This is a genomic window from Pseudogracilibacillus auburnensis, from assembly GCF_003201975.1.
In the GTDB taxonomy this organism is placed as follows: Bacteria; Bacillota; Bacilli; order Bacillales; family Amphibacillaceae; genus Pseudogracilibacillus; species Pseudogracilibacillus auburnensis.
Genome location: NZ_QJJQ01000004.1, coordinates 115343 through 173013, shown reverse-complemented (window position 1 = coordinate 173013; position 57671 = coordinate 115343). Strand labels below are relative to the sequence as shown.

Genomic DNA, 57671 nt, shown 5'->3' with positions numbered 1-57671 from the left:
ATAAGTTCGATAACGTAGAAATCATTTACTCCTATGCAGGTGCAACTGGACAGTTAATTGAACATCTTATCGAAGGCGGATATTATCGGGGAATTGTTACCGCGGGTACAGGAGCAGGTCTCGTTTCTCCAAGTGAAATGAATGCTTTACAAAAAGCGACAGAATCGGGGATTTTTGTTGTAAGAAGTAGCCGAGTTGGAAATGGTCGTGTCATGCCAATTGATCCATATGAAAAATATCATTTTATTAGTGGAGATAATTTATTACCGCAAAAAGCACGAATCTTACTCATGTTATGTATGTTAAAATATAATAAAATGGACGATATACAAGCAATATTTAATGAATATTAAAAGTAGTAATTAATCGTTACTTATTAATAAACAAAAAGCTACTCAACCATTTAAAGCAGAATTAATTTTGGAAATTGATTTAGGTTCTTTTTGGTTGTCCAAAGCAACTGGAAATTCTCCTAAACTCTAAGCCCTAAACATACTATACAAGGAGGGTTTGCATGATTTTTCAAAAGAAATTTTGGAACAAGGAGATATTTTAAAAAACTTAAATACACTCGATTATTACTGTAAAGAAGAAAATGTTTCAGCAGATCTAGTTATGTTAGATGGATCAGCATTATTAACTTTAATCGAGTTGAATGGTGGAATTTTCAGACCTACAATGGATGTTGATATCAACATAATTAATGTGTCCGATAGGAAAGTTTTTACTGAACAATTAAAGAAAGTAAATATTGAAATTGTGGGTGGGATAATGGAAGTTCCACCATTAGAAGATTTAGATGATCAGAATTCTCATTTTGAAATTGAGGTAGGATTTGAAGCTATACGTGTTTTCCTTCCTAATCTTGAATTGCTTGCCTGTAGCAAAATTTTTTCAACACGTGGAAAAGATTTGAGTGATTTAGAAAACACCTCAATACTTGAGTATTGTAACAAAGATAGGTTAATGTCAATGGTGGAAGAATATAAGCAATACCTTTTAAATCCATCAAACCTTAATTTGAATGTACATCATTTAAATCGCATTTTTGAATAAAAAGGAATAATTAAAAAAAGGGTTAAAACTGAACATAAAGGAGTTGTTCAGAATGAATAAGGTGCTTAACGAAAATTTATCATTTGAAGATTTCGTGAATAAATTAAGGCAGGAATATGAGTACCATAAAAATGGCGGAACAGAATATCGTCAAGAAACAGCAAGGTTATCTTTAGATGTGGCTATGGAAGTTAAGGAAGTAAAACCTTTTTTAAATCCATTAAGCTCGAAAAAATTAGTTTTAAAGCATTTGCCCCTCTTGGATAACCACAGAAAAGATGATGTTGCTAAAATGTTACGAGTACTGGCGAAGAGTATGTACTTGGAAAACAATACTACAAACGAAGTAAAAGAATATGTTGACAGGAAAATGAAAAATAAAATGAAGTTATTTATAAGATGATAGGAATTTTAAACGCATTTACTTTAGCTTATTGCCACGTGAGTGTGTTTTTATTTTTTAACATTTAAAAGAGGAATAACCAAAAAAGGAAAGTGGAGAAATGAGAAAAAACAGTCTGCTATAAGTGGTTAGAAAAAAAGCGGACACCAAAAATAATTTGATGTCCGCCTCATTTCAAAAGATTAAACAATCATTATTTTGTTACTTTTTCTCCCAGCAGCATTGTACCGTTTTCTTTCAAGTTTGTATGCCATGAGAAAGCTTTGTCTAACATATGTGGTGTATGGCCACCGACTTTTGCTTTTGCTTCTTCTAAATAATCTCTTAATTGTTGCTTATACTGAGGGTGTGCACAGTTTTCGATAATTTTCTCTGCTCTTTGAATTGGAGCAAGTCCACGAATATCTGCATAACCTTGTTCTGTTACGATGACATCTACATCATGTTCTGTATGGTCAACGTGGGAAACAAATGGAACGATTGTAGAAATGGCTCCTCCTTTTGCAAGTGATGAAGTTACAAATGTTGTAATTCTTGCATTACGTGCAAAGTCACCAGATCCACCAATTCCGTTCATCACACGTGTTCCACTCACATGAGTTGAGTTTACATTCCCGTAAATATCCACTTCGATCGGCGTGTTAAACGAAATGACACCTAAACGTCGAATTAGCTCCGGGTGATTCGAAATTTCTTGTGGTCTGAAAACAATTTTATCTTTATATTTTGCTAAATCTTCTCCTAGTGATTCGACACGCTTCTTTGAAAGAGAAAATGCAGTTGCAGACGCAAATTTAACTACTCCTGCATCAATCAAATCAAAAATACCATCTTGTAATACTTCTGAGTAAACTTCGATATCTTTAAACTGTGAGTCTTTCATTCCATTTAGAACAGCGTTTGCTACTGATCCAACTCCAGACTGAAGTGGCGCTAAAGACTCTGATAAACGACCTGCTTCTACTTCGCCAGCAAAAAAGTCTAATAAGTTATTAGCAATTTGTTGTGTCTCTTCATTTGGTTCAAATAAAGGAGAAGGAATATCAGGCTGCTCAGATAAAACAATTCCTTTCACTTTAGCAGGATCTACTTTAATTCCAACTTCTCCAATTCTTTCTCCAACAGAATACATTGGAATCTCACGGCGCTTCCCTTGCTCTTCTAAGACAACAATATCATGTAATCCTTCATATTCTTTCGGTGCAGTCGTGTTCAACTCAATAATGACATTTTCCGCTTCTTGCACGAAAATTGGTGAATTACCCACTGAACCAGTTGGAATAATAAGCCCATCTTCTGTAATTGCAGCTGCCTCGATGATAGCGTAATCAATTTTTCCTAAAGTTCCTTTACGCACTTCTTCAGCCACATGTGATAAATGTTGATCAATATAAAACATTTCACCATTATTGATCTTACCACGCATAACTGGGTTTCCTTGATATGGAACACGTAGATTAATGATTCCAGCTTCCGCCATCGATTGATCGGCAGTTGGACCTAATGATGCTCCAGTGTACAAATTAACTTTAAAATCCTCTTTTTTTCCACGTTCAGAAAGTGCAAGTGGAAACTCCTTTGGCTCTCCGAATAATGTAAATCCACTCATCCCTAAATTCATTCCATCTTTAATCCAAGAAGCAGCTTCCTCAGCTGAAACCACTTTGTCTAAAAATGCTTTATTTCTTATGAATTGGCTTAAATCAATACCCAATAAAATCACCTCTTAAAATATTATACATTTTGTTTCTATTCTATCAATAATTCAACGATTATTCATGTCCTTATGCATGAAAGGGCTTTAAATTCTACTGAACTACAATTTTTCATACATTAAATACATTTACCTTTTTGAAAAAACCCCCTACTAAAAACCCAAAATATTCCTTAATTGTTTTGAATAACTTTGACTAACTGGAACTCGAGATTGGTCAGACATAATTAAAATAAAGGTCGAATGAGAGTCAGGATGCACCTCTCTTATTTGATGTAAATTAATTATATATGATCTGTGGCACCGGATAAAGATGTTATTTGGTAAAATTATTTCCAGCTCTGTTAAGTTATATCGATGTGTTCCGTTTCGGTTTTCAGAAGTAACGTTCGTCTTTCTATTTTGTGCCTCCATAAAAATAATATTTTCAAAATGGATCGGAACCCAGCGGTCTGATGTCCTTACTGTTAAATAAGGGATAGATAAGCCTCTAGGTTCCCGAGGAAAGATGGCTGTCATTGCACCGACTATCTTTTTTTGCATCATGATTGGTTGAGATATTGCGTAATAAGAAACACCAAAAATAGTATCTCCTTTATATTCCTTCACTCGTTTTTTTGTTGTTATCGCTTTATATGTGACTGTTTCTGAATGAATTGTATCACCCGGTTTAATTTTCAAATCGATATCTAAACTCGGTTTATAATAAATAAATTTATCCAAATCTGCTATAGCAATGGAACTTGTATTAGGAAATAATTGATATAAGTTATTAAATAAATGTTGTACAATGGATGAATCCATCTTCCTCACCTCCCTTTAAGCCTTTTGATAAATAGATGTTTCGATATTTATTTATAGTGAATCGTTAAATAATCTTTTTTCCAGTTTGAGTGGCTCGATATAGTCACCATTCTCATCATATACACGCATATTACCACCTGAAATTTCGTCTATCAATATCATTTCATTTGTCGCTTTATCACGGCCAAACTCAAGTTTTATATCGTATAATTGTAGGTTTTTTTGGGCTAACTCTATTTTTACTATTTCAGAAATTTGTTTCGTTAATTGTTTTAATTGTACATATTCTTCTTTCGTAACAATATTTAATGCAGCAAGTGCATCTTTTGAAATGGGTGGATCCCCACGCTCGTCATCTTTAATCGTTACCTCGACAAATCCATCTAAAGCTTGTCCCTCTTCACAATAAGCTCCATAGCGACGATAAAAGCTTCCAACTGCTCGAAAGCGACAAATAACTTCCAGTCCATTGCCGAACATTTGCGCATCTTTCACTGTCATTGTCACATCTTCTAGATTTGATTCAATATAATGGGTAGGGATATTTTTTTGTTGTAATTTTTCAAAAAAATAGGTAGTCATTCGGAGACCCGATTTTCCTGCACCCTCTACTGTTAAGCCGACCGTGTTTGCCCCTGGATCAAACACACCATCTTCACCAGTGACATCATCTTTAAATTTTAATTGTATAGTACCATCGTCTAACCGATAGACATCTTTTGTTTTACCTTCATAAATAAGCTCCATATGGCTGATTCCCTTCTCATACGTTAGTTAATTTTAGTATAAAGCAGTTAAGAAAAAATAAAAAGGAATTGCAGGACCTTGAAATAATTTATCTGTTTTTTTCTCCCATATTATTCATTTTATCGATAAAAAAAGACCCAATAGTTGGGCCTCAAACTCTTATTGAAATATCGGTAAAGTGATAATAATCATCATACCAAACACGATAGTAAGATACGTTAATGAATAGTAAAACATTGAATTTGCATATTTTATATCATCTTTTTTAAATAAGCCTCGAATGGCAATAACTAACCATACTATATTTAATATGGAAGTAATCATAACAAAAGGTGTACCGAGCGATGTAAGGAATAATGGTAACGGAAGTAAACAGGCGACATAAACCGCTGATTGTCTTTTAGTCATGTCGAAACCGTATACGACTGGTAACATCGGTACGTTTGCTGCTTTATATTCTTCATATCTTCTCATTGCGATTGCAAAAGTATGTGGGATTTGCCAGATAAACATAATAATGAACAAAATAATTGGTACAATATGATAGGCTGATGTAACGGTCGCCCAACCAATAAGTGGCGTAAATGCACCAGAGATACTACCAATTACTGTGTTTAACGTATACCTTCTTTTTGACCAAAAGGTATATAATACGACATACGTAAACCAACCTAAAAACCCATAAACAAACGCTTCAAGAGTCGTGAACAATAACATTCCCAGACCTAATAATGAACTAATAATTCCCATTGTTAATACTGTTTTTAACGAAAAGTTTCCTGTTACAGTTGGGCGTTGTTGCGTCCGTTTCATTTCCCGGTCAAGGTCGACTTCATACCAGTTATTTAAGATAAGTGCTCCAGCCATTAGAAGGGTTCCACCAATCGTCATATACAAAAACTTGTCCCAATAATCTAAGAATGAAGCATTTGTAAAAAATAATGCCAACCAATATCCACTCAATATAGGTAAGACATTTGCAATTAATACAATTCCTTTTACGAGAGATTTAATATCAGTTAATATCGTTCGCATACTTTGTTTCTCCATTTTACAGTCAGTAGAAATATTCAATGAACTGCACCTCTTTAGACGTGAATATATCAATTATACACAATCATTATAACATGGTGAACTATTTCAATCTATGCAAACATATTACATATTAAGTACAATTCATGACCGATCGATTAAGAAGTAAGTTACATAAATAACTTTCAAAAATCATAAGCAAATAAAACAAAACATAAGACTTAAGGTATTCGGATTATCGTGTGGAATTTTCCTGTTTGGACTCATTTCAAACTTTACCTTGCATTACAAGACTAACAAAGTTATACTGATAAATAACTTGTAATACAAGATATTTTATATTCATATACCTTGTATTGCAAGTTAGTTAGAAAGGGGTGAAAGACTTGTCATCAACACAAATGCTAAAGGGTATAATTGATGGCTGTTTGCTTGCCATTATAAAAAATAAAGAAGTGTATGGATATGAATTGGCAGAAAAATTGGGCAATTATGGTTTTAAGTCCTTTAGTGAAGGGACAATTTATCCTTTATTAATGCGGATGCAAAGGGAAGAATTAGTTACATCAACATTAAAAAAATCAACGGCTGGACCAAAAAGAAAATATTACTCACTGACAACTAAGGGTGAGATGGAATTAAACGAATTTATGGAACGTTGGACTACACTACAGAACAATGTCAACAGAGTGTTACATTATGAGTCAAATACAAAGTTTACAAAAGGAGATGAGATGATTGAAGAATGAATTACAACTTTCTAAAAATAGCCAAGATTTCTTAGAAAACTTAACAATATACTTATTTTCAAGTGGAAAAAATTCGGATGAAATTGAAGATATTGTCCAAGAGTTAGAAATACATTTATCAGAAGCAGAAAAAAACGGAAAATCGATTGAAAAAATTATTGGTAAATCACCGAAAGAATATATGAAGATGGTTTCTAATGAAATGATCATTGACTATCGAACATGGTTCAAATACATTTGCCTAATTGTTTTTGGTTCATTTTCATTTACGATTATCCTAGATTTATTAGAAGGAAACCTTTCCTATTCTTTCTTGGAAATTTTCGGGCATATTGTCATTAGTGCAATATTTATCACTTCTGTTTTCATAGGGTTTACCTATATTTCTACACATAGTCATTCCATCAAAAAACAGGGATTGATATTAGTTGGTATAGCGATATTACCAATGACTCTTTTTGTTGGTTTAATCTACTTAAATAGAGTCATTGACACTCCTGTCATTCATCTTGGCAATACCGGGAGCTTGATCATCGGCGTGATCACAGCAATATTTATCATAGGTGTTTCCATTTGGGCAAAATCTTGGACGCTAATGATTATAGTAGCATTGTTAACATTGCCTAATTATTTACTTCATCTGATGTCACTAAAATATGAAACAAAACTTATCCTAAGTATAATGATAACCTACGGCGGAATTGCTATTTACCTTTGGATATTGTCCAAACTTGAAAAAAGGAAAAAAGATAGATAGCCACAACGATAGACTCGTGGAAACTCTTATTTTAAGTAAGTTTCCACGAGCTGTTTCAAGAGCTATATTAAAAACCAAAGGAAAAAATAGATGTTAACCAATATGATTCATTTACTAAACTTGAGGATTTAAGATAAAAAAAGTGACTCTGATTACAGTAGAGTCTATTGCTCCCCCCGTTAACATTTCATGGCACTAATTTTTCTACACTAACTAAGGCAATGGATAACAATACTTTCTCACCCTTTTTTCACACTATTTTCCATCATTCAAAATATCAAAATGAAGCTAGAACAAAGGTTTTATCAAATAGGATTCGCAAAATAACAGTTGCATATAACCCGCAGAAATATATGTCGCACTTCCTAAGGCGACTGATACCCCTTCGCCAAACAGGACGTGCTAGTGTCAGCGTAGATCACATGAACGTGACATTTCTAGCCAACCAGGAGCCTTCATCTATTCACCATTCGATTTGATCGTTTTAGTTATATTCCGGCCTCGTTTATTTTCAAGTCACACTAGTTACTCGGAAACACTTTACACAATATCATGGAAATATTTCACAGTCACCATTTCATCTCCTACTTTCCTCTCCCCCCAAGTAACATGTACATACACTTTTGCTAGCTTCAAATAGTCATCCCCATACGTTTCTGCCCATTCTAAGACGACGATACTTTCATATAAATGTGCCATTCGTTCTGCCATCCACTTCGCCTCAATTGTTTGCTCCTCACCATGTAACCTCGAAAACAGTGTTAAATCTTCTTTCAATTTAGCCCATTCCATTCGTATAATAACTGTTAAATCACCATCTTGTAACTGATCGAGTCGTGCTTTCATTTCGTCTATAAATAATAGATGAGCATCATATTTATTAACGAGACGTGTTAGTTCCAATCCTAGAATATTTGCTGTTCCTTCCCAAACGGTTAAAACTTGCGCATCCCTTAGCAGACGTGGGGTAACAAAGTCTTCAATATACCCATTTCCCCCATGCATTTCAATCGCTTCATGACAAAAGTGAATTGCCTGTTCAGCGGTTTCTTTTTTCATGATCGCAATAAATAAACGATTAAGGATTGTTTCCCTTTCTGAAGCTTTCCCATTTGAAACTTTTTCAAATAAAGAAATTAAATCAAAAACAGTGACGAGTTCAGCATGCCATTTCGCCTTTAACTTTCCTAATGTATGCTGAACCATTGGATATTCAGTCAGTCGTTTGCCAAACGCATTTCTTCGCGATGCATAATGAACAGCCTCTATATAGGCACGTCGCATAATTCCAACAGACGCAACCGCATTCGAAACGCGCGATAAGTTAAGTGCTTCCATCATATAATAAAAACCTTTTGTAGGATCGCCAACTACATAAGCAATAGCCCCATTAAATTCAACTTCACCAGATGGAACAGCACGAACACCTAATTTATCTTTTAGGCGACGAATCCGGACATTATTTAATGTTCCATCATCCTTTTTCCACGGTACAGCAAATAAAGTTAATCCTCTCGTACCATTTGGAGCACCCTCCATTCGTGCGAGCACCATGGCAACGCCGCACATTCCTGCGTTCGAGGCAAAATATTTTTCACCATATAACTGGTAATGTTCTCCTTCTTTTACAGCTTGCACTACATTTGCTCCGACATCTGATCCACCTTGACGTTCTGTTAAAAAGGTGGCCCCTTCATACAAAGGTACCTCCCCAGTTGAACAAACATGGTGTAAAAAACGCTCCTTCACTTCGTCGTTCCCGTAATGATCGAGCAAATATGCCGTTGCCAATGTTAAAGTCACCGGACAATAAAACCCTGCTTCTGCCTGTGATAATACGTATCCTTGGGCAAAGCTATACACATAATTTCCTTTTTGATTCAAGTCTGGAATTTCTTTATGCACATACCCGACAATTCCTCGCCCATACGTTTCGTTCACTGTCTGTTTATATCCTTCATTTACCCAAACATGGGAAACTTCCTCCCCATATCGGTCATATGATATAAGCCGCGGCTCTCCTTCTCTGTCTGTATGAACTGCCCGTTCATCTATTTCGTTTGCACATAAATCACCAAAAGATGTAAGTTCATTCTGAGCGAAATGTAAAAATTCCCCACCCAATTTAGTTTCTAAAATTTTGTGCAATGTATCGTCTTCTGTAAAAAAATTTCGGCGTCCCACTTTTTCCTTTGCTTCTAATACTTGGGGACGTACTTTGCTTTTCATCACTAAATCACCTCATTGCTGTAATTTTCTCTTAACTGATGTTTCAGCACTTTTCCAGCAGCATTTCGCGGAAGTGCTTCTATTTGTTGAAAAATTCGGGGAATTTTATTTTTAGCTAGACTTTGCTGTAAAAACGTACGCAATTCATCTTCATCCACTTCTTCGGTTGCCGAAAAAATAGCTTTTACTGTTTCTCCCCATTCTTCGTGTGGTACCCCAATAACGGCAACTTCTTGGAGCGATGAAAACTGAAGCATCATTTCTTCAATTTCTTTCGGATAAATATTAACACCACCGGAAATAATTAAATCGTCCTTTCGATCAACGACCCAAATATAACCATCCTCATCCTGGCGAGCTAAATCACCAGTCTTTAGCCAATCATCAATAAAAGCTTCTTCGGTTGCCGTTTCATTTTTATAATAACCAAGCATATTTCCTTCTCCCCGAAGGATAATTTCCCCCACTTCGTCTATAGCCACGTCCGTTCCCGTATCATCCACAATTCTTATTTCTGTATGAAGAGGTGCTCGTTTACCAATACTTCCACGTTTACTATCATGTTCTCCTTTTAATAATAGAGAGCCACTTGGTCCAGCCTCTGTTAACCCGTACACACAAACAAAATCGTTTGAGTGAAATGCTTGTTGAATCATGTGAACTTCCGGCGCACTTAATGCAGCACCTCCGTATATCCACCATTTCATGGAGGAAAGATCTGCCTCTTGAAGTCTCGGTTGTTTTGCAGTTAGTAAATAAGCAACTGGGGCACCAAAAAAATGAGTCGTCTTTTCTTTTTCAACGGTATCGATGAATAAATCAGGTGTAAATGTCGGTGTTAACACAAGTGTTGCTCCAACGACCATTCCACCCATTAAAAATAAATGTAACGGTGCGGAGTGACTAAGTGGCATCATTAGCAAAACGCGACTGTCTGGTTTCATTTCCATTTCCACGCAAATCATTTGTGCGACTGTTAAAATGTTTCGGTAACTAAATAAAACACCTTTAGGTTTTCCAGTTGTTCCAGACGTATAGAGGATGCTTGATTCGTCGTCTTCGGTTAAATCACAATGAATGGCTCGATCTGAACCCATATCAAGTAAATTTTCAAAAGAAAGCCATCCACTCAGCTCATTACCTGTTTTAATTTTAAGGTTGGGTTTTTGTAACTCTTTTACCGTGTCAAAGAGCAGGTCATGCGCAATGATAGCGCTTGCATTTGAGTGGTCAACAATGTACTTTACTTCTTCCAGAGTAAGTTTCGCACTGATTGGTACGACAATAGCACTAATACGCTGGACAGCAAAATAACTAATGATAAATTCCAATACATTTGGTAAAAATAAAATGACCCTATCTCTTGCTCCTACTCCATTTGCTCTTAAACTCGAAGCCAATCTATTTACCGATTGATCCAACTCTTCATATGAAACTCTTCTTCCCATACAGATGACCGCTTCCGCTTCTGGATACTTCCTTGCATTTCGAGTTAATAATAGTGAACTATTCATCGTAAGACTCCCCCTCTAAATTATTTAACTTTTCAGTGAATTCTTTCATTAAACCTTTTATTTCACGCTTAATTTGTAGTAATTCCGCAACTCGCTCGTCAATATCATTGAGCCGCTTTTCCCCATACTGGATCGTCCGTTCAAGCTGTTTTTTTCCAGTTCTGTCTTTGTCAAATAAAAGAACCATTTCCTTTATTTCTGTTAACGTAAATCCATATCGTTTTCCGCGTGCAATTAATTTTAATTTCGCTATTTCACTTTTAGGATATAAACGCTGTTTTGCCGAAGATCGACTTGGCTTCAATAACCCAATTTCTTCATAATAACGAATCGTACGTGTCGTCACCCCAAACATTGTAGCCACTTCTGAAATCCGTTTCATCACCACCACCTCTTCATTCTTATTATACAATATATCATTTACGTTAACGTCAACTACAAGGGGGACTTTTAACATTTTAATTAGAAAACTTAGATGATCGCTAAGTCTTTTAAGCGGAAAGTCTATGTCCACGAAACCATTGATTTGGGGCTTTGTTTTAATTATGTGCACAAAAAGGTGGATGAAAGGGTCGAGGACGGCTAAGATCCCTAGCATCCTATACCTACGATTAATCGGCATATTACACTCTGTCTGCAAAACTCGCACTAGACGTCCTGATTGTCACGGTTCGAGACGGCGCTGGAGCATATGCTTTTTAATACGTAAGTAGCGGAAATCAAGCCAATATGAAATAGTTAATAATAAACTAACTAGCTAAGGAAAGTGAACCTCCCTAATTACCAAAATGACCATTACTAGGTGCTAATCGTTTTCGAAATGCAGGAATCTTTGAGAAAGTGCGGAAATTCTTGAGAAAGTGCGGGATTCTTGAAGATAGTGCGCAAATTCTTAAAAAAGTGCGGGATTTTGAAGAAAATGCGTAACACTTAATTAAAAATGATTTATGATATAGTTAGTGATATCTCTTTTAAGAATGTACTGCATATATTGTTATTATCGTTATTGAGAAAGGAAATGAAAAGATGGGTAAAATGAATATCGGAATTATTTTTGGAGGGAAATCTGCTGAACACGAAGTATCCTTACAATCTGCTAAAAATATTATTGATGCCATTGATAAAGAAAAATTTACTGTCACATTAATTGGAATTGATAAGCAAGGAAATTGGCATTTAAATGATCACTCTTCTTATTTATTACATGCTGACAATCCAAAGCTCATTCAACTAAACAAATCGAATGAAACTGTAGCAATTGTTCCAGGCTCTAATGAACATCAATTTATCCAAGCAAATTCTACAGCGATATTAGAACAATTGGATGTTGTTTTCCCCATTGTTCACGGCACTTTAGGGGAAGACGGAAGTTTACAAGGAATGCTCCGTTTAGCCAACTTACCATATGTTGGGCCAAATGTTTTAGGATCTTCCTTATGTATGGATAAAGATATTGCCAAACGATTGTTACAAAGTAGTGGAATAAAGGTTGCGGATTGGCTTGTTTACACTAGTGCGGAAAAAGATGACATCGATTTTCAAAAGGTGCAAGAAAAATTAGGTCTTCCCCTATTCATTAAACCAGCAAATCAAGGGTCATCTGTTGGTGTTAGCAAAGTAATGACAGAGGATGAATTTTCTCAGGCGGTTCAATTAGCATTTGAATATGATCGCAAAATAATCATTGAAGAAGCGATTCAAGGCAGGGAAATTGAATGTTCTGTCCTTGGCAATGATCATCCTATTGCATCACTTCCGGGAGAAATTTTACCCAAGACTTCTTTTTATTCGTATGAATCTAAATATATTGATGAAAAAGGAGCTGAACTTGCTGCACCCGCCGATTTAACAGATAAAGAGATGGAGAAGGTACAGGAAGTGTCCATTCAAGCGTTTAAAGTATTACAATGTGAAGGTCTAGGCCGGGTTGATTTCTTCCTAACAGATCCTGGTGATTTATATGTAAATGAAATTAATACATTGCCTGGTTTTACAAAAATCAGTATGTACCCACGATTATGGGAAGTAAGTGGTCTTTCCTATTCCTCATTGATTACAAGATTAATAGAACTTGCAATCGAAAGACATGAAAAAGAGAGTAAGTTGAAAAGTACTATTTAAAAATAAAATGATGAGATCAAGCCTGTTTTCAACTGATAGAAAAAACAGGCTTGACGATTAGTCAATACTCCTGCTATTGACTAAAAATGAAAAATAGTATAAAATGACTGACAGTCAGTCACTCTGTGGGAGGTAATTTAAAATGGATGATAAAAAACGAAAGATTACATTATCGGCATTGAACGTTTTTAAGGAAAAAGGGATTGAAAAAGCGACTGTTTCTGAAATTGTAAAAGGGGCTGGCATTGCGCAGGGCACTTTCTATTTATATTTTCCTTCCAAATTGTCTGTTATACCAGCTATTGCAGAAGTAATGATTGAAAAAGCGATTAGCCTATTTCATGAGCAAATGGACAATCAAGTTCCTTTCACCGAACAATTACAAATTCTTATTGAAATTGTTTTTGAGTATACGGAGAATTATCGAGAAATTTATGCATTACTTTATGTCGGATTAGGTTCCAATCAACAATTAAATGAGTGGGAAGCAATATATGAGCCTTACTACGAATTAATTAGTAGCCTATTAAGAAATGCTCAACAAAATGGGGAAGTCTGTGATAATTTGCATGCAAAACGAACAGCTACTTTATTAATAGGCCTATTAGAAACTGCTGCAGAGCAATCTTATTTATATGACGAACAAAATGAAGAAACGATCCAGTTAAAAAAACGAGATGTATACGAGTTTGCGATGAATGCATTGAAAACAAACTAATCGGTTAGTGCTGATTGGGAGCATTATGTAATGCGAATTTTGGTTGTGCGCCGATTTGGAGGATGATGCACGCTGCGAATTTCGATTATGCGACGATTCCAGAAAATTATTTGTCGGACTAAGGAAATCCAAACGATCATGTAGCATTTACACAGTAGGATTGTCTAATAAAACCTTAATAATGACTGAATGTCAGTCATTATTGTTTTTTTCTTTTCTCACAAACAATCTTTCTTCAACAATCTTGAAATTTACATTAAGAAGGAGCATCTTAAATGAACAAAGCATGGATTTATGTTGCGTTAACGAGTCTGTTTGAATTGGTTTGGATATATAGCTTTAATACTGCAACCACATGGTGGCAGTGGATCATTACAATTGTTTTTATCTTTTTAGATTTACACTTTTTAACAAAGGCTTGTGAAAGTTTACCAACAGGGACAGTATATGCAATATTTGCAGCCGCAGGAACGGTTGGGACAGCATTGATGGACATTTATATTTTTCATGATTCGATTACAATGGGAAAACTTATTTTCATGGGACTTATTTTAATAGGAGTAATTGGACTTAAAATTGCCGATGATCTACCTAACAAAAAACAACAGGAGGTTTCATCATAATGGGTTGGCTATACGTCGGACTTGCAGCAATAACAGAGTTAGTGGGAGTCTATGGATTAAGTAAATTTAGTAAAGAGCGTACCTTTACTAATTGGTTGCTTTATTATGGTGGGCTTGCAGGATCTTTCGTTTTTTTATATGTATCTTTTCAATATTTATTAGTAAGTGTTTCATATACTGTCTTTATCGGCATTGGAACGGCTGGTGCTGTTATTTTAAATATGGTTGTCTTCGGAGAATCAAAAAATATTTTTCGAATCATAAGTTTATGTATTATTATTGTCGGTGTGACAGGATTAAAAGCTTTATCCTAATAAGTAAATTTAATAGTTCATTTTATACAAGTTTGCTATAGTAGGAGAGATTGATAAATTCGCTTGCAAAAGTTTTCAATATAAAAAGGGGGAATGCTACTTGAGATTACTTAGAGCTGGAGTACACTTTTATCTCGTCGGACTTATCATATTAACGTTGGGAATCGCCTTATCGGTTCAATCCATGCTCGGAACATCTCCCTTTGATGCACTACTTGTTGGACTATACCGAACATTTGGGTTATCAATTGGTAGCTGGGAAATTGTCGTCGGTTTCGCTATGGTGCTAGGAAATGCGCTAGCCGAAAAAAAACGCCCAGAATATTTTGCCCTTATTACATCATTCGTTACTGGAATTGGGATTGATAGTTGGTTATTTATTTTGCGACACTGGATCGTTCCTGAAATGTGGATCGGCCAGTGGATGTGTCTTTCTTTTGCCATCATTTTTACGGGACTTGGAATCGCCATCTATTTACAGTCGAACGTTGCACCGAACCCGATGGATCGGTCGATGCTTATCGTTTCCAAATTAACAGGTTGGAATGTTACTTATTCAAGGGCTGCCATAAATGTTTTACTCGTTATTACCGCTTTTTTCTTTCATGGCGCAATTGGGATCGGTACATTACTAAATGCTATTTTGACGGGTATGTTTATTTCGCTGTTCCTTCCATATGTCCAAAAATTCAGAAAAGCTAGTTTAGAAAAGTTATATGTACAAGAAACAAAATTAGGAATAAAGTAAAATTTATAATGTCAACCGTGCAGAATACTGAATCACAGAAAAGCACGAAGACAAGAATGAAATAAGAGGCTGGGACATAAACAAAAGTAGCAACAGAAAGGCCGAACAATATGTGAGTTAAGCGTAGGAAATATACGTAGACTCCTACGGGAACAGCAAATGGTCTTCGATGGGACGAACGAAAGTGCAGTCCCACGAGTCCGAAGATCCCTGTAGCGACTCGAAACGAGGAGCTATAGAAGCTGAGGCCGTGCCCGTGGAAAGCGAATTATATTTCCAAAGCTGTCATAAAACTGTCATAGTTCGTCTTTTCTTCGATAAAAATACTTTTATCCCAACCTCTTTCATTTTAATATGAATAAAACCCTAAACAACCGGGACAGATATTCATTGGCTGCACATAATACCCACCATAAGGTGAAATTGCCTGATTGTCAAAATCCAAAAATGGCTGCATTTGCCAATCATTTTGTCCTTCTCCAGCTACTCCCCCACCCCGTTGATCGATACTATTTCCCATTGGGGGCATTTCATTTCGTTCATGCATCCAATTTAGCCTGACATCTCCCGCTTCCTTTCTTTTTTCCATACTTCTGACACTCTGCATATTTTGTGTGTGATTCATTTTTGGCATCTCATTTTCTCTTTCTTCCATATGTCCCTTTTCATGATGGCTTTTATTCATACGTTCTATAGATTCTACCTTTTGCATTTCTGCCTCCATCACCTCCATCTCACAATCTGCTGGAGGTCCAATGACAACTGTTTCATGGATTGGGCTTAAAGCTTCTTCTACTTTCTCTTCATTCAAACAATACAATTTTGCCAATACTTCATCAGGTGTAAGCCGGAATAAATCCGAACCAAATATCGTTTCTAATTGATTTGTATCATGAATGGCAAGTAAATGAGTATAATCTTTTTTGGCACAAACATAATGCCACCAACCTTGTGGAATGGTTACAACCTCTCCTCGTTCAATGGTGAATGACTGCCATTCTTTATTATCCATATTTATAAAACTTAACTCCGCTTCCCCACTAATACAATAAATTAATTCCGTAGCATTCGGATGATAATGTAATTCTACACAATTACCTTTACTTAAAAAGACATCTAATAAATATACATTGCCTATTCTCGCTAGCTGGTCGATACCGAGTGCATTAATGTAATTGGCATTATCTTTTTTATAAAGTTCATTATTACTAAGTTTATACGTAAATTCTCCTTGCATTTTTTTGTTACTAGTCATCTTCACACCTCATTTTTTCTTAATCGATTTCAACATAGTTTATGCGCCCAAATGGAAACCGTGATTCAGAAAATTTTAATATAGTGTCATACAATTACGATGACAATAATCTGACAACTCGTTACAATGAGAGTAACTTATAAATTCCGCTCGTGTAAAGGAGTATGTATGAACAAGTACATATATGGTCTTTTAGTCATTGTAACAACTTCATTAATGGGCTCTGCTTTTGCAATTGGAAAAATAGGATTAATCTACTCATCTCCCATTCTATTAGTCGCATTAAGATTTTCCATTGCAGGCATCATCATGGCTGTAATTGTTATGCTCTTAAGAAGAAAACATCCAAGCTCACTTAACGAATGGGTAAAAATATGTATCATCGGCTTTTTTCAAACTGCGGGTGTTATGGGATGTATTTTTGTCAGTTTAAAGACAATCACAGCTGGTGAATCTTCTATTCTCACTTTTATCAATCCATTACTCGTGATTATTTTCGGAACTGTTTTTTTAAAATTTACGTATCGCAAATTACAGTGGTTTGGAGTTTTACTAGGTTTTATTGGAGTGTTCATTACTTTCGGAGCTCATGTCTCCATTAAAATAGGAACACTTTTAGGTTTTATGTCAGCAGTTTCATGGGCGATTGGAACATTACTTATTAAAACATGGGGAGAAAAGATGGACGTGTGGGTTTTAACAGCATATCAAATGCTCATTGGGGGCATTATATTATTTTTTAGTAGCTTCGTCCTTGAAGAGCCTTTTTTTGAAATAACGACCATATCGATCGTCATTTTATTGTGGCTTGCAATTATGGCTTCTATCATCCAATTTGCCATTTGGTTTTATTTACTACAGATTGGTGACCCCGGAAAAACGAGTGCATTTTTATTTCTAGCACCCTTTTTCGGCGTATTATCTGGATGGATCTTGTTGAATGAACCTATTCATTGGTACGTTATGCTTGGTGGCGCGTTTATTTTTATTGGCATCTTTTTCGCAAATTGGACAGTAAAAACTGTAGATAAAAAATTGTAAATTACCCTCTTTTAAGTTGATGATTTCTTCATCTTTTCACATAATGCTAAAGAACCAGTTATTTGTGGTATAATGTTAAAAAATAAGCAAGATTACCTAACGATGTAAGCGTTTCCTTTTTTTTAAAAAAAATCAGCTGTATAAACCCTATAAAAATCCAAGGAGAGAAGTTAAATGAAGAATTTATTAAATCGTTTTCTATATTCGGTTCAAGCGAAGATTACTCTTCTTTTATTAGCAATCTCCATTATTCCGTTATCTGTCGCCTCTATTCTAATCGTAAACCAAACGACGAAGGCGACTGAAAAACAAGTACAAGATACACAAACAAAGATTACTGAAATAAATACTTACTATATTGATAATTGGTTTTTACAAAAAATAAATTCTATCGAAAGTTTAATTGATACATATCCAGAATTACAATCGGAAGATACAGATCAAATCATCCCACTTCTACAAATTTTAAGTGTGGTTGATAAAGATGTTAAATGGTATTCCTATTTAGATGCTGATGGCTATGCGATAGATACATTAGGGAGGGAGACAAATATTTCAACTCAAGATCATTTTCATTTTACAAAAGACACAAAAGAAGTCTATATTTCGGATATAGTTAAAGATATTAAAACAAATGAAAATATTTTAATCATAGATGTGCCAATCATAGGAAAAAACAATCAATTTATTGGCATCATTCAAGCTATTTTAGATCCCCATGAAATCGTACAATTAATTAATACAATCGATTTGGGTGACTCTGGCTATGGATATTTAGTATCAAAAACCGGCACTATTTTAGCACATCCAAATAAAGAGCTTATTGGTACACTTGTATCAGATTCTATTAGTAAAATGGATCAATTTAAAAAGACCATATTAGAAAAAACTAGTGGCTATACATCATTTGAGCAAAATATGATTGCGTTTGAACAAATTGGTATAACGGGATGGCAATTACATATTTCTGCACCAGAAAAGGCGATATTTGCTACTATAAATAAATCAAAAGTTGTCACGGCGAGTATCCTCCTAATCTCTATGTTAGCCGTAAGTGTTGTCGCTTATTTATTGACAAACTATATGGTTAAACAAATGAAAGATATTATGAATATAATGGAAAATGTCTCAGCCGGGGATCTAACAAAACGATTAGTAAGTAAAGGAAAAAATGAAATTACATATCTTCGTAAAAATATCAATGATATGCTTGATTCATTTTCAACTTTGACGAAGAAAATAAGTATAGCAGCAGAAGAGGTCGTTACTTCGGCAAATAAATTGCAATTTGAATCTGACCAATCAAATGAAGTTTCACATAAAATTACGAATTCGACTAATGTCATTGTAGAAGGAGCAAAAGGACAATTAGAGGCATCAAAGCAAACATCTTTATCGACAGAAGAAATGGCTTCGGGTGTTCAACGAATAGCCGATACATCAATTCAAATTTCCACGCTAGCATCCAATGTAATAAATGAGGTGCATCGTGGAAGTGATGAAGTTGCTCAAGCTATCAATCAAATTCATTTTGTGAGTGATTCTGTGAAAAACTCCGTTACAACCGTCCGTGAACTAGAAGAAAAATCAACTTCAGTTCATGGAATAGTTGATCTCATTTCACATATTGCTGATGAAATAAATCTTTTAGCACTGAATGCAACAATTGAAGCGGCTCGTGCAGGGGAACACGGAAAAGGATTTTCGGTTGTCGCAAATGAAGTGAAAAAATTAGCAAATCAAACAGGTGAAGCTACAACAAATATTCAAGCTATTTTGGAGGACATTACTACTTCAACGAAAACATCCGCCAATGCAATGGAGAATAGTTTACAAGAAGTGAACAGTGGAGTAGCACAAGTACAAAACATCGAACATTTATTTCAGTCTATTTTACGCTCGTTTGAAGAAGTATCGAATGAAATTCAAGAAATTTCTACTGTATCTGAAAAGATTGCTGCCGGAACAGAGGAAGTTGCCGCCAGTGTTCAAGATGCTGTTCAAACAAATGAAAATTCTTTAAACGAATTAAATGAAATTTCATTGTATATTTCAAACCAAGTTCAATCAAGTTCATCTATTGTTAGTGCATCAAAAGCGTTGAATGATATGGCAACTGATCTACAACAACTTATCCTCAATTTAAAATATGAAAAAGGCTGAGGCAAAAGTGTTTTAGTCCTGGAGTAAGCCGAACGATGATTGAAATTTCTTCCAGTAAAATGCATTAGTTCAGAATTTTATTTTGCAATATAAAGAAAGAAAAGGGAGTGGGTACTCTTGACATTAGGGTTAAGGAAAAATGAAGTTAGGTTAGTTGATCACGCTCTTTGGTGGCATGATGAGTTTAACAAGATAAAAAAAGCAATAATCGATTCGACGAATATTGAGGAAAGATTTATTGAGCATATTGGTAGTACAGCAATAAACGGTATGTTAGCAAAACCGATTATTGATATTTTAGTAGCAGTGGATGATCTAAAAAATGTAGATGATCATACTGTCAACGGATTAAAAGAAATTGGATTTCTAAGGTTGAAAGTACATAGACAAGAAGAAATTGTTTTTGCTAAATTTCGTGATGACCTATTGGAAGAAAAAACACATTTTATTCATATGGTTGAATATCAAAAAGAGGTCTGGAATAATTTGTTGTTTTTTAGGGACTATTTAAATAACAATGAGTATGCTAGAAAAAAGTACGAAACGATAAAACTAGAATATGTTAGAAAATCGTCTACCGGTATGAAAGAATATACAAATCATAAAGAAAATTTGTACTAGACATTTGTAATAAACGACAAAGTTTTGAAGACAGATAGTTATTTTTTGCTTGGATCCTTTCCAAGCTTTTTTATTTTAACCAAAATAAACATTACAAATAGATGAAAATAAGCAACCCAAAACATGTTTTTATATTTTAGTCCAAATTCTGGTTCCCTTGACGCTTCATCATCTCCTTTTCATTTTCTAAATCTCTCACCCGTATTTGCATAGACGACAATAAATATGGCAATCCCTACAAACAAGATAATTCCTACATAAAGTAGCCAATCCATACTTAACAAAGTACTTAATAACCAAAATATCATACTGAAAATGAGTGCAAACATCATTTTCCCCATAAACTTTGCCAATGCATCTTCATCATATTTCTCTTTCTCTGCCTCTGACATAGAGTTATAACCTGAAATCAAAGAAGCACCCTTTCCATTAATAAAAATCAAACCGATAACTCCAAATAAGAGCATGATAAACATCAATATAAAAATAAACAACCACTTCCTCTCCTACTTCTATAGTTTTTTCATATTTCACCAAATACTTAGCACTAGATTATTATAAAATTTTAATAAAGTAAACTCTAAAAAGAAATAATCCATGTATAATCAGTTTTAGCGCAAAAAATTCATTGTAAAGGATGTTTTTATTGACTAATTTCATTAAAAAACTCATAAAACCTTGTATATTTTTAACTGTTGGGCTCCTATTCACAATAGTTATTACTTATTTTATATGCACTATCATAGGTTTTGATCCTGAAAAACTGTTTAGCGATTCGAATGTGAATACCTTAAGTGATAAGGAGCTAACTTCGTTTGAACATACGAAAGGATTATTTATGAATAATATTATAGTGCCTTTACAAATATTAGTGTTAGCAATCATTCCAGTACCCTTTTTGCACTTGATTGTATTACTTAAAAATGGCGCTATGATTGGTATCATTTTTTACATATATAATGCCATTCATTTATCAACCAGAAATGGAGATTCTTTATTCTTTATGATCGTAAAGGGGTTCCTGCCACACGCTGTACTTGAGTTACTCGCTTTTGTTATTGTAACAGCTTTAGCATTAAAAATAAATAAATGGATCGTTAGAAAAATTCTTCATTTATTTGGGAAAAGATACGAAGGAATGTATTCTTTTAAACAATTACTAGCCTATTCATCTTTTGTTTTCTTTGTAATAATTGTACCAATGATATTACTAGCGGCAATAATAGAAGGGTATATTACCCCGCTTTTATTATAGAAGATTCGTTGCGATGTCTCCCAACGTTTATAAAACTATACCGTGATTACTGGACAATGATAAAAAAATTAGTCAAGACAATTTTACAAAAGCCTATTCTATTGGATCAGCATTTTACATTGGTATTTACTGTGAATACCAATGTAGAAATGTTTTTTTCTCTATGACGTTTAATATGCATTGCTCATTTAATCGTGATGATAGCTTTTGATATTCTGTTGGAAATTCCTTTTCGACATTTGCTTTTACATATGGAAGTTTTGCTTGTGCTCTTTGTGATCGCATATTAGACTTCTTCGCTCCCGCAAATACAAATTCCAAATCTAACTTCGTAAATGCGTCATAAAGAATATCTTTCTTGGCTAGCTGATTATATCCTTTACCCCAATAAGGAAATCCTATCCAGGTGCCAATATGAGAAGTTTTATTTGTTAAATCAATGTCTTTAAGCGTTATTACGCCAATCAACTTTTTTTCCTCGTTCAAAATGACTCGAGAATATTGTTTTTTAAACTTTTCCTGTTCCCGAATAAATTCAATAAAATGGACCGTTCCTTCGTATGATGTCTGTTCAGCATTAAGCCCTAAGGCATCTTTTACTTGTGGAGCAGAGGATAAATTCAACATTCTTTTCGCATATTTTACATGGTGTTGCACTAGAAAAATTTGAACCATTAGTGCTTCCTCTAAATATCCAATTAATGAAGACAATAATGAAAACAACAGATATTGCTGGTACTACAATAAAAATCCCTATTAAATTTTTTATATCCCATAGCAGAAAAGGTTTTTTACTAACATTATTAAGACCATTTATTCTTTGTTCATCTCATGTAATTCTTATTATTCTCTTTCACCCTTTAACACCTACAACTTAACGTATGGCAAAAACCTGATTTTTTTATAGCCCTAATACTTCATCTATTCATTCCTTCTCTTCCGGCTCAACCTTTTTATAACAAAAAATACAATTAAACAAACAATACCCAGCAAAACAAACAGAGGCAAACCACCAATAAAGAAAATAATGATTCCTGAAAAAGCCGTAAGTAACCAATTAATGCTTTTTAAAAACTGCTGTTTCGTTTTATCCCAAGTATTCAGGTCATCCTGATCCATTCCAGATAACTTTACATTACTTTCCACAATATGGATTGTTACTGTTGCCAAATCTACCTTATTTTCTAAATACTTCATTCTTCCTAAAAGCTCCTCAATTTCACCCTGAACGTCCGCTAAGTCGTTTGATATTTTCAACAAGTCCTCTGTTTTTTGCGCTTGCTCCATAAAATCCAGTAGTCGTTCTTCTACTACCCGTTTCGACTTCAAACGCGATTCCAAATCTACATACTCTTCTGTTACGTCTTGTCCGGAAATCGAGCTTTCTACTACTTTACTGCTTCCTTCTTCAACTAGTTGAATGAATGTTCGAAAATGCTCTTGAGGAATGCGTACAGTAATGGTTCCGCTTTTAACCTCTCCACCTGTTGCACCATACAAATTGGATTCTACAATGTACCCACCCTTTTCTGTTACTTCCGACTCCATATCTTGAACCGCTTTTTGCAAATTTTTCACTTCAATTTGCAAATTGGCTGTATAGATTATTTTCCGGTCAATTGAATCGACTTCAACTTTTTCCATCACATCTTCAGACTCCTGAGCTTCATCCGCTTCTTGATTCATCAAAGCATTATCAGAAAAAAGGATGGAACCTTCTTCGTTAGCCGTATCATATTCTTCTGTACTCATTTCAATCATCTCGCTCTTATTTTCCGCCTGATCATCACTATTTCCGCAAGCTGTTACAAGTAAGCAAACAATAAGTGAAATTAACATAAGCAAACATTTTCTCATTCGACCATCCACCTCCATCATCTTACATTCTAAAATCAATCACTTTCATCTATAGTAACATACTATCTTTTCCATTTTTCCAGCTAAATACATTATCAGAAATTTTTATAGCATTTCAATTTCTTTATGTGAACAATATCTTCCCTTAAAGCGAACAAAATCAATATACCTATTAGAATTTTCTTGTTTAGTATCTATACTGATTGATAACCCGACCCACAACAATTTGGTGTTGGTTATACTTAACCACTATTTGCTTTATGATGGCTGCAGTATGAACCATTATTTTGAACTTGGATTCAGTTATATGGCGAATCTCTATGGTTATGTGGCGCATCTTCCCGATTATATGGCGATCCTCTATGATTATGTGGCGTATCTTCCCGCTTATTTGGCGAGTCTCTATGGTTATGTGGCGCATCTTCCCGATTATGGCATTAGTCCAACTGGTTCTAAATTAGAAACTTCCAATCGAATTGAAACAAGAGGAGAGGTTATAAAAACAACAACTAGAAGACTGGGGGATAAATAAAAGGAAAGTTGCACAAAAAGAATTAGGCCTTGACACAGTCAATGCAAAAGATCATTATTGTAGCCATGATGTGAGTTGTCTTATACAGTTGTTTACTTCCGGGCAATTTTTACTGGACCACTCATGTATCTTGCAGCAAAGTCTAAAGAAAATCTCTAACCTTTGATTCTCATACAAACCTAAAAATCATCCTCCTCCACTTAACATGAAGAAAGGATGATCTTTCAATTTACAGCACCATTGCCGCAATCAAACCAAAAATAAACAACGGGATATTGTAATGTAAAAATGTCGGTACACATGTATCCCAAATATGATGATGTTTTCCGTCTGCATTTAATCCTGAAGTTGGTCCAAGCGTCGAGTCTGAAGCTGGTGAACCTGCATCTCCTAGAGCTGCAGCTGTTCCAATTAATGCCGCACATGCAAGTGGAGACATACCAACAGCAATCATAACCGGAACATAAAGTGCTGCCAAAATTGGAATTGTTCCAAATGACGTTCCAATCCCCATCGTAATTAAAAGACCGACTGTTAATAAGAAAAAGGCGATAACAAAATGGGAATCACCAGTAAAAGCTAATGTTTTCTCAACAAGTTCATCAACTGCCCCTGTTTCTTTTAAAACATTCGCATACCCTGAAGCAACGAGCATAACGAAAGCGATCATCCCCATCATGCCAATTCCTTCATTGACGACTTTATCTCCTTCATACATTTTAACTACACGGAAAGTGAACATAATAATAATACCGGATAAAGCACCAATCACGAGAGATTCAGTTACAATTTGTAAAACAAGTGCAACGATAATTGCGATCACTGTAAAACCATGTGATACCTTCCAACGAACATCTTTTTGCTCCGTGATACTATCAGCAATATCAATATCTTGCACTTTAACTTCTTCTACTTTCTTTGCCACACGATCTTTCCGATATGAAATGAATAAAGCAATAAATAAACCGACAATCATTGCTGCCCCAGGAAATAGCATTGCAGTAGTTACTTCCTTTAATGAAATTGCAATGCCGTTTTCAGTCATTTCGTCGCGAATAATCCCTTGGAATATAAATCCGAAACCAACTGGTAACGTAATATATGGAAACTTCAAACCGAACGTAAGAGCAGAAGCAACTGCACGTCTATCTAGTTTTAATCTATCAAATAAAATTAATAATGGCGGAATTAAAATTGGAATAAAAGCGATATGCACTGGAATCGCGTTTTGTGATAAACATGCAATTCCCGCAAGAGTAAAAACTAAAATCAACTTCTTACCCGAAAAGACTTTTAACATGGCATTTACTAGAGCCGAGGTAATTCCCGACATCCCTATCATAACTGCAAAAATCCCTAATAGAATATAACTAAGAGCTGTTTGCGATTGCCCACCCATTCCTGCAATCATGATTCCAACTGAATCTGTCATATTCATTCCGGACATTAGACCTGCTGTTAACGCAGCGATAATAAGAGCAAACAGTACATTAACCCGTAGCAAACTTAATATGACCATTACTAAAACACTAATAACAACGGCATTTAACACGTAATTCCCTCCAAATAACTTATCATTTACCACCCTATCACTTTATCATATTAAATAGATAATAATCAAAAGTAAACATCATTGTGATATATTCCTATCCTATAACTACATTTATTAGAAAATGCATAACTTAATGACAAATCTCGAAGTCTATTAGATAGGACTTTTTACTTAAACACTCCAATTATATGCCTAAAAAGGATATTTCAATCATAGATATAAAAATAATAAGTAAATACTATGTTAAAAAGGGATGATCCTTCCATGCCTAAACAAAAACAAACACTCCTAGACATTAAAAATTTGTATACTGGTTTTTTTATCAATAATGAGTTACATCATGCCATTACTAATATAAATTTAACAATTGACTCAGGTGAAATTATTTGTATTGTCGGTGAATCGGGTTGCGGAAAAAGTGTTTTGGCATTATCGGTCATGCAACTATTGCCAAGTGTAAATGCTAAAGTATCCCAAGGTGAAATTATATTTCAAGGAGATAATTTATTAGATAAATCCATAAAAGAGATGAACCAAATACGCGGCAAATCCATTTCAATGATTTTCCAAGAGCCTATGACCGCACTTAATCCTGTTTTCACCATCGGTTTCCATCTAATCGAAGTATTGAAAAATCATACCGACCTATCTAAAAAAGATGCTATGTCCAAAGCAATTGATCTATTACAGCAAGTTGGCATTCCTCGCCCAGACAAAATAATGCATGAATATCCTCATCAATTATCTGGTGGTATGAGACAACGTATTATGATAGCGATTGCCATTGCCTTACATCCAAAGCTTTTAATAGCGGATGAACCTACTACAGCTTTAGATGTTACCGTTCAAGCTCAAATTCTTGAGTTACTAAAAGATATTCACAGTAAAGAAAATACGTCCATCATGCTCGTCACCCATGATTTGGGTGTAGTAGCAGAGATGGCTGATCGTGTCGTTGTCATGTATGCAGGTGAAATCGTTGAAAGCTCTACCATACATTACTTATTTGCACACCCAAGGCATCCTTACACGTTGGCATTGCTTGGAAGCATCCCAGATTTGAACCATGATAAGGAAAAATTACAAACAGTAAAAGGTGTTGTTCCCTCCATTCAGAACATGCCACAGCAAGGGTGTCGATTTGCCTCAAGATGTACGAAAGCATTTAAAGATTGTACGAATATCACTCCCGAATTATCGGAGGTTTCTGATAACCATTTCGCACGTTGTCTCCTTTATGATGCCTGTTATCCTGAGGATTCAAGTACTAAGAAAGGAGAGAACAAATAAATGACAATGACAGAGGAACAAACACCTTCTGATGGCCAAATAAAGAAAGAAGTTTTACTTCAATTAAAAAACGCCAAAAAATATTATCCTGTAACGGCTGGTTTTTTCAAAAGAAAAGTTGGTGATATAAAAGCAGTCGATGATATTAATCTAGAGCTATTTAAGGGGGAAACTTTTGGACTCGTTGGTGAATCTGGATGTGGAAAGTCCACTTTGGGCAAGCTGATTCTTCGACTAATAAATCCCACTTCAGGAAACATCATTTTTAATGGGAATGATATTACAACTTTCACTGGCTCAAAGTTAAGAGCGGTAAGGCGTGATTTACAAATGGTTTTTCAAGATCCGATCGCCTCTTTAAATAGCAAAATGATGGTCGGACATATTGTTGATGAACCAATCCGGAATTTTGCAAAAGAAAATCATAAAAACCTGAAAGATGAAACTCAGTCCCTTTTAGTTCGAGTAGGTTTACGCAAAGAAGATTACTATAAATACCCACATGAATTTTCGGGTGGGCAAAGACAACGAATTGGTATTGCTCGTGCATTAGCACTCCACCCAAAACTCATTATCGCTGATGAACCGGTTAGTGCCCTTGATGTATCTATTCAAGCACAAGTACTAAATTTATTAAAAGAATTACAACAAGATTTTAACTTAACTTACCTATTTATCGCTCATGATTTAAGTGTTGTTAAACATATGAGCGACCGAATTGGTGTCATGTACTTAGGTCACATCGTTGAAATTGCTCAAAAAACAGATATATATAAAGAACCTCTGCATCCATATACCAAATCATTAATATCAGCCATTCCAAATCCTGATCCATTTGAAAAAAAAGAAAGAATTATCTTACAAGGTGATGTCCCAAATCCACAAAACCCACCTTCTGGCTGTGTGTTCCATACAAGATGTCCTGTTGCAATGCCTATCTGCCAAGAAGTGAAACCAATTTTTAAGGAGGTGAAGCCTTATCGACGAGTTGCCTGTCATTTGTACGAATAAGCAAATGAAACAAAGGAGTTAAATAGGGGGAAAGCAAATTGAAAAAAAAGCTATTATTATTTTTAAGTATCCTTTTTGCCTTATCACTAGTACTTGGTGCTTGTGGTGGAAGTAATGATGATACTTCAACAGATGGAGAGGACTCAAATAGTGAAGATGTTGAAGAGGAAACTACCGATGAAAAGGGAGAACAAGAAGGTGGTACATTAACATTTGCCATCGATCAAGAGCCAGAAGGTTTATTTATGGATGGATTTTCAAAAAGTGCAATTGATGCGCAAGTCAATGAGTTCATTCATGAAAGTTTATGGACTACTAATGAGGAACTAGAGTATATTCCCGCAATTGCTGAATGGGAAACCGAGGACAATAAAGTCTTTCACTTCACCTTTCAAGAAGGTGTGAAGTGGCATAACGGAGAAGAGTTAACTGTTGAAGACTGGCAGTTTGCTTTAGAAGTCCTTGCACATCCTGACTATGAAGGAGACCGTTATACTTATGTGCAAGACATAGAAGGTGTCGATGAATATAATAGTGGTGAAGCAGATTCGATTTCCGGCTTTGAAATAGTTGATGATTACAATGCCACAATTACGTTTAAAGAAAAGAAAATTAACAACTTGGAAAATTTATGGTCTGGAGCCATGCCTAAGAAGGAATTAGAAGATATTCCGGTCGGCGAAATGGATGCAGCTCCAGAAATTCGCGAAACTCCTGTCGGTCTTGGACCATTTAAAATAAAGGAAATCCAAGCTGGGGAGTATGTCAGTATGGAGCGTTTTGATGATTATTGGAAAGGCACACCTAAATTGGATGAAATCCTATTAAAAGTGATTGATCCATCACTTACATTAGGTGCTTTACAAAATGGTGAAGTAGATTTCATGGAAATTCGTCCTGATGATATCGATGAATTAGAACAATTTGATCACATCAATATTGTAGAGCAGAAAGGGTTAGGATACTCATATGTGGGTTTCCGCTTTGGTCACTGGGACAAAGAAAACAAAACTTCCGTAGCGGATTATGACAAATTTAATGACAAGCGTCTTCGTCAAGCAATGTTCTATGCTTTAGATAGGGAATCAATTGTTAATAATTATTTAAACGGGAAAGCAACGATTGTTAATACACCTATTCCATCTGTTCATTGGATTGCAGCAGATGAATCAGAATTAACACAATATGATTATGATCCAGATAAAGCAGAAGAATTACTTGATGAAGCTGGTTACAAAAAAGGGGACGATGGTTTCCGTACAGATCCAGATGGCAATGAATTTGTTGTAAAATTTGCTCATTATGCAGGACCAGCTGCTTTTGAAGGACGTTCACAAGCCATTATGCAAAACTGGGAAGATGTTGGGATTAAAACAGAATTAGCAACAGGCCAGTTGATTGAATTTAATACGTACAACGATATGAAAGACAATGATGATGAAGTTCTTGAAACATTCTTCGGTTCATGGTCTGTTGGTACCGATCCAGATCCGACTGGTTTATGGGGTAGTAAGGAAGAATACAACTTTGGTCGCTGGGTAAATGAAGAGTCTGATGCATTACTTGCAGATGGTTTGAGTGAGGCTTCATTTGATGATGATCATCGTAAAAATGTATATATTGAGTGGCAAAAATTGTTTAACGAAGAATTGCCAGCAATTCCTTTATGGGAAAACTTAGACCTTTACGGCATCAATGAGCGTGTTCAAGGATATACAATTGATGCTACTGGTTTACGTGACTACCATGAATGGTATGTTACTGACTGATTTTCATCATGAAATAGAAGATGGAGGCTGGGACTAAAGTTTTTTTGCTAAAGAAGCATCCGAACAATGATAGGTGCATATAATCTGCTCCGGAAATATACTTCGCGCATCCTAAAATGGCCGGGGAACCTACGACGCACAATGTTTATTGCACCGAGTAATCACAGGTGCAAAGGTCTTAGACGGGATGAGATTTATCGCAGTCGCAGGACGCGCTAGTGTTGGCGTAGGTCACATGAACGTGACCGTTTCTAGCCGACCAGAAGCCTTACGTATATTGCCACCGCCAAGGTAACGCTTTGTTCGTTTTAAGATTTGATTGTTTTAGTTATATCCCAGCCTCATCTTCCACTATAAGGATTACAAGGAGAATTATGATTATTTAATATAAAAGATAAGGAGTACTTTACATGATAACTTATTCTCTTCGACGCATTGTTTCAATGCTTCCAATTTTAATCCTTGTCTCGGTAGTTGTCTTTTTTCTCGCCAAAATGATGCCTGGGGATCCATTTACTGGTGAAATCGATCCTAATAATACTAAACCCGAATATATTGAAGAAATGAGAGAAAAACTCGGATATAATGACCCAATACCAACACAATATGCTAGATGGATAGGGAATTTTGTCCAAGGAGATTTTGGTAAATCAACAAAATATAAAAAGCCAGCTATAGAAGTAATCAAAGATAAACTGCCAAATACAATATTCTTGGCAGTATGTGCACTCATTATTACGTACCTATTAGCCTTTTCTCTCGGAATGTATGCAGGCAGAAAACCACATACAATAGGCGACCATGCAATAGGCATATTCAACTATGGGGGGTTGGCGATTCCGCAATATATCGTTGCCATTGTTGCCATTTACTTTTTTGCTTTTAAATTAGGTTGGTTGCCATCAAGTGGCTCCATTAAGCCTGGTCTGGAACATGGTACATGGGAGTTTTGGAGTAGCCGCTTTTATCATGTTATATTACCTGCCTTTACTTTAGGCCTTTTATCAACTGCCTCTTATACGCAATTTTTACGAAATGATATTATTCAAAATAGTCGGATGGATTATGTAAGAAGTGCAAGAGCAAGGGGAACAAGTGAATCAAGCATTTATAACAAACATATACTCAGAAATTCTATTATTCCACTTATCACATTTTTCGGATTCGATCTGGCCACTTTAATTAGCGGCGCAATAATTACTGAAACAATTTTCACCTATCCAGGTATCGGCATGTTATTTATCGATTCTATTACAAGTCGAGATTATCCAATCATTATGAGTTTAACGATGATATTTTCTTTGTTGACGCTACTTGGTAACTTAGTTGCTGATATATTATATGGGATTGTAGATCCGAGAATTCGTTATTAGGGGGGAATAAGATGGAACCAGCAACAGAATTTGAAGAAGAGAAAATAGTTGACATGGAAAAATTTGATTCCACTTGGACAATTGCTCGAAAAAAATTTATAAAAAATAAAATTGCCATGATTAGTTTATGTCTTTTATTGTTTATCATTGCATTTTCGTTTCTTGGTCCTTTTATTTTGACAGACGATATTACAAGAATTCATACGGACAAATCTAATTTAGAGCCTTCTTCAGAACATTGGTTTGGCACAGATCGTAATGGTCGTGATATGTTTTTACGCACCATTCATGGTGGTAAAGTATCTTTAACAATTGGAATTGTATCTATGTTTGCTGTGACAATAATCGGTTCTACGATTGGAGCGATAGCAGGTTATTTTGGGGGAATGATGGATAACTTAATTATGAGGTTTACAGACTTTGTCTTAACGATACCTTTTACAGTGTTTATTATTGTATTAAATACCATATTATTAGGTTATGAGCGTGTGACTGGAATGTGGAGTTTGATCATCGTCTTTAGTTTATTAGGTTGGGGAAGTGTAGCTAGAATTGTTCGTAGCAAAATTCTATCAGAAAAAGAGAATGAATATGTACTTGCTGCAAAATCCATTGGCACAAAATCATCAAAAATAATCTCTAGACATTTAATTCCAAATGTGATGACGATCATTATTGTACAAGCAACCTTACTTCTTGCTTTATATATTGTTGCTGAAGCAGGTTTAAGTTTTATCGGTGTTGGAGTACCTCCTGATACTCCAAGTTGGGGTAATATGTTAATGGAAGCTCGGCAAACGGATGTATTAAAAAACAAGCCATGGATTTGGGTTCCGCCCGCTGTTTGTATCACACTCACCATTTTATCGATTAATTTTGTAGGGGAAGGACTAAAAGATGCCTTTGACCCAAAAACAACGAAATAAATCCCGAGATAGACTATCTATCTTCGGGATTTTTTATTTTGCTTTTAACTGCAATCACCTCCCCGGTTTTAGTTTTCGCATCTAAATAATAGGATTTAATAAAAAATTTAAAAATTATTTTTTTGTCATAAAACTCTTATTTTCTAGGCTTTTTTTTCGGTTAACACTTTACTGCTTTATTGTGCTAGTCTTGACAAACGAATTGTTTATTGTAATATATCTGTAATATGGGAATTGGTGGTTTTATTGGGAAACTAATCCCTTTTACCCAAATTACATATTACCAGTTTACTATATTAGGAGGAAATAATTAGAACTTAACAATCCAAAGCGAATACACACTATTTTTGACATCATATAGAACCATTCCAAATTTACTACATTATGAAATACTAGTTATCACCACGAAAGCATTTAAATTTAATTAGTTTATTGCCTTTATTACATATCTTATTCTACAAAACTAAAAGAAATTCAAAACATTTATACTCACCCAGAACGGAGATGATTTTTTGACGAATCAGCCAGTTTTACAAGTTGATAATTTAAAGACGTATTTTTATCTTGAAGACGATCGCGTTGCCAGAGCAGTAGACGATGTTTCGTTCACTATTTATCCGGGGGAAACAGTCGCCTTAGTTGGAGAGTCCGGGAGCGGTAAAAGTATGACAGGCCTTTCTGTCATGCGACTCATTGCACAACCTGGAAAAATTGTAGACGGTTCCATTACAATGAATAATTTAGATCTATTATCGCTACGGGATCGTGAAATCATATCCATCCGCGGTAACGATATTGCAATGATTTTCCAGGAACCAATGACAGCATTAAATCCAGTTTTTACAATTGGAAACCAAATTACAGAAGTGGTAAGAAAACATAAAAAATTGTCCAAGCAGGCTGCTCGTCAGAAAGCAATCGATTTATTAAAAATGGTTGGAATACCGCGTGCAGAAGAAATAATGAATGAATACCCTCACCAACTTTCAGGTGGAATGCGCCAAAGGGTTATGATTGCAATTGCCATTTCCTGTGAGCCAAAATTACTAATTGCGGATGAGCCAACAACTGCACTCGATGTAACCATTCAAGCACAAATTCTTGAGTTATTGGAAGAATTAAAACGTGAATTAAAAATGGGATTATTGCTTATTACCCATGATTTAGGTGTTGTTTATGAATATGCTGACCGAGTAATGGTTATGTATGGTGGACAAATTGTTGAACATGCACCTACTAAAGAGTTATTAAAATTAACAAAACACCCGTATACAGAAGGGCTACTAGCAAGTATTCCAAATTTAGATGAGGAAGTTGATCGATTAGGTACGATTAAGGGGGTTGTTCCTCCAGCATATCAATTTCCTCAAGGGTGCAGATTTTCAGATCGTTGTCCACATGTGATGGATAAATGTAAAGAATCAAATCCAGAGTTAACCAAAATTACTCAAGATCATGATGTACGTTGTTACTTATACGAAAAAGGGGGAAATGATAAATGACATCTAAAGAAAAAGAAGCAGTACAAATTCAACACTCCCCTAAAACAGAGAACGAGATTCTCGTCCACGCTAAAAATATAAAAAAATACTTTCCCATTAAAGGCGGTATTTTAAAAAGGACAATTGGCCATTTAAAAGCCGTTGATGATATATCATTTCAAATTTATAAAGGAGAAACACTCGGAATTGTTGGTGAATCAGGTTCGGGTAAATCGACGCTTGGTCGTGTTCTACTTCGTTTACTTGACCCAACGGACGGAAAAATCGTATTCAATGGTATTGATATCTCAAACATGGGTAATAGGGGTATAAGACCCCATCGAAAAGATATGCAAATTATTTTTCAAGATCCATTCGCTTCTTTAAACTCAAAAATGAGTGTAGAAGAATTAATTGAAGAGCCTTTACTTATTCAACAAAACTTACCAAAAGAAGAAAGAAAGCGAAAAGTAACTGATATGTTGGAAAAGGTCGGGTTACGTGCAAGTGATAGATTGAAATATCCACATGAGTTTTCCGGTGGGCAACGCCAACGAATTAGTATTGCACGTGCTCTTATTATGGAGCCGAAATTTGTTATTTGTGATGAACCTGTTTCAGCACTTGATGTTTCGATTCAATCACAAGTCCTGAATTTAATGAAAGACCTTCAAGACGATTTTGATTTAACTTATTTATTTATTGCTCATGATTTAAGTGTTATTAAACATATTAGTGATCGAGTAGCTGTCATGTATTTAGGGAGATTTGCTGAACTTGCGTCTAAAGAGACAATTTACAAAAAACCTTTGCACCCCTATACACAAGCGTTACTTTCGGCCATTCCAATTATCGATGTCGATGACACAAAAAAAGAAAGAGAAAAAATTATTTTAAAAGGAGATTTACCAAACCCTGCTGATCCTCCATCAGGATGTGCCTTTCGGACGAGATGCCCGCACGCTCACGATAGGTGCGCCATAGACCGACCAGTTTTACAGGAGGTAGAGAAAGACCATTTTGTAGCATGTCATTTATATACATAACCTATCTACTCAAGGTGTTTATCTACCTACTTTAAGGGGGTGATGGGAAGGGATACGAGTTGAAAGCAAATCTTACTTAAAAAATATAAATGAAAAGGGGAGGATTTAAAATGTTCAAACGTAAATATTTAGTTGCCTTACTCGCTTTATTATTTACCTTATTTATGTTAGCCGCTTGCGGTGGGGGCGCAGATGACACGTCAAAAGACGATGGAGATGCTGATACAACGGAAGATTCGGGTGACTCAGAAGCAGCAGGTGAACCTCAAAAAGGTGGAACCCTTACAGGTGCAATGCATACAGCACCTACGGGACAATTTAACCCACTTTTTTATGAAGAGGCGTATGAAGCTAATATTTTAGACTTTACTCATGAAGCATTATTTGCACAAAATAATGATCTAGAATTTGAACCAAGCATAGCGAAAGAATGGGAAGTAAATGATGATCATACAGAATTAGTTGTTAAAATGGAAGAAGGAATTAAGTGGCATGATGGTGAAGATTTAACTGCACATGATGTCGTCTTTACGTATCAGTCCATTGCTGATCCAGACTATGTTAATGCTGGTGGTATTCGTACTTATTATGCCGACCAATTAGTAAGCTATGAAGCATATAACTCAGGTGAAACAGATGAATTTGAAGGTGTTGTTGCTGAAGATGATTATACAGTCGTTTTCAAATTTGCAGAACCAAATGTAACACCTGAATATTTAGCAAGCTTTAACATTATTCCTAAACATATCTTTGAAGATATCCCTGTCAAAGATATGCCAGAAGCAGAAGAATCTTTACAAGCTGGAAAAGTAATTGGATCAGGTCCTTTTAAATTTACCGAAATGGTTGAACGAGAGCAATATGTGTTAGAGAAATTTGAAGATTATTGGCAAGGGGAACCGAACTTGGACAAAATTGTCTGGAAAGTCGTAGATCAATCTGTTATGGTTAGCTTACTTGAAACAGGAGAAGTTAACTTTATCGCCGAGCCAAGTAGTATTGCCCCAGCTGACTATGAAACTCTTGCGGGATATGAGCATTTAGAAATCATGGAAATTCCTGATTTCGGTTACCAATTATTGGGTTTTAAACAAAATCATCGAACAGCCGAGGATGTAGAGGCCGGAGAAATTAACCCTGATAATTGGGTTCCGAATGAAAATATTCCTAAAGAAGTCCGCCAAGCAATTGCTTACGCGGTTGATCGACAAGCATTAATCGGTACTGGACCAGGAGAAGGATTGCTACATGGACATGGTTCGATTATTAATTCTCCTATTGCACTGCAATTCTGGGCATATGATGAAGATGCTGCAATTCCTTATGAGCATGACCCTGATAAAGCTGCTGAAATTTTAGATGAAGCAGGTTATAAAATGGGGGATGATGGATTCCGTACCGATCCCGACGGTAATGAGTGGGTCGTTAACTTGAACTACCCTCTTGGAAACGAGCTACGCGAAAGAGCTGCTCCAATTATTCAAGAGTTTTTAGAGAATGTTGGAATTAAAGTTGACTTACGTCAGCCGAAAGAGATGTCTGTTTATATTGAAGATTTAACAGATGATAATTCAGATTGGGATATGTATATGCTTGGTTGGAGCTTAGGAAGTGGTGACCCTGATCCATTAGGGTTATGGGGAACGAAAGACGCTTATAATTATGGACGTTGGAATAATGAGGAATCCGAAAAGTTATTAAGAGAAGCGATACAAGCTCCTGAAGCATTTGAACAAGACTATCGTGCAGAAAAATATTCAGAGTGGACACATCTATTCTCAGATGATTTACCTGCTTTAATTCTTTTTGCCCAAAATAAAATTTGGGTATATGATAAGAATTTGCACGGTCTTGATACAAGACCTTACAAGTTCAATAATAACGCACACCTATGGTGGCTAGAACAAGAATAATGAATAAAGGAAATATGAGAGTATGAGTATGCTTTTAGGTGGCATACTCTTCTCCTTCAATCAAGGGGGAATAACACATGTATCAATATATTATTAGACGAATCCTCATATTTATTCCGATGTTACTCGCTTTATCAATCATTGTTTTTGCTCTAGCAAAAGCCGCACCAGGTGATCCATTTACAGGAAAAATACTAGATCCTAACGTCAATCCAGAAGTATTTGAGCAACAACGTGAAGCATTAGGGTTAAATAAATCTGTCCCTGAACAATATGTTAATTGGGCTAGTAGGTTTGCTAAAGGGGAATTTGGAGAATCGATTACATACAAAGGACGTTCTGTACAAAGTTTAATTTCGGAACGACTAGGAAATACAGTAAGGCTCGGTGTGTTTGCACTTTTTCTGACTCTTATTGTTTCGATTCCGATCGGTATATACTCTGCTCGAAAGCCATATTCACCACTTGATTATGCAGCAACTACATTCGGATTTATGGGGCTTGCGATACCAAACTTTTTCTTTGGACTAGTTGCGATTTATTTTTTCTCTATTAAACTAGGATGGTTTCCTTCCCAAGGCTCTATCGGCGGACCTGGAATGGAAGGTTTTAGTGAATTTATGAGTAGACTCCATCATTTGGTTTTACCAGGTATCACGTTAGGACTTGCGGGTACTGCTACATATATGCGTTATATGCGATCTGAAATGCTCGACGTACTTGATAGTGACTATGTACGTACTGCAAGAGCAAAAGGAATGTCGGAACGAAATGTACTTTATAAACATACTTTACGTAATGCACTTATCCCAATTATAACATTAATGGGTTTCGAGTTTGGAACGCTTCTTGGTGGAGCAATCATTACAGAACAAGTATTTAATTATCCTGGTCTCGGTACATTATTTATTAGCTCTGTTATCAACAAAGATTACCCAGTTGTTATGGCTATTTCCCTCTTTTTAGGAGTAGCAATTTTAATTGGGAATTTACTAGCTGATATATTTTATAGTATTGTTGACCCGAGGATTCGTTATGATTGAGGCGGTGATGTATAATGCAGACAAATGAACAACAACCAATAGAAGCAGATTCGTATACTGTCGTGAAAGGTGAGCGACATCGAAGTCCTTTGCAAATATCGTTCCGTCGATTTTTTAAAAATAAACTTGCTGTATTAGGGTTAATCATCTTGCTTTTTGTTGCATTGGTTGCTATTTTTGCTCCTTTTTTCGCGGAGCATAGTCCAACCAAAACAGATATGTTAAAAATTGAGCAGTCACCAAGTAAAGAACATATTCTTGGTACAGATTCTTCTGGACGAGATAACTTTTCCAGACTTGTTTATGGATCAAGAATCTCCTTAACGATTGGACTAGCTGCCATGTTATTTACTGTGGTTATCGGGGTTGTCCTAGGCTCTTTAAGCGGGTTTTATGGTGGAATTGTAGACGGAATCATTATGCGAGCAACTGATATTATGTTAGCATTACCTTTTATCGTACTTGCTCTAACCGTTATGTCGATTGTTGAAAATATAACGATTAGTATTTTTGTAACGATTATCGCTCTCACAACGTGGCCCACATTAACGAGGATTATTCGAGGCTCCTTTTTAACCCTTAGAGAACAAGAATTTATTCAAGGAGCCCGAGCAGTTGGAGCAAGTGATTTTCGTATTATTAGGAAGCATTTTCTTCCAAATGCGGTCGGACCGATTATCGTGAATGCGACTCTCTTAATGGCAACAATGATCATAATAGAATCGGCGTTAAGTTTTATTGGGATGGGAATACCACAACCAACGCCAACTTGGGGTAATATGATTACAGAGGCACAGAACATTCGAATCTTACGAAGCCATCCAGAAGCATGGATTCCACCAGGTCTAAGTATCTTAATTACAGTGTTAGCAATAAACTTTATCGGTGATGGATTGCGAGATGCCTTTGATCCTAAAAAATAATGAAAGTCACTATTTTATAAGACATTATGGATGATTGATGAAGGGACACTACATATTTTATATAACAAATTTGTAGTGTCTTTTCTTTATTCAACTAAAGTACCCTTTAGTGTAAGTGCACTCCTTCACACACTCTATTTGTCTAATAATACCTCGAAATCTTGTACATACACTGCATTACCTGTAATTGCAACATCAAAAGATTCATTATTTTTGGAAACCTGTACCATCACCCGGCCATCTTTTTCCATTTCATAGCCTTGTTCAACTATTAGGTGTAAAGGTCCTTCATGATTAGTGTGTATGTATATAGCATAATAGGCACCCATTACCCCTGAAGCAGTGCCCGTTACTGCGTCCTCAATCGTTCCCGAATACGGTGAAGAGAAGTGGCGAGCATGCATATCGGCATCAGGATCATAGGTTTCCATACAAAATGGATGAACAGATGTTTTTGGCATTTCTTTTAAAATGGTAGGGAAATAATTATTATTTGGTTTCATTCTTTTAAACGCTTCTAATTGTTTTATTGGGATTAATAATGTCCAAGTACCCGTACTTCCATATAGAATCGGTAAGTTATCATCTATATCCGAAGCTTCTAACCCTATTGATTTAGCTAAAGCTTCTTTTGATCCTTTGAATTCCTTAAATATTGGTGGTGCTTGTTTCATCGTAATGTACATATTACTTTCACTAGTTGATTGAATCGATACAGGTAAAACCCCCGCCTTTGTTTCGATTGTAATATGTGTTTTATCACCTAATAAGCCTTTCGTTTTTAAGGCATAAACCGTTGCCATTGTAGCGTGTCCACATAAATTCATTTCATGACCTGGCGTAAAAAAACGGATTTTTATGTCTGCTACTTCTGATTTAATTGGAAAGGAAGTTTCATTAAATCCGACCTTGCAAGCAATCTCTTGCATTTCTTCCTCTGTCAATTCATCCCCATTTAAAACGACTCCAGCAGGATTTCCCTTATTACGGACTTTACTAAATGCATCATAATGATAAACCCTTATCGGCTTCACCAACCATCCCTCCAGTTTTTTTGAAAGATTCATACTATTCACCATTTCCTACTATATATATTACATTATTTTTACTATAGAAAAAAAGAGGATATTTGCTCATCTGAGCATAATATCCTCTTACCCTTAAGTAGATATAGTTTTTGTCTTTTGTACATTCAGTTTAACTTCCAACTTGTGTTTGTTCTTCTTTCACTTGCTTACGATTACCGATAAATTGGATAATAATCATAAATGCAAAAATTGAAAATCCGATAATATCCGTATATAACCCCGGATAGATTAATAGTAACCCACTAATTAGTGAAACGATTCTACCGATCCAATTTAGCTTATTATACCAATATCCGATCATACCTGCACCAATTGCAATCATACCAGCAATTGCAGATACTAAAACTAAAAGCACCTCGAAGAAAGTTGTATCAATCATTAATAACTGAGGTTGTAAAACGAACATATACGGAATAATAAACGCTGCTATCGCAAGTTTTGATGCATTTACACCTGTCTTTATCGGACTTCCACCAGATATCCCTGTCGCTGCGAAGGCGGCAAGTGCAACTGGTGGTGTAATATCGGCGACAATCCCAAAGTAAAACACAAACATATGCGCAGCCAATATTGGAATAGCTATTGGTAATGCATCATTTAAGGCTAAGATTGCCGGTAAAGCAATGGTAGAAGTAATGATATAGTTTGCTGTTGTCGGTGAACCCATCCCTAAAATTAAGGAAGTAATCATCGTAAAAATTAACGTCAACATCAACTGCATTTGCACATTTGTCGATATGTTTCCAGCAATACTTACTAAACTATTCCCCATTTTTAAGCCTAGTCCAGTTTTTGTTACGACCCCGACAATAATTCCTGCACAAGCTGTAGCTGCTGCTACGCCTAATGCTGTACGAGCACCAGATGTTAATGCATCGATAAGTTTTCTAATATTCATTCTTGTTTCTTTCAAAAATGAACTAACTACGATTGTAGATAAAATTCCTAATAACGCGGTTCTTTCAATACTAAATCCTTTAAAAAGTAAAATTACGATAAATAGGATTGGGAATAATAAATGAATTTTCTTCAAAACAACACTTGCTTTTGGGATTTGATCAGCTGGTAAGCCGTGTAACCCCATTTTCTTCGCTTCCAGGTGGGTCATAATCCAAATCCCAGCAAAATAAAGAATCGCCGGAATTAAAGCTGCTTTGGCGATGTTCCAATAACTGACACCAGCAAATTCAATCATTAAAAATGCAGCCGCCCCCATAATTGGTGGCATAATTTGTCCCCCTGTTGAAGCCGCAGCCTCAACAGCACCCGCAAAGTTCCGGTGATATCCTAAACGTTTCATCATTGGGATTGTGTAGGAACCAGTAGTTACCGTATTTGCAACCGAGCTTCCGGAAATAGTTCCTTGAAGTGCACTAGAGAAGATAGCGACCTTTGCTGGTCCTCCAGTTCTTTTTCCTGCTATTGTAATGGCAAGGTCATTGAAATAGTTTCCAACACCTGTTTGCACAAGAAATGCACCAAATAGTAAAAATAAGAATATATAGGTGGAAGAAACTTGAAGTGGTGTCCCGAGTATTCCTTCCGTCGTAAAAAACATCGAATCAACTAATTGGTGTAAAGTGAGCCCACGGTGTGCAAACATTCCAGGCATATACGGGCCAAAATAAGCATAAAGTAAAAAACAACTTGCAATAATTGTAATTGGTAAACCAACAGCACGTCTAGCAGCTTCTAACACTAATAAAATAGCAATTCCACCAATGATTAGCTGTACAGTTGAAATAGTCCCAATTTGCTGTACTAATGTTTCATAGAATACTGGCCAATAACCACATACGATAATGGCTAATAAGATTAAAATCATATCATACCAAGGCACACTATTCTTAACTGTCTTTTTTCTAGCGGGAAATAGTAGAAAGATTAATGTTAAGGCAAAACCTAAGTGTACCGTTCGTTGAATATAAGCTGTATATTGCCCAAATGCTCCCGTATACAATTGGAATAATGAAAACGCTAAAAGCAATGCAAACACAATACCAGCAGCAATTCCTGTTAACTTACGCGTATTCGCTTCCGCATCAAACTTTTTCAATAGTTCTTCTTGTTCTTTCTCCGATAATTCTTCCACTTGGTCCTCTTTACCCTTATTTTTTTCATTTCTGTCTTTAGATTCAGTCACGAATCATCACCTCTTTCCAACTTTGTAATAATGATATTTTGTCCGTTTTAACCGTAAACCAGGCACCTGGTTCAAAATAATCATTGAAATAAACCATATGTTCCTTACCTGTTTCATCGTTCCAAAGTAGACGATGTTTTGAAACTGTTTTTCCATTTCGTATCTTCATAGAGGGAAAAAGATTATTTAGATTTTTAATATGATATTTCCCATCCTCATAGACAAACTCTTCACCAGCTTCTACGGTTGAGGGCATACCAATACCAAATTCCTCAAATACGATTTCATATTGCTTTATTTGATTTTCCTCTGTAACTTGATACTTTTCAACAACATCAGTTAAGTGAATAGAATGGACAAAAATAATTTGAAATGATTGCTCTTTTTGAATAGGTAAATAAGCAGCAATATTATTTGTATGTTCCTCATAGAAGACTAAGGCTGTTTTTGTAGGAATAATACTATATATAAATAAGAAAATGAAAACGACTACAATAAATAGTAAGAATTTCATTCGACTTTGTACTTTCATATGTGACAGCACCTATATAAAATATTAAAAACCGGTGATTATAGTGACCACCGGTCTAATTTGTAGATTAAATTATACCATATTACTGTACATCAAGTCCTGCTTCTTCAAAGTACTTTTTTGCACCTGGGTGTAGATCAAATCCAATACCTTCAAGAGCAGATTCTAACGTAACATACTGACCTTTATCATGAGCGATGTCTCCTGAATTTTCATAGATTGCTTTCGTAATATCATATACAACATCTTCCGAAAGTTCATCTGTTACTACGATCATGGCAAGTACAGCAACCGTATTAATATCTTCTTCTAACCCATATGTCCCTTCAGCGATTGTGTCAGCAGCATAGTAAGGGTATTTTTCGATTAATTCATCTGCTTTATCTTGTTCAATTGGTAGTACATAAACATCTGCAGTAGCTTGTAGCTCTTCTACTGCTCCAGTAGGTGTACCAGCAGTAATAAATGCAGCGTCGATGTTACCATCTTTAATTCCACCAGCAGACTCTCCAAAGTCTAGATTTTGAGCATCAATATCATCCATTGTCATACCGTGTACTTCAAGAATTTGTTCAGCATTAATATATGTTCCTGAACCAGGAGCCCCTACGGAAACTTTTTTACCTTTTAGATCCTCAACAGATTTAATACCAGATTTTTCGGTTGTGACGATCTGAATTGTTTCTGGATATAGTGAACCTAGTGCAAGTACATTTTCAACTGGTGCGTCAAACGCGTTAATTCCTTCAACCGCATATGCAGCCACGTCCGTTTGAGAGAAAGCAAGCTCTGCTTCTCCATCTTGTAAAGCAATAATGTTATCAGCTGACGCGTTAGAAGAAAGTGCATCTGTCTGAATACCTGTTTCATCCGAAATGATTTTCGCAATTGCTCCACCTAATGGATAATATGTACCACTTGTTCCACCTGTTAAAAAGCTAATGAAATCTGGTGCATCCCCATCACTTGCATCCGTTCCTTCGTCTGTAGATTCTGCATCATCTCCAGCATCTCCTTGTGCATCTTCATTATCTCCACCGCCACAAGCTACTAGAAATAATGATAGAACAAACATCATTATTAGTGATAACCATAATTTCTTCTTCAAGTTAAAATCCCCCTTTTTTAAACATTATATTAATAAAATAACAATAAAAGTGTGGAAAATCAACTAAATTTGTAAATATGTTTGGCTATTTAATAGAAGGTGTTATATTAATTGGTTTTTCAATAGATTTAGTGTGTTATATTTAAGTGCACTTTTTATTTAACCATAATGATGTTAATTTAACATTATTATGGAGACTTCTATTTTCTATTAAAATATATTTTCTTACTTTTAATAGGCTAAAGAGGGCATCTAATGATTACAGTTTCATTAACGGGATGGTTAATCGTGTTAGGGAATGATGAACCTAAATAAGCATCTTTATACCCAAAACAACTAACATTTCTCCTACATGCATTATCAATATTATTGGAATAATTGAACCAAATTCACTTGCTGATGAAGGAAATTTGAATTAATATCTGATACTTCAACGTTTATTGATCTAGCATTATTAGAAGGGACACAGTGGAAAATGAATGAAGCTATTTAATCAATTTCCACTCTGATGATTTGGGGCTCGGCCTTACATATTTGAAACCAGGTTATTTCTAGTTATCTTTGAGCGGCTTTATTCGCTTTTATTTGTTTCAAGCCTTCACTCTTGGCTAAATTTGACAATTCTTGACATTGAATAAAATGTAGTACAGCTTGAGGATTTATTTTTGAATATTCCCTTAAAGACCAGCCAATTGCTTTTTGGATAAAAAATTCATCTATATGCTTCGTTTGTTGGATGATGAAAAATAGTAACCCCTCATCTGTTTTCTCTTTATACTTTAATTGAAAAATAATCATCGTTCGCTTAAGCCAAATATTATCTGAACGAAGCCATTCCTCCCCCCTTTCTTTGATTAAATTAGGGTAGAGTTGGTATAATGTACCAACTAAGTGGGAAGCAATAGCATCAACTGTATCCCACCAAGATTTTGTCGTAATCAAATATTCTGTCAGTTCCATCTGTTCTTTTTGCATATGTTTTTTATTTCTTACAAGATAATCGACCGCAACATATTGGTATTCTCGTTCCGGCCTCTCCCATAACGCTTTAATAATTGGTTCGATGTTCTGATCAAACTTTAACTCTCGAATAAATTCTTTAGAAAGCTCTTTTCTCTTTTGTGCCTTCAATCCAAGAAAGAAGAATTGGTTCCTCATATACTTTTCCATCTGAATGGCATTTTCTTCATTTCGGTTATTTTCAAAGATTGTTTGAAGTGATAAAAGATGTTGTTTTTTCATCTCGGACTCCTTTATTGACTTGTAGGTGTTATTTAATCCTCTCTATACAGTAGGATTAAATACATTAAGTTACAACTCTCATTTCTATACTGCTGCACACTAAATATCCATATTCTCTATGACTCGGATATTAGAAAGGTTTTTTGCGTAGTGTTTTTTCAACTGGTTTCCAGCTTGTTTTTATTAGAGTATCATTTATAGATCTTCGGTAATAAGTAATATGTCTATGTCTCCACGTAAAACTTCCTTCGTTAATTTTTGAACAATGCCCATTTACACAAAATAATTATATCCCTTAAATTCGGTGATGATTATTTATGACTACATTTTATCTGGTGCTTTTAAACCAAGAAGTCTTAAACCTTCTTTCAAAACAAGTGTAACTGATTTTACCAACGCTAATCTACACTGCTGTTGTCCATCAGGTATTAGGATTTTAACGTGACTGTAGTATTTGTTAAAATCTTGGCTTAAATTAATTAAATACTTTGCAATTTGAGAAGGTTCTAGTTGTTTAAAACTTTTTTCGACGACATTTGGAAACTCCATCAGTGATTTTATAACCGTCCAACTATGTGGGTCATCTAATCCCATTAGATTGGAGGTGTTAGCTTTATCATTCCCTTTTCTAAGAATCGAACATGCTCTTGCATGTGTATATTGCACATATGGTCCTGTCGCTCCCTCAAACGTTAACATTTCTTTTAGTGAAAATTCAACATTGTTCTGTCTTTCGTTTTTTAAGTCGTGGAAAATTATCGCTCCTACTCCCACGATCTTAGCAATACCTTTTTTATTTTCAAGGTTAGGATTTTTAATTTCAATATTCTTTTGTGCTAGGTCAATCGCTTCTTTTATCACTTCTTCTAATAAGACAACTTTCCCTTTTCTTGTGGACATCTTTTTACCATCTTTTAAAATAAAGCCAAAAGGTACATGTACTAATCCTTTTGCCCAGTCGTATCCCATCTTTTCAAGGACTAAAAACACCTGTTTGAAATGTAAGCTCTGTTCATGCCCAACTATATATAAAGCTTTTTCAAATTGATATTGTTTTTGTCTGTATATTGCAGCAGTTAAATCTCTTGTTGCATATAATGTCGCTCCGTCCGATTTTTTTATTAAACATGGTGGTAAATCAAACTCCTTTAAATCAACCACTTCAGCACCTTCGGAATGAGAGAGTAGTCCAATACCATTTAATGTATCAATTGTCTCCTTCATTTTATCATTATAAAATGCTTCGCCTTGATAAGAATCGAAGAACACATCTAACAATTCGTATATTTTAGAAAATTCTTTAAGGGATTCATCTCTAAACCATTTCCAAAGTTTGTAAGCCTCTTCATCACCATCTTCTAGCTTTTTAAACCATAATCTTGCGTCATTCTCTAAACTTGGATTGTGTTCAGCTTCTTCATGGAATTTCACATAAAGATTTAGTAATTCCTTAATAGTATTTTGTTTAACGCTTTTCTCATTCCCCCATCGTTTGTAAGCTACGATTAGCTTTCCAAATTGAGTCCCCCAATCACCAAGATGATTGATTCTAATTGGAATATATCCACATTTTTCGACGATATTAGAAAGTGAATTCCCTATGACAGTTGACCTTAAGTGCCCCATAGAAAATGGTTTGGCGATGTTTGGTGAAGAAAAGTCAATGACAACATTTTTCCCATTTCCTATTTCAAGGGAGCCATAATTCTCCCCAGCCTTTAAGATAGATTTTATCATTTCCTTACCAACGATTTTTCTGTTAAGAAAACAATTTAAATATGGTCCTTCAGCTACAACCTTTCCAAATAGAGGATTTGTAATTTTTTTCGATAAATCTTTAGCAATCTCGTTTGGTGATTTCTTTAAGATTTTAGCGAGTAAAAAACATGGGAAAGCCAAGTCACCTTGTTCCTCATATTTAGGTTTTTCAATTAATTGTTTAAGTTCATTCAAATCTAAATTTCCATCAATATTTAAAGCTATTTCTTCAGCATACGCCTTAATTAGTTCCATTTTCATCGACCTTCCTTTATTATAAAAACAAAAATCCCGCCTCTAATTAAGAGACGAGATTTCCCGCGGTACCACTCTAATTGTTCATTATTGAACCTTCTGACAAATTGATAACGGGTATTACCCGACTATGGCCTACTTTTTTCAGGCAACTCCTCAGAAGTGCGCTTCATTATGAAGTATCTGTCAGGCTTCCACCATCCCTAACTCGCTAAAATCAATCATCATAATTACTCTCTTCTTCACAGTATTTGATATTTATTATGGATTTTAAACGATCTATCTTGAAAAAGCAATACTTTACACTGTCTAAGTTTCACTTTTTATCTCTTCAAACCGTTCCTATACTTATAAAAAATATTTACCTTCCCACATTCTGATTAATCGTCATATATTTTCAAAATATAATCAGATAGAGGTCGATGTCCCCCTCCTTTAGGGATTATCTTTATCCTAATAACTAACATCTCTTTCATTATAGAACCATTACAATTAATTGGATATTTTATAATGTAGGCTTAATTAATAACAAAGGTGATCCATCGGGAAAACTCCTCACCTCCCTTACCTCTTTCATTGCATCTCCTGTTTACCCGTTGTATGCTTAAATAAATTAGATAGAATTGGTGATATAATGAAACTAGCAATTTTTGATTTTGATGGAACACTATATAAAAATGAAACTTTTCCATTATTGATGAAACATTTAAAAGAGCATACAACATATGGGCCACGCTATAAAGGATTTTATCGATCTGTTTTAGTTCCTTACATTAGTTATAAATTAAAAATGTATCCCGAAAGAAAAATGAAGATGCAAATGATGCAAAAATATTTGCGTGCTTTTTCCGGTCTAACAGAAACAGAATTAGATGAATATTTTGCTGAAATTGCGAACAAAATGCGGGATGATTTTAATCAAGACGTTTTTTCTCGCCTACATAAACATAACAAAGATAACTTCCATACGATGATTGTTTCTGGTGCATTTACGCCGCTTCTTAAGTCCGTTGCAAAGGATGTCCCTGTCGACACAATCATCGGAACGGATGTGCCAGTAATGGAAGGGTTTTATGATCCTAAGATGCCGATTGATCATGTTCAGGCTGAACGCAAAACAGAATTAGTTCATGATAAAATGAATAATGAATCAATTGACTGGGAAAATAGTTTTGCATATGGGGATAGCTATTCGGATCTCTTTGTATTAAAACTCGTAGGAAATCCTGTTGCAGTCAGTCCAGATGAGAAATTACGGGAAGTTGCGATTCAAAATAAGTGGGAAATAATAGAGTAAAAGTTTTGCATCTAAGCATGCTGGCAAAGATTTTTCCAGATCATGCTACCGCTTAAATTAGCTCTACATTTTTATTTTTGTACTACAATACTTTATTAGGAGGAGTTTAAATGGTAGAGAATTTTAAGGCATTAGTCGTCAATCAAGATGAAAGCGAATTCACCGTGAATATTGATACATTAGATTTAGATGATCTTTCAAAAGGCGATGTTGTCATTCGTGTAGCTTATTCCAGTGTTAATTACAAAGATGGACTTGCTGCAATCCCAAATGGAAACATCGTGCGACAATATCCGCATGTCCCTGGAATTGATCTTGCTGGTACGGTTGTTAGCTCTTCGAATAAACAATTTAAAGAAGGCGATGAAGTTATTGCAACTAGTTACGAAATTGGTGTCTCTCATTACGGTGGTTTTAGCGAATATGCACGGATCCCAGCAGATTGGATTGTTCCTTTACCAAAAGGGCTGACATTAAAAGAAGCAATGACGTATGGCACAGCTGGTTTTACAGCCGCCTTATCGATTTTACGTTTGGAACAGAACGGCCTGCGACCAGAAAATGGACCTGTCCTTGTAACTGGTGCAACTGGCGGAGTAGGTAGTACTGCAGTGGCTATGCTTGCAAAACTTGGTTATGATGTTGTGGCAAGTACAGGAAAATCCTCCGAACACGACTATTTATATTCACTAGGAGCAAAGGAAATTATTTCTCGTGAGGAATTGCAACCTGACAAAATTAGACCGCTGGATAAACAACACTGGGCTGGTGCTGTTGATCCTGTTGGTGGGGATATTCTTGCATATGTATTAAGTGCGACAAAATATGGCGGTTCTGTCGCAGTAACAGGACTGACTGGTGGTCTAAAACTTCCAACGACCGTCTTCCCGTTTATTTTACGGGGGGTAAATTTATTAGGAATTGATTCTGTCTATTGTCCAATGGAAGTTCGAAAACACTTGTGGGATCGCATGGCTACTGATTTAAAACCAGATCTTTTATCTGAATTAACGAATGAAATTACACTCGATGGATTATCGACTACGTTGAAAAATATATTAGCCGGGAAACTTAAAGGAAGAACAGTTGTTAAATTATAACTGGTCGGTAGCCCCGCAGTGATTGTTTGTAGGTTTGAATTAGCTTATACAAGATTTGTTCAACGTAAAGAAAGGTAATCCAGTATGTACGTGAAATATTCAGCACGAAATAGAGTTATTCGGCGCGGACGTGAAATATTCAGCGTAAACTAGAGTTATTCGGCGCGGACGTGAAATATTCAGCGCGAACTAGAATAATTCAGCGCGGACGTGAAATATTCAGCGCGAACTAGAATAATTCAGCGCGGACGTGAAATATTCAGCGCGAACTAGAGTTATTCGGCGCGGACGTGAAATATTCAGCGCGAACTAGAGTTATTCGGCGCGGACGTGTTTTAATACGAGTCAAGTCCTTAATGTTGTGTAAATTCTAAAATAATTTTCAACCACGTATATTAGTGTTTATTTAGATTGATTGTTATTTTGTAGGAAGGGGTACCCCTTCCTACAAAATAATTTTCGTTAAAGAATAATGCCTACTCTTTTTTAAAGAGGGGTCTTCTCTTTTTTTGATTTTCGTCATAGTCCATTAGCACAGCTCCAATCAGACGAAACGCAGATTGTGTATTCGGGAAGATACGGATCACTCTTTCTCGGCGTCGTACCTCCTGGTTTAAACGTTCTAATGAATTAGTGCTATGGATAAATCTGTGATATTTTTGATCTTCATTTAAAAATTGAATGGCATCATCAAAACCTTCTTCCAATTTTTCGATGAATTTATCCAACTTTGGGTTCTCCTCATAACGTATCACGAATTCATCTTTAAATTTTCTTGCGTCCTCTACTTTTACCGCATCAAAAATTCTTTTGAGATCGAATTTGACTTCTGCCACGCCTTTCTTAGGCATTTTATCGATAAGATTTCGTTTGAAATGTACGGTACACCTCTGCCAGGAAGTACCGATAAACTCTGTTGAGATTGCTTTTTTAAGCCCGCTATGTGCATCAGAAATAATCAGTTTTGGGGATTGTAGACCTCGCGCTATCAAATCCTTAAAAAAGCTTTGCCAGGCTTCATAGCTTTCCGTATGATCAACTTTTAGGCCAAGTACTTCTCGTTTATTCTCCTCATTTATTCCTGTGGCGATGTAGACTGCTTTTGACACAACCTTATGGTGTTCTCGCACTTTAATATACATGGCATCCACAAAGATATATGGATAATATTGAGTGTTTAAAGGACGATTCGCCCACTTTTTGACTATTGGATCTAACTTTTCCGTCAAAGAAGAAACAAATGACTTGGAAACACTCTCTCCGCATAACTCTTCTACAATTTTTTTCACTTTCCGCGTCGATACCCCATTGACTACCATTTCAACCATAGAGAGGACAAATGCTTTATCACAACGAGCATACTTTTCGAATACAGTAGGTGCAAATTCACCACTGCGCGTTCGAGGAACACGCAACCTTATCTTTCCAATACTCATCATGAAATCACGTTCATAGTAACCATTTCGATAGTCCTGACGATACGACGACCGTTCATATGCATGCACTTTCAGATGTTCATCGCGTTCTTTTTCCATATACTCGTTTAAAACTAAAACGATGGTAGATTTGACAACCGCATCAATGTTAGAGTTCATAACTGAGTCTTTTAAAAGATCCATATTTAGGTTAAACTGTAGTTGGGTCATTATTAATTCCTCCTACTTTGATTTCGTGGTTGAAAACATTGTATCATAAGGAATTAATATGACCTTTTTTATTTTTGCTTTTTACACAATTATATGGACTCTATCTTAATACGGCAACCTTGTTTTATATCTTTTTTATTAAAAAAAGCAGGTGCGGGGTACTCAATCCCCAACCTGCTTTTTTCACAGAAATAGTTTTTTCGCTTAGCAAACAACTTTATTCATATCTTAACGACTCTATCGGATCGAGTCTTGACGCTTTGTTTGCTGGTAATAGTCCGAAGATAATTCCGATAAACATCGAGAATAGTATACCTCCGATAATAACCGGTATGGAAACGAGTGGCGGCCAACCTGCATAATGAGATACGATAAGAGCTGCGCCAGTTCCTAATGCCATTCCAATTAAACCACCAATTAAGGTTAATGTCACAGCTTCAATTAAAAATTGAAATAAGATTTGACCGCGTGTTGCACCTAATGACATGCGCACACCAATTTCCCTCGTTCGTTCCGTAACAGAGACGAGCATGATGTTCATGACGCCAATTCCGCCAACTAACAGTGAAACTCCCGCAATACTACTAATAATAATCGTCATGATACGTGTAATTTTCCCGATACCTTCTGCCATTTCCTCCATGTTTAAAATTTGGTACGAATCTTCTTTATCATGCGCAGTATTCAAAAGATCTGCTGCCCTTTCTCCAGCAACTTTTAATTCATCAGGGCCTTCTGCTTTAATGGAAACTTCTGTAATGGATGTTTTTGCAAAAACAGATTGCCAAGTTTTCATAGGAACATACACAGTATTAGAACCAAAGCTAAAGAAGCCTTCCTCTGATTCGATTACTCCAACAATTTCAACAGGTTGTGCTCCTATATAAACTACTTTTCCTAACAATTCCTCATCGTCATCTTCAAACAAATCTTCTTTAAACCCGTCACCTACAATAGCAACTCTTGCACCACTTAAAAAATCAGCTGCTAGTAAATTTCGTCCTTCAGCAATTTCTAAACCTTGGACGTCTAAATATGCTTGGTTGATTCCCATTATTGTGCCATCTGTACTTTCTTGATGATAACGAACAGGAGAAGATTCTGTACTTGTGGCAACAACTTTTTCTACTTCTGGAATCGTTTCGATTAATTTTATATCTTCCTGTGTAAAAGCATCTTCATAAATGGAACTTGCATTTGACTCGAGTTCTTCATCAGAAGGCATATAATATAGGGAGATTGTATTTGATTCACCAGTAAATTGTGATTTTAATACTGCCTCCCCACCTTGACCAATCGCAACGACTGCAATAACGGAACCAACACCAATAATGATACCGAGCATTGTTAAAATGGAGCGCATTTTATGTGCACGGAGGGAGGAAAATGCCATTTTTATATTTTCTAAAACACTCACATCTTACCCTCCTCCGCTTTTTGGTGATCAACCAATGATGGTTCTATCTTCATTTCGTTGCCTCTTGATTCATCCAAATGCACAGATTCTTCGTTCTCAGTAATACTTCGTTCTTCCTGTTCCTGCTCTTCCTCTGCACCTGATGCAACTAATTTCTCATACGATTCTTGATCGACAACAGCCCCAGCTGATGTTAATTTTCCATCACGTACAAATATCGTTCGGTTGGCATAACTGGCTATTTCTGCTTCATGTGTTACTAAAATAACCGTCGTACCTTCTTTGTTTAACAATGTAAACATATCCATTATTTGTACACCCGTTTTGGAGTCAAGGGCACCAGTTGGTTCGTCGGCAAGGATAATATTCGGTTCATTGACGATTGCCCGGGCAATGGCGACTCGTTGTTTTTGCCCTCCTGATAGTGCATTTGGTAAATGATCCATCCGGTCGCCTAGTCCAACTTTTTCTAATGCCTCTTGTGCACGATCGATCCGTTCCTTTTTCCCAACACCTGCATAGATCATTGGCAATTCAACATTTTGTAATGCATTTAGCCGGGGCAAAAGCTGAAACTGCTGAAAGACAAATCCAACTGATTGGTTTCGTACTCCAGCCAGCTCTTTTTCATCATAGGCAGAAACCTGCTTCCCATTTAATAAATACTCTCCACTAGTTGGTTTATCTAAGCAACCGATAATATTCATTAATGTCGATTTTCCTGAGCCAGATGGTCCCATGATAGCGACAAATTCTCCATTTTTGATCTGGAGGTCAATGTCTTGTAAAACGACTAAATCTTCTCCAGCAACAGGATAGCTTTTTACAACTTTCTTTAAGCGAATCATTTAACTGTCACTTCCATCCCATTCTGAATATCATCGGAAGGATCGATAATGACTTTGTCCTCTTTATTAATACCATCTTTAATTGCCATTTTTTCCGAATCAACGGAACCTATTTTTACTTCGACACGTTTTGCTTTCCCATCTTCAACGATAAATACGTAATTCTCATCGTCCTCTTGTTTAACCGCATTAATCGGTAATGTATTAACTGTCTCTTCACTTGTAACTATTTCAATTAACATTTTAAAACCTGGCTTTAATTTTATATCATCTTCCACTGTGACACGGATTGGATAGACAACGCTAGAGTCATTGTTTTCAAGTCCCATACCACTTGATTCTTCTGGGAGGTCCCCAATAAAGCTCACTTTACCTTCCCATTTTTCCTCCGGAACTGCATCAGACGTTAGAACGACTTGCTGTCCAACAGATATATTTAGAGTGTCATATTCTGAAATAGACCCTTCTACAATGACATCGTTTAAAGAACCAATTCGGATAATGGATTGTTCATTCATTTGTGTTTCAGAAGCCGCTTCTTCGTTTACTGTTAAAATGGTTCCATCTACTTCTGATTTCACTTCAAGGTCTTCGATGCTAGAGGTGATCGATTCTTTTTGTAAATTTTCTCGTTCTAACTCGATATTGTTTAGTTGTCGCTGCAATTGAATTTGATCCCATTCTTCTTTAAGCATTTCATTGTCTTTATCTTTTTCCAATTCTTTATTTACTTTCTGTTGTTTTTTATTCTCACTGTCGATCTGCAAGTACAATGACCTAATCTGTAAATCATTTTGTTCCTTTTCAAGATCTAATTGTTTATTTTCGTATCGAAGAAGTTTATCACCTTCTTCAACTTTATCTCCTTCTTCTACAAAAATTTCTGCTACTTCCCCTTTTTCAGGTTGAAAATAGATGTATTGCTCCTTATCTAATTTTAATGTTCCTGGTGTCATCACGGTTTCTTTCATTGTTTCTTCTGTTAATGTCGCTGTTTCTACCTTAAAAGTTGTCGTTGCTTTGCTTTTCCATACATTAATTCCAATTAGCCCTACTACTAAGATAGAAACAATGATAATAATCCACTTTTTTTTCATTATGTATTAAACACCCACCATTGAGGATAGTCCTGAAGTGACCATTGAGAATATAACCATAATCACGAATATCACAATTACAATCGACCATGATAACGTTTTTGAAAATCGAGCAACGATTTGTAAACCGAGAGCAGTAATAATTATTTTCCAAATGGTAAAGATCTCAATATAATTCAAGAATGCGCCAAAAGCTCCTTCAGCTCCAATAATGGAATTGATACTAGTAAAATAAATTTCGTTGTTTCCTCCGACGAATAGTGTTACAAGTCCATTTAATAGAAAACTAAGGGCACTTATCATATAAATATATGAATTCATTGAAAATAATTGTTTAAATGAAACAGTTGATTGTGTCATTTTAGCAACAATAATATGAATAACCGACAAAACTAACACGGTAATTACTGGTGATAATAATCCTGTTAAGATAAGCACTATTTGTGCGCCCATGGTAACGAACATCAATTCATCCTCACTCATCCCAGCTAAATTCGGATCAGTTGTAGGATCAAAACCTGTTACCATTAAAGTAGATCCAATGATAGATAGTGCAGTGACAATTAGTAATGCTACGAATATTTTTGGATTCTCTCTTATTCTATTAAATTGTTCACCCGGGCTCATAATCATCCCAAAAATAGATGGTTTTTCCTTTACTGTTTGTTCCATTTCATTCGTCATTCCTTTTCATCTCCCTAAAATCATTTATTTTATTTCTTTCATTTCTTCTGCTAGTTTTTGCACATCTTCTAACGTAAGGTCAGGATCGATTAGATCAATTGAATAGTTTACCCCTCCTTCTATCCAATTAACAGAGTGCAATTCATTAAAATTAATATATAATGCTTGGGTATCTCTTATCTTTATTTTTTCGGCATCCTCTCCATAGATGTCAAATTCATCATCAGTTATTTCATCATTTGCCTCATTATCACTAGTTTTAAAAATTGTTAATGTCATTAAAGGTGATCCATCACTACGTTTATAATCGATCGTTAAATCAGTATAGCCAAAATCTCCTTCAATTTCGGTGAAAGAAATAGTATCTAATTTATGTTCATCATTATCTGGAAAAAGGAATATATTTTTCTCCATTTTTTCTGGGATTTCTTCCATTGTGATTTCCTCAGAATATTCCTCAAAGTCATCAACTGTTTCAATATCCACATCTTCTGGTAAATCTAATTGAAATAGGGATTCATCTATTTTCGGATTAAAATCAATTTTTGTATATTCGACTGTGTTTTCGATATCTCCATTCGTCATTTTCGTTTTCAACACCACCCAATTCTCTTTATCTATCCATAGTTCTTGATCTCCATATAAACTCTTTTTATCTTTTTTCTTTTTTGCAACAAGATGGAATGCATCACGGTTGGCAACCTTTTCTTTGCCGACATTCTCAATTTCATGGGTATCTGTAATTTGGTTAAGTAATGATTCAACTAGTTCCTTTGGGCTCATATACATTTGATCCAAAAACATATTTCCAAATGCTACTTTGAAAGCCGTCTTGTCTTCTTCTTGATAAATTGTTGCATATTCTTCATCAACTACAACAACTACTGCTCCTTCATCCGTGTCAACTTCTATTCGTGATTTATTTTGATGACGCCATTCCTTCACTACTACATCTTTAAATTCCTCGATTTCTTCAAGATCAAACTTTAACTCACCATAATAAGATACTTCTTTTTCAGCTCCTAATGCATTGGAAATAACTTTTTCTGGTGTATATTGATTCATTTGCTTACAACCAAATAACGATATGATAAGGAAGCCGATCAATAAAAGCTTCAACTTATGATTACCTATCAATCTAGTTACCCCTCCTTTTTGGAATAGAACAGATAAAACATGCCCCTATATTTATTTTGGAAAACGCTTGTACGCTGCCATCATGTTTTTCAATAATTTGCTTTGTAATCGATAGCCCTAATCCTGTTCCATGAGCATCTTTTTTACTTCTTGCTTGATCCACTTGATATAATGGATCAAATAAAAAGTCCATTTTTTCTTCTGGAATTCCTTCTCCTTCATTTTGTACAATTAGATATGTGTACGATTCATAGTCGAAAGAATATGGTTTTACAAAGTCAAAAAGCCAATGTTCTAGTTCTTTTTCTTTTGATAAAGAAAGAACCCATATCTTCCCTGACTCTGGGGTGTGTCTGATCGCATTCATCATTAAGTTATCAGCGACTCGCATTAATTGCTTCGGGTTTACATCATAGTCTCCGATCACATTATTACATGTTTTTAATTCAATATTTTTCTTTTCGCATAATGCTTCATAGCCAGAGATTAGCATGTCAAAGAACTCTTCTCCATCGACAGTTACCAATTCGAGCTCATAGTTTTGAGACTGTAATAAAGTGTGTGTAATTAAGTCATCTAACATTTGTTTCATGAAATCAGCTTTTTCGATGATTACTTTCCGGTACACTTTTTCATCTTCATCCGTTAAATTACCAGGATGATTAAGTGATTCAGCGTATGCTTTAATCGAAGTTAATGGTGTTTTTAAATCATGTGAAATAGTTGCTACCATATATTCTTTCGCTTTTTGTTCAAGCTCGATGACTTCTTGTGCAGCATTAATCTGTTTTCGCATTGCATAAAAGTGTTGCTTTAATTCGCCGATTTCATCTTTTCCTGCTTCCGTCTCCACATAAGAATTTCCACTGGCGAATGCAGACATTTCATCCATAAGGCCTACCAATCTTTTGTTTAAACGATTATTAACGATGAGTGCAACAGTAAGATAAATAATAATGAATGAAATCAAAAAAATACTTGTTACAATCCATCCACGTTTCACAATCGTTGAAATTAACTCATCACGAGCTACTTTCACTTCAAAAAGACCGATAATGTTTCCATCTTCAAGTATCGGTTCTTTATATGTAAAAGCCCTTAATCCTTGTTGTAACTCAAACAAATTTTTGTAAACTTCATCACCTTTTAAGGGTGCTGGTGGATTTGAAGTATACAATACTCTTCCACGATTATCGAATAAGGTAATCGACAGTTGTTCGCTCACCATTTCTTCCAATTCATCTTTTGAAGCAGAAAATGTGTATAATTCTGGATCTCTTAATCTAGTATTCAATTGTTGAATCTCAGCATACACTTCATAATATTCTTCCACTTTTTTATCATTATGATAGGAAGTAATCCACGCAAATAAAATATATGCTGATATAAGCGGAAGAATCATGACAACTAAAAAAGAAGTTAATAACCATGTTTTTATTTTCACAGTAATTCACCAATAAACTGATATCCTTTTCCCCAGACTGTTTGAATGAAAAGTGGGGTTTTCACTGGATCATTTAATTTTCCGCGTAAAGATTTTATATGAACAGTAATCGTATGGAGCCCTTCTTGATCGACTTGCCGCCAGACATGTTCAAATAATTCTTCCTTTGAGAAAATCCGATCTGGATTTTGGGCAAGTACTTTTAACAAATCAAATTCTTTAATCGTAAGGGCAATTTCTTTTTCATCGATAGTCACTTTGTTTTGTTCCCAAAAAATCGTTAACCCACCAGAGA

General features: G+C 35.5%; 52 protein-coding genes, 1 pseudogene and 1 other annotated feature (2 of these 54 running past the window's edge). Of the genes and pseudogenes, 27 read left to right on the top strand and 26 right to left on the bottom strand.

What is annotated here, in order from left to right:
- From DFR56_RS07540 to DFR56_RS07530, 3 genes are all read left to right on the top strand, one after another.
- Positions 1 to 353, top strand: partial view of an asparaginase gene (locus DFR56_RS07540; RefSeq protein ID WP_110394834.1) — the 3' portion only. 637 nt of this gene lie to the left of the window's left edge; the window shows 353 of its 990 coding nt (coding positions 638-990); the start codon falls outside the window, past its left edge; its stop codon occupies positions 351 to 353.
- A 157-nt stretch (positions 354 to 510) separates the two neighbouring features.
- Positions 511 to 1056, top strand: coding sequence for a DUF6036 family nucleotidyltransferase (locus DFR56_RS07535; RefSeq protein ID WP_110394833.1), 546 nt, complete (start codon positions 511 to 513; stop codon positions 1054 to 1056).
- Between the two features lie 52 nt (positions 1057 to 1108).
- Positions 1109 to 1459, top strand: a complete 351-nt coding sequence (locus DFR56_RS07530) for a hypothetical protein (protein ID WP_110394832.1) — start codon at positions 1109 to 1111, stop codon at positions 1457 to 1459.
- Between the two features lie 193 nt (positions 1460 to 1652).
- Here the strand turns inward: DFR56_RS07530 and DFR56_RS07525 are convergent, their stop codons facing one another.
- The 4 genes from DFR56_RS07525 to cyoE all read right to left on the bottom strand — a co-directional run bounded on the left by DFR56_RS07525 (position 1653) and on the right by cyoE (position 5759).
- On the bottom strand, positions 1653 to 3173 hold the full coding sequence (locus DFR56_RS07525) for a succinyl-CoA:acetate CoA-transferase ScpC (RefSeq protein ID WP_110394831.1): 1521 nt from the start codon (positions 3171 to 3173) through the stop codon (positions 1653 to 1655).
- Between the two features lie 153 nt (positions 3174 to 3326).
- Positions 3327 to 3977 carry a LytTR family DNA-binding domain-containing protein gene (locus DFR56_RS07520; RefSeq protein WP_110394830.1) on the bottom strand — a complete coding sequence of 217 codons (651 nt, stop codon included), beginning with the start codon at positions 3975 to 3977 and terminating at the stop codon, positions 3327 to 3329.
- 51 nt (positions 3978 to 4028) lie between these two features.
- Positions 4029 to 4724 (bottom strand): phosphoribosylaminoimidazolesuccinocarboxamide synthase, encoded by a 696-nt coding sequence (locus tag DFR56_RS07515; protein WP_110394829.1) that lies wholly within the window; start codon positions 4722 to 4724, stop codon positions 4029 to 4031.
- Between the two features lie 159 nt (positions 4725 to 4883).
- On the bottom strand, positions 4884 to 5759 hold the full coding sequence (gene cyoE / locus DFR56_RS07510) for a heme o synthase (RefSeq protein ID WP_244916454.1): 876 nt from the start codon (positions 5757 to 5759) through the stop codon (positions 4884 to 4886).
- A gap of 383 nt (positions 5760 to 6142) precedes the next feature.
- On the opposite strand from cyoE, the gene DFR56_RS07505 reads away from it, so the two are divergent.
- Together DFR56_RS07505 and DFR56_RS07500 are read left to right on the top strand one after the other, a co-directional pair.
- Positions 6143 to 6505: a PadR family transcriptional regulator gene (locus DFR56_RS07505; RefSeq protein ID WP_110394828.1), complete on the top strand. Its 363-nt coding sequence runs from the start codon at positions 6143 to 6145 to the stop codon at positions 6503 to 6505.
- On the top strand, positions 6495 to 7262 hold the full coding sequence (locus DFR56_RS07500; RefSeq protein ID WP_110394827.1) for an HAAS domain-containing protein: 768 nt from the start codon (positions 6495 to 6497) through the stop codon (positions 7260 to 7262). The genes DFR56_RS07505 and DFR56_RS07500 overlap by 11 nt, the downstream gene beginning before the upstream one ends.
- A gap of 540 nt (positions 7263 to 7802) precedes the next feature.
- Here DFR56_RS07500 and DFR56_RS07495 read toward each other — a convergent pair.
- From DFR56_RS07495 to DFR56_RS07485, 3 genes are read right to left on the bottom strand one after another with little or no spacing between them, the layout of a single operon-like run.
- Positions 7803 to 9491 carry an acyl-CoA dehydrogenase family protein gene (locus tag DFR56_RS07495; RefSeq protein WP_110394826.1) on the bottom strand — a complete coding sequence of 563 codons (1689 nt, stop codon included), beginning with the start codon at positions 9489 to 9491 and terminating at the stop codon, positions 7803 to 7805.
- 2 nt (positions 9492 to 9493) lie between these two features.
- A complete protein-coding gene (locus tag DFR56_RS07490) occupies positions 9494 to 11005 on the bottom strand; it encodes a class I adenylate-forming enzyme family protein (RefSeq protein WP_110394825.1) in 1512 nt (503 codons plus the stop codon).
- Positions 10998 to 11387 carry a MerR family transcriptional regulator gene (locus tag DFR56_RS07485; protein ID WP_110394824.1) on the bottom strand — a complete coding sequence of 130 codons (390 nt, stop codon included), beginning with the start codon at positions 11385 to 11387 and terminating at the stop codon, positions 10998 to 11000. Before DFR56_RS07485 ends, DFR56_RS07490 begins: the two co-directional genes overlap by 8 nt.
- A gap of 644 nt (positions 11388 to 12031) precedes the next feature.
- On the opposite strand from DFR56_RS07485, the gene ddlA reads away from it, so the two are divergent.
- The 5 genes from ddlA (at position 12032) to DFR56_RS07460 (ending at position 15529) form a co-directional block, all read left to right on the top strand.
- Positions 12032 to 13126, top strand: a complete 1095-nt coding sequence (ddlA, locus tag DFR56_RS07480; RefSeq protein WP_110394823.1) for a D-alanine--D-alanine ligase — start codon at positions 12032 to 12034, stop codon at positions 13124 to 13126.
- A gap of 142 nt (positions 13127 to 13268) precedes the next feature.
- Entirely contained in the window at positions 13269 to 13844 is a 576-nt protein-coding gene (locus DFR56_RS07475; RefSeq protein ID WP_110394822.1) for a TetR/AcrR family transcriptional regulator, read from the top strand.
- 275 nt (positions 13845 to 14119) lie between these two features.
- Entirely contained in the window at positions 14120 to 14467 is a 348-nt protein-coding gene (locus DFR56_RS07470; protein WP_110394821.1) for a DMT family transporter, read from the top strand.
- A complete protein-coding gene (locus tag DFR56_RS07465; RefSeq protein ID WP_110394820.1) occupies positions 14467 to 14781 on the top strand; it encodes a DMT family transporter in 315 nt (104 codons plus the stop codon). The genes DFR56_RS07470 and DFR56_RS07465 overlap by 1 nt, the downstream gene beginning before the upstream one ends.
- Positions 14782 to 14881: 100 nt before the next feature.
- Complete coding sequence (locus tag DFR56_RS07460) at positions 14882 to 15529, top strand: YczE/YyaS/YitT family protein (protein WP_110394819.1); 648 nt, start codon at positions 14882 to 14884, stop codon at positions 15527 to 15529.
- A 349-nt stretch (positions 15530 to 15878) separates the two neighbouring features.
- Here DFR56_RS07460 and DFR56_RS07455 read toward each other — a convergent pair whose 3' ends face one another.
- On the bottom strand, positions 15879 to 16784 hold the full coding sequence (locus DFR56_RS07455) for a cupin domain-containing protein (RefSeq protein ID WP_110394818.1): 906 nt from the start codon (positions 16782 to 16784) through the stop codon (positions 15879 to 15881).
- 168 nt (positions 16785 to 16952) lie between these two features.
- On the opposite strand from DFR56_RS07455, the gene DFR56_RS07450 reads away from it, so the two are divergent.
- The 3 genes from DFR56_RS07450 (at position 16953) to DFR56_RS07440 (ending at position 20609) form a co-directional block, all read left to right on the top strand.
- The gene (locus tag DFR56_RS07450; RefSeq protein ID WP_110394817.1) at positions 16953 to 17825 is read left to right on the top strand and encodes a DMT family transporter; all 873 of its coding nucleotides are present in this window, start codon (positions 16953 to 16955) and stop codon (positions 17823 to 17825) included.
- A 174-nt stretch (positions 17826 to 17999) separates the two neighbouring features.
- On the top strand, positions 18000 to 19988 hold the full coding sequence (locus DFR56_RS07445) for a methyl-accepting chemotaxis protein (RefSeq protein WP_110394816.1): 1989 nt from the start codon (positions 18000 to 18002) through the stop codon (positions 19986 to 19988).
- A 117-nt stretch (positions 19989 to 20105) separates the two neighbouring features.
- Positions 20106 to 20609, top strand: coding sequence for a GrpB family protein (locus tag DFR56_RS07440; protein WP_110394815.1), 504 nt, complete (start codon positions 20106 to 20108; stop codon positions 20607 to 20609).
- Positions 20610 to 20788: 179 nt separating this feature from the next.
- On the opposite strand, the gene DFR56_RS07435 is transcribed toward DFR56_RS07440, so the two are convergent.
- Positions 20789 to 21103 (bottom strand): DUF3784 domain-containing protein, encoded by a 315-nt coding sequence (locus DFR56_RS07435; protein WP_244916453.1) that lies wholly within the window; start codon positions 21101 to 21103, stop codon positions 20789 to 20791.
- Between the two features lie 143 nt (positions 21104 to 21246).
- On the opposite strand from DFR56_RS07435, the gene DFR56_RS07430 reads away from it, so the two are divergent.
- Positions 21247 to 21864, top strand: coding sequence for a stage II sporulation protein M (locus DFR56_RS07430; RefSeq protein ID WP_110394814.1), 618 nt, complete (start codon positions 21247 to 21249; stop codon positions 21862 to 21864).
- Between the two features lie 126 nt (positions 21865 to 21990).
- Here the strand turns inward: DFR56_RS07430 and DFR56_RS07425 are convergent, their stop codons facing one another.
- Both DFR56_RS07425 and DFR56_RS07420 read right to left on the bottom strand, forming a co-directional pair.
- On the bottom strand, positions 21991 to 22539 hold the full coding sequence (locus DFR56_RS07425; RefSeq protein ID WP_110394813.1) for a GNAT family N-acetyltransferase: 549 nt from the start codon (positions 22537 to 22539) through the stop codon (positions 21991 to 21993).
- A gap of 246 nt (positions 22540 to 22785) precedes the next feature.
- Positions 22786 to 23721: a DUF4349 domain-containing protein gene (locus DFR56_RS07420; RefSeq protein ID WP_158525538.1), complete on the bottom strand. Its 936-nt coding sequence runs from the start codon at positions 23719 to 23721 to the stop codon at positions 22786 to 22788.
- Positions 23722 to 23995: 274 nt separating this feature from the next.
- Between DFR56_RS07420 and DFR56_RS07415 the strand changes: the two genes are divergently transcribed.
- Positions 23996 to 24253 carry a hypothetical protein gene (locus DFR56_RS07415; protein ID WP_146214262.1) on the top strand — a complete coding sequence of 86 codons (258 nt, stop codon included), beginning with the start codon at positions 23996 to 23998 and terminating at the stop codon, positions 24251 to 24253.
- 229 nt (positions 24254 to 24482) lie between these two features.
- Here DFR56_RS07415 and DFR56_RS07410 read toward each other — a convergent pair whose 3' ends face one another.
- Positions 24483 to 25805: a Na+/H+ antiporter family protein gene (locus tag DFR56_RS07410; RefSeq protein ID WP_110394810.1), complete on the bottom strand. Its 1323-nt coding sequence runs from the start codon at positions 25803 to 25805 to the stop codon at positions 24483 to 24485.
- Positions 25806 to 26069: 264 nt separating this feature from the next.
- Between DFR56_RS07410 and DFR56_RS07405 the strand changes: the two genes are divergently transcribed.
- From DFR56_RS07405 to opp4C (DFR56_RS07360), 10 genes are all read left to right on the top strand, one after another.
- Complete coding sequence (locus DFR56_RS07405) at positions 26070 to 27095, top strand: ABC transporter ATP-binding protein (protein WP_110394809.1); 1026 nt, start codon at positions 26070 to 26072, stop codon at positions 27093 to 27095.
- Positions 27096 to 28106, top strand: coding sequence for an ABC transporter ATP-binding protein (locus DFR56_RS07400; RefSeq protein ID WP_280523446.1), 1011 nt, complete (start codon positions 27096 to 27098; stop codon positions 28104 to 28106).
- Positions 28107 to 28144: 38 nt separating this feature from the next.
- Positions 28145 to 29875: an oligopeptide ABC transporter substrate-binding protein gene (gene opp4A / locus DFR56_RS07395; protein WP_110394808.1), complete on the top strand. Its 1731-nt coding sequence runs from the start codon at positions 28145 to 28147 to the stop codon at positions 29873 to 29875.
- A 410-nt stretch (positions 29876 to 30285) separates the two neighbouring features.
- Entirely contained in the window at positions 30286 to 31248 is a 963-nt protein-coding gene (opp4B, locus tag DFR56_RS07390) for an oligopeptide ABC transporter permease (protein ID WP_110394807.1), read from the top strand.
- Between the two features lie 11 nt (positions 31249 to 31259).
- A complete protein-coding gene (gene opp4C / locus DFR56_RS07385; RefSeq protein ID WP_110394806.1) occupies positions 31260 to 32174 on the top strand; it encodes an oligopeptide ABC transporter permease in 915 nt (304 codons plus the stop codon).
- A gap of 512 nt (positions 32175 to 32686) precedes the next feature.
- Entirely contained in the window at positions 32687 to 33676 is a 990-nt protein-coding gene (locus tag DFR56_RS07380; protein WP_110394805.1) for an ABC transporter ATP-binding protein, read from the top strand.
- A complete protein-coding gene (locus DFR56_RS07375; RefSeq protein ID WP_110394804.1) occupies positions 33673 to 34701 on the top strand; it encodes an ABC transporter ATP-binding protein in 1029 nt (342 codons plus the stop codon). Before DFR56_RS07380 ends, DFR56_RS07375 begins: the two co-directional genes overlap by 4 nt.
- Before the next feature lie 110 nt (positions 34702 to 34811).
- Positions 34812 to 36614 (top strand): ABC transporter substrate-binding protein, encoded by a 1803-nt coding sequence (locus tag DFR56_RS07370; RefSeq protein WP_110394803.1) that lies wholly within the window; start codon positions 34812 to 34814, stop codon positions 36612 to 36614.
- A 77-nt stretch (positions 36615 to 36691) separates the two neighbouring features.
- Positions 36692 to 37657 carry an ABC transporter permease gene (locus DFR56_RS07365; protein ID WP_110394802.1) on the top strand — a complete coding sequence of 322 codons (966 nt, stop codon included), beginning with the start codon at positions 36692 to 36694 and terminating at the stop codon, positions 37655 to 37657.
- Between the two features lie 14 nt (positions 37658 to 37671).
- Positions 37672 to 38580 (top strand): oligopeptide ABC transporter permease, encoded by a 909-nt coding sequence (gene opp4C / locus DFR56_RS07360; RefSeq protein ID WP_110394801.1) that lies wholly within the window; start codon positions 37672 to 37674, stop codon positions 38578 to 38580.
- Between the two features lie 134 nt (positions 38581 to 38714).
- Here opp4C (DFR56_RS07360) and DFR56_RS07355 read toward each other — a convergent pair whose 3' ends face one another.
- The 6 genes from DFR56_RS07355 to argS form a co-directional block, all read right to left on the bottom strand.
- Entirely contained in the window at positions 38715 to 39614 is a 900-nt protein-coding gene (locus DFR56_RS07355) for a PhzF family phenazine biosynthesis protein (protein WP_110394800.1), read from the bottom strand.
- A gap of 163 nt (positions 39615 to 39777) precedes the next feature.
- The gene (locus tag DFR56_RS07350; RefSeq protein ID WP_110394799.1) at positions 39778 to 41811 is read right to left on the bottom strand and encodes a TRAP transporter permease; all 2034 of its coding nucleotides are present in this window, start codon (positions 41809 to 41811) and stop codon (positions 39778 to 39780) included.
- Entirely contained in the window at positions 41804 to 42343 is a 540-nt protein-coding gene (locus tag DFR56_RS07345) for a DUF1850 domain-containing protein (RefSeq protein WP_110394798.1), read from the bottom strand. The genes DFR56_RS07350 and DFR56_RS07345 overlap by 8 nt, the downstream gene beginning before the upstream one ends.
- An 82-nt stretch (positions 42344 to 42425) precedes the next feature.
- Positions 42426 to 43451, bottom strand: a complete 1026-nt coding sequence (locus tag DFR56_RS07340; RefSeq protein ID WP_110394797.1) for a TAXI family TRAP transporter solute-binding subunit — start codon at positions 43449 to 43451, stop codon at positions 42426 to 42428.
- A gap of 555 nt (positions 43452 to 44006) precedes the next feature.
- Positions 44007 to 44693 (bottom strand): DNA alkylation repair protein, encoded by a 687-nt coding sequence (locus DFR56_RS07335; protein WP_110394796.1) that lies wholly within the window; start codon positions 44691 to 44693, stop codon positions 44007 to 44009.
- A gap of 321 nt (positions 44694 to 45014) precedes the next feature.
- Positions 45015 to 46706, bottom strand: a complete 1692-nt coding sequence (argS, locus tag DFR56_RS07330; protein WP_110394795.1) for an arginine--tRNA ligase — start codon at positions 46704 to 46706, stop codon at positions 45015 to 45017.
- Positions 46707 to 46752: 46 nt separating this feature from the next.
- Positions 46753 to 46961: a binding site (T-box leader), on the bottom strand.
- A gap of 379 nt (positions 46962 to 47340) precedes the next feature.
- Between argS and DFR56_RS07325 the strand changes: the two genes are divergently transcribed.
- Both DFR56_RS07325 and DFR56_RS07320 read left to right on the top strand, forming a co-directional pair.
- Positions 47341 to 48003, top strand: coding sequence for an HAD family hydrolase (locus DFR56_RS07325; RefSeq protein WP_110394794.1), 663 nt, complete (start codon positions 47341 to 47343; stop codon positions 48001 to 48003).
- Between the two features lie 110 nt (positions 48004 to 48113).
- Positions 48114 to 49103 (top strand): NADPH:quinone oxidoreductase family protein, encoded by a 990-nt coding sequence (locus DFR56_RS07320; protein WP_110394793.1) that lies wholly within the window; start codon positions 48114 to 48116, stop codon positions 49101 to 49103.
- 476 nt (positions 49104 to 49579) lie between these two features.
- On the opposite strand, the gene DFR56_RS07315 is transcribed toward DFR56_RS07320, so the two are convergent.
- The 8 genes and pseudogenes from DFR56_RS07315 to DFR56_RS07280 all read right to left on the bottom strand — a co-directional run.
- Positions 49580 to 50749: an IS256 family transposase gene (locus DFR56_RS07315; RefSeq protein ID WP_110394792.1), complete on the bottom strand. Its 1170-nt coding sequence runs from the start codon at positions 50747 to 50749 to the stop codon at positions 49580 to 49582.
- Positions 50750 to 50966: 217 nt separating this feature from the next.
- Positions 50967 to 52166 (bottom strand): ABC transporter permease, encoded by a 1200-nt coding sequence (locus DFR56_RS07310; protein ID WP_110394791.1) that lies wholly within the window; start codon positions 52164 to 52166, stop codon positions 50967 to 50969.
- Positions 52167 to 52345: 179 nt separating this feature from the next.
- A pseudogene (locus DFR56_RS07305) lies at positions 52346 to 53014 on the bottom strand (ABC transporter ATP-binding protein); the annotation flags it as partial.
- Positions 53011 to 54111, bottom strand: a complete 1101-nt coding sequence (locus DFR56_RS07300; protein ID WP_110394789.1) for an efflux RND transporter periplasmic adaptor subunit — start codon at positions 54109 to 54111, stop codon at positions 53011 to 53013. The gene DFR56_RS07300 and the pseudogene DFR56_RS07305, both read right to left, overlap by 4 nt.
- A gap of 6 nt (positions 54112 to 54117) precedes the next feature.
- Positions 54118 to 54795: a YknW family membrane protein gene (yknW, locus tag DFR56_RS07295; RefSeq protein WP_110394788.1), complete on the bottom strand. Its 678-nt coding sequence runs from the start codon at positions 54793 to 54795 to the stop codon at positions 54118 to 54120.
- A 24-nt stretch (positions 54796 to 54819) separates the two neighbouring features.
- Complete coding sequence (locus tag DFR56_RS07290; protein ID WP_110394787.1) at positions 54820 to 55932, bottom strand: LolA family protein; 1113 nt, start codon at positions 55930 to 55932, stop codon at positions 54820 to 54822.
- 1 nt (position 55933) lies between these two features.
- Entirely contained in the window at positions 55934 to 57376 is a 1443-nt protein-coding gene (locus DFR56_RS07285) for a sensor histidine kinase (protein WP_110394786.1), read from the bottom strand.
- Positions 57373 to 57671, bottom strand: the end of a protein-coding gene (locus DFR56_RS07280) for a response regulator transcription factor (protein WP_110394785.1). The gene runs 403 nt beyond the window's last position; the window shows 299 of its 702 coding nt (coding positions 404-702); the start codon falls outside the window, past its right edge — the gene reads right to left on this strand; it ends in the stop codon at positions 57373 to 57375. The genes DFR56_RS07285 and DFR56_RS07280 overlap by 4 nt, the downstream gene beginning before the upstream one ends.

What these genes read in the sequence shown, in the direction of transcription:
- DFR56_RS07405 (WP_110394809.1), top strand. Translation starts at nt 26,070, where the DNA reads ATGCCTAAACAAAAACAAACACTCCTAGACATTAAAAATTTGTATACT.
- cyoE (WP_244916454.1), bottom strand. Translation starts at nt 5,759, where the DNA reads ATGCGAACGATATTAACTGATATTAAATCTCTCGTAAAAGGAATTGTA.
- DFR56_RS07375 (WP_110394804.1), top strand. Translation starts at nt 33,673, where the DNA reads ATGACATCTAAAGAAAAAGAAGCAGTACAAATTCAACACTCCCCTAAA.
- DFR56_RS07475 (WP_110394822.1), top strand. Translation starts at nt 13,269, where the DNA reads ATGGATGATAAAAAACGAAAGATTACATTATCGGCATTGAACGTTTTT.
- opp4C (WP_110394806.1), top strand. Translation starts at nt 31,260, where the DNA reads ATGGAACCAGCAACAGAATTTGAAGAAGAGAAAATAGTTGACATGGAA.
- DFR56_RS07490 (WP_110394825.1), bottom strand. Translation starts at nt 11,005, where the DNA reads ATGAATAGTTCACTATTATTAACTCGAAATGCAAGGAAGTATCCAGAA.
- DFR56_RS07300 (WP_110394789.1), bottom strand. Translation starts at nt 54,111, where the DNA reads ATGAAAAAAAAGTGGATTATTATCATTGTTTCTATCTTAGTAGTAGGG.
- DFR56_RS07365 (WP_110394802.1), top strand. Translation starts at nt 36,692, where the DNA reads ATGTATCAATATATTATTAGACGAATCCTCATATTTATTCCGATGTTA.
- opp4C (WP_110394801.1), top strand. Translation starts at nt 37,672, where the DNA reads ATGCAGACAAATGAACAACAACCAATAGAAGCAGATTCGTATACTGTC.
- DFR56_RS07430 (WP_110394814.1), top strand. Translation starts at nt 21,247, where the DNA reads ATGTTTTTATTGACTAATTTCATTAAAAAACTCATAAAACCTTGTATA.
- DFR56_RS07325 (WP_110394794.1), top strand. Translation starts at nt 47,341, where the DNA reads ATGAAACTAGCAATTTTTGATTTTGATGGAACACTATATAAAAATGAA.
- DFR56_RS07530 (WP_110394832.1), top strand. Translation starts at nt 1,109, where the DNA reads ATGAATAAGGTGCTTAACGAAAATTTATCATTTGAAGATTTCGTGAAT.
- DFR56_RS07320 (WP_110394793.1), top strand. Translation starts at nt 48,114, where the DNA reads ATGGTAGAGAATTTTAAGGCATTAGTCGTCAATCAAGATGAAAGCGAA.
- DFR56_RS07520 (WP_110394830.1), bottom strand. Translation starts at nt 3,977, where the DNA reads ATGGATTCATCCATTGTACAACATTTATTTAATAACTTATATCAATTA.
- opp4B (WP_110394807.1), top strand. Translation starts at nt 30,286, where the DNA reads ATGATAACTTATTCTCTTCGACGCATTGTTTCAATGCTTCCAATTTTA.
- DFR56_RS07420 (WP_158525538.1), bottom strand. Translation starts at nt 23,721, where the DNA reads ATGAGAAAATGTTTGCTTATGTTAATTTCACTTATTGTTTGCTTACTT.
- DFR56_RS07450 (WP_110394817.1), top strand. Translation starts at nt 16,953, where the DNA reads ATGAACAAGTACATATATGGTCTTTTAGTCATTGTAACAACTTCATTA.
- DFR56_RS07470 (WP_110394821.1), top strand. Translation starts at nt 14,120, where the DNA reads ATGAACAAAGCATGGATTTATGTTGCGTTAACGAGTCTGTTTGAATTG.
- yknW (WP_110394788.1), bottom strand. Translation starts at nt 54,795, where the DNA reads ATGACGAATGAAATGGAACAAACAGTAAAGGAAAAACCATCTATTTTT.
- argS (WP_110394795.1), bottom strand. Translation starts at nt 46,706, where the DNA reads ATGGAACTAATTAAGGCGTATGCTGAAGAAATAGCTTTAAATATTGAT.
- DFR56_RS07425 (WP_110394813.1), bottom strand. Translation starts at nt 22,539, where the DNA reads ATGGTTCAAATTTTTCTAGTGCAACACCATGTAAAATATGCGAAAAGA.
- DFR56_RS07345 (WP_110394798.1), bottom strand. Translation starts at nt 42,343, where the DNA reads ATGAAAGTACAAAGTCGAATGAAATTCTTACTATTTATTGTAGTCGTT.
- DFR56_RS07315 (WP_110394792.1), bottom strand. Translation starts at nt 50,749, where the DNA reads ATGACCCAACTACAGTTTAACCTAAATATGGATCTTTTAAAAGACTCA.
- DFR56_RS07455 (WP_110394818.1), bottom strand. Translation starts at nt 16,784, where the DNA reads ATGACTAGTAACAAAAAAATGCAAGGAGAATTTACGTATAAACTTAGT.
- DFR56_RS07400 (WP_280523446.1), top strand. Translation starts at nt 27,096, where the DNA reads ATGACAATGACAGAGGAACAAACACCTTCTGATGGCCAAATAAAGAAA.
- DFR56_RS07370 (WP_110394803.1), top strand. Translation starts at nt 34,812, where the DNA reads ATGTTCAAACGTAAATATTTAGTTGCCTTACTCGCTTTATTATTTACC.
- ddlA (WP_110394823.1), top strand. Translation starts at nt 12,032, where the DNA reads ATGGGTAAAATGAATATCGGAATTATTTTTGGAGGGAAATCTGCTGAA.
- DFR56_RS07515 (WP_110394829.1), bottom strand. Translation starts at nt 4,724, where the DNA reads ATGGAGCTTATTTATGAAGGTAAAACAAAAGATGTCTATCGGTTAGAC.
- DFR56_RS07415 (WP_146214262.1), top strand. Translation starts at nt 23,996, where the DNA reads ATGAACCATTATTTTGAACTTGGATTCAGTTATATGGCGAATCTCTAT.
- DFR56_RS07335 (WP_110394796.1), bottom strand. Translation starts at nt 44,693, where the DNA reads ATGAAAAAACAACATCTTTTATCACTTCAAACAATCTTTGAAAATAAC.
- DFR56_RS07465 (WP_110394820.1), top strand. Translation starts at nt 14,467, where the DNA reads ATGGGTTGGCTATACGTCGGACTTGCAGCAATAACAGAGTTAGTGGGA.
- DFR56_RS07495 (WP_110394826.1), bottom strand. Translation starts at nt 9,491, where the DNA reads ATGAAAAGCAAAGTACGTCCCCAAGTATTAGAAGCAAAGGAAAAAGTG.
- DFR56_RS07445 (WP_110394816.1), top strand. Translation starts at nt 18,000, where the DNA reads ATGAAGAATTTATTAAATCGTTTTCTATATTCGGTTCAAGCGAAGATT.
- DFR56_RS07485 (WP_110394824.1), bottom strand. Translation starts at nt 11,387, where the DNA reads ATGAAACGGATTTCAGAAGTGGCTACAATGTTTGGGGTGACGACACGT.